41 protein-coding genes (1 of these 41 running past the window's edge) are annotated in these 57671 nt (G+C 34.9%); 23 read left to right on the top strand and 18 right to left on the bottom strand.

All coding sequences use genetic code 11. The annotated features are described in order from the left end of the window. Nucleotides 1-72: 72 nt before the first annotated feature. The 7 genes from J8M14_RS21785 to J8M14_RS21815 form a co-directional block, all read right to left on the bottom strand. Nucleotides 73-561 carry a hypothetical protein gene (locus J8M14_RS21785; RefSeq protein WP_211076951.1) on the bottom strand — a complete coding sequence of 163 codons (489 nt, stop codon included), beginning with the start codon at nt 559-561 and terminating at the stop codon, nt 73-75. A gap of 164 nt (nt 562-725) precedes the next feature. Continuing rightward, the gene (locus tag J8M14_RS21790) at nt 726-1175 is read right to left on the bottom strand and encodes a nuclear transport factor 2 family protein (protein ID WP_211076952.1); all 450 of its coding nucleotides are present in this window, start codon (nt 1173-1175) and stop codon (nt 726-728) included. Nucleotides 1176-1228: 53 nt separating this feature from the next. Next, nucleotides 1229-2095 carry an AraC family transcriptional regulator gene (locus J8M14_RS21795; protein WP_211076953.1) on the bottom strand — a complete coding sequence of 289 codons (867 nt, stop codon included), beginning with the start codon at nt 2093-2095 and terminating at the stop codon, nt 1229-1231. Between the two features lie 364 nt (nt 2096-2459). After that, a complete protein-coding gene (locus J8M14_RS21800; protein ID WP_211076954.1) occupies nt 2460-3491 on the bottom strand; it encodes a M12 family metallopeptidase in 1032 nt (343 codons plus the stop codon). A gap of 36 nt (nt 3492-3527) precedes the next feature. Then, nucleotides 3528-5951, bottom strand: a complete 2424-nt coding sequence (locus tag J8M14_RS21805) for an Ig-like domain-containing protein (protein ID WP_211076955.1) — start codon at nt 5949-5951, stop codon at nt 3528-3530. 72 nt (nt 5952-6023) lie between these two features. Then, the gene (locus tag J8M14_RS21810) at nt 6024-10292 is read right to left on the bottom strand and encodes a glycoside hydrolase family 19 protein (protein ID WP_211076956.1); all 4269 of its coding nucleotides are present in this window, start codon (nt 10290-10292) and stop codon (nt 6024-6026) included. Between the two features lie 132 nt (nt 10293-10424). Then, complete coding sequence (locus J8M14_RS21815) at nt 10425-16391, bottom strand: glycosyl hydrolase family 18 protein (RefSeq protein WP_211076957.1); 5967 nt, start codon at nt 16389-16391, stop codon at nt 10425-10427. A gap of 325 nt (nt 16392-16716) precedes the next feature. On the opposite strand from J8M14_RS21815, the gene J8M14_RS21820 reads away from it, so the two are divergent. Beyond that, nucleotides 16717-20982 (top strand): two-component regulator propeller domain-containing protein, encoded by a 4266-nt coding sequence (locus tag J8M14_RS21820; RefSeq protein ID WP_211076958.1) that lies wholly within the window; start codon nt 16717-16719, stop codon nt 20980-20982. Between the two features lie 192 nt (nt 20983-21174). Beyond that, nucleotides 21175-21909, top strand: coding sequence for a LytTR family DNA-binding domain-containing protein (locus J8M14_RS21825; RefSeq protein ID WP_211076959.1), 735 nt, complete (start codon nt 21175-21177; stop codon nt 21907-21909). A 17-nt stretch (nt 21910-21926) separates the two neighbouring features. Here J8M14_RS21825 and J8M14_RS21830 read toward each other — a convergent pair whose 3' ends face one another. The 4 genes from J8M14_RS21830 to J8M14_RS21845 form a co-directional block, all read right to left on the bottom strand. Continuing rightward, complete coding sequence (locus J8M14_RS21830; protein WP_247672740.1) at nt 21927-23990, bottom strand: family 20 glycosylhydrolase; 2064 nt, start codon at nt 23988-23990, stop codon at nt 21927-21929. A gap of 64 nt (nt 23991-24054) precedes the next feature. Further along, the gene (nagB, locus tag J8M14_RS21835) at nt 24055-26025 is read right to left on the bottom strand and encodes a glucosamine-6-phosphate deaminase (protein ID WP_211076960.1); all 1971 of its coding nucleotides are present in this window, start codon (nt 26023-26025) and stop codon (nt 24055-24057) included. Nucleotides 26026-26158: 133 nt separating this feature from the next. After that, nucleotides 26159-27694 carry a SusD/RagB family nutrient-binding outer membrane lipoprotein gene (locus J8M14_RS21840; protein WP_211076961.1) on the bottom strand — a complete coding sequence of 512 codons (1536 nt, stop codon included), beginning with the start codon at nt 27692-27694 and terminating at the stop codon, nt 26159-26161. Between the two features lie 21 nt (nt 27695-27715). Continuing rightward, entirely contained in the window at nt 27716-30853 is a 3138-nt protein-coding gene (locus J8M14_RS21845; RefSeq protein ID WP_211076962.1) for a SusC/RagA family TonB-linked outer membrane protein, read from the bottom strand. Between the two features lie 239 nt (nt 30854-31092). On the opposite strand from J8M14_RS21845, the gene J8M14_RS21850 reads away from it, so the two are divergent. The 8 genes from J8M14_RS21850 to J8M14_RS21885 all read left to right on the top strand — a co-directional run bounded on the left by J8M14_RS21850 (nt 31093) and on the right by J8M14_RS21885 (nt 39101). After that, entirely contained in the window at nt 31093-32142 is a 1050-nt protein-coding gene (locus tag J8M14_RS21850) for a sensor histidine kinase (RefSeq protein ID WP_211076963.1), read from the top strand. Next, on the top strand, nt 32139-32861 hold the full coding sequence (locus J8M14_RS21855) for a LytTR family DNA-binding domain-containing protein (protein ID WP_211076964.1): 723 nt from the start codon (nt 32139-32141) through the stop codon (nt 32859-32861). Before J8M14_RS21850 ends, J8M14_RS21855 begins: the two co-directional genes overlap by 4 nt. A 14-nt stretch (nt 32862-32875) precedes the next feature. Then, the gene (locus J8M14_RS23220) at nt 32876-34816 is read left to right on the top strand and encodes a sodium:solute symporter family protein (RefSeq protein ID WP_247672741.1); all 1941 of its coding nucleotides are present in this window, start codon (nt 32876-32878) and stop codon (nt 34814-34816) included. Between the two features lie 111 nt (nt 34817-34927). Continuing rightward, entirely contained in the window at nt 34928-36550 is a 1623-nt protein-coding gene (locus J8M14_RS21865) for a M1 family metallopeptidase (RefSeq protein WP_211076965.1), read from the top strand. After that, entirely contained in the window at nt 36550-37362 is an 813-nt protein-coding gene (locus J8M14_RS21870) for an arginase family protein (protein WP_211076966.1), read from the top strand. Before J8M14_RS21865 ends, J8M14_RS21870 begins: the two co-directional genes overlap by 1 nt. A 2-nt stretch (nt 37363-37364) precedes the next feature. Next, nucleotides 37365-38288, top strand: a complete 924-nt coding sequence (locus J8M14_RS21875) for a carbon-nitrogen hydrolase family protein (protein WP_211076967.1) — start codon at nt 37365-37367, stop codon at nt 38286-38288. An 88-nt stretch (nt 38289-38376) separates the two neighbouring features. Next, nucleotides 38377-38544, top strand: coding sequence for a Lacal_2735 family protein (locus tag J8M14_RS21880; protein WP_211076968.1), 168 nt, complete (start codon nt 38377-38379; stop codon nt 38542-38544). A 26-nt stretch (nt 38545-38570) separates the two neighbouring features. Then, nucleotides 38571-39101: a CIA30 family protein gene (locus J8M14_RS21885; protein WP_247672742.1), complete on the top strand. Its 531-nt coding sequence runs from the start codon at nt 38571-38573 to the stop codon at nt 39099-39101. A gap of 36 nt (nt 39102-39137) precedes the next feature. Here J8M14_RS21885 and J8M14_RS21890 read toward each other — a convergent pair whose 3' ends face one another. Both J8M14_RS21890 and J8M14_RS21895 read right to left on the bottom strand, forming a co-directional pair. Further along, nucleotides 39138-39560 carry a hypothetical protein gene (locus J8M14_RS21890; protein WP_211076969.1) on the bottom strand — a complete coding sequence of 141 codons (423 nt, stop codon included), beginning with the start codon at nt 39558-39560 and terminating at the stop codon, nt 39138-39140. 122 nt (nt 39561-39682) lie between these two features. Continuing rightward, nucleotides 39683-40000, bottom strand: a complete 318-nt coding sequence (locus tag J8M14_RS21895) for a hypothetical protein (RefSeq protein WP_211076970.1) — start codon at nt 39998-40000, stop codon at nt 39683-39685. Nucleotides 40001-40341: 341 nt separating this feature from the next. Between J8M14_RS21895 and J8M14_RS21900 the strand changes: the two genes are divergently transcribed. Together J8M14_RS21900 and J8M14_RS21905 are read left to right on the top strand one after the other, a co-directional pair. Beyond that, nucleotides 40342-40923 carry a hypothetical protein gene (locus tag J8M14_RS21900; RefSeq protein WP_211076971.1) on the top strand — a complete coding sequence of 194 codons (582 nt, stop codon included), beginning with the start codon at nt 40342-40344 and terminating at the stop codon, nt 40921-40923. Between the two features lies 1 nt (nt 40924). Then, nucleotides 40925-41602: a DUF2490 domain-containing protein gene (locus J8M14_RS21905; protein ID WP_211076972.1), complete on the top strand. Its 678-nt coding sequence runs from the start codon at nt 40925-40927 to the stop codon at nt 41600-41602. Nucleotides 41603-41619: 17 nt separating this feature from the next. On the opposite strand, the gene J8M14_RS21910 is transcribed toward J8M14_RS21905, so the two are convergent. Beyond that, on the bottom strand, nt 41620-43257 hold the full coding sequence (locus J8M14_RS21910; protein ID WP_211076973.1) for an ABC-F family ATP-binding cassette domain-containing protein: 1638 nt from the start codon (nt 43255-43257) through the stop codon (nt 41620-41622). Nucleotides 43258-43570: 313 nt separating this feature from the next. Between J8M14_RS21910 and J8M14_RS21915 the strand changes: the two genes are divergently transcribed. Beyond that, a complete protein-coding gene (locus J8M14_RS21915; protein ID WP_211076974.1) occupies nt 43571-44449 on the top strand; it encodes a hypothetical protein in 879 nt (292 codons plus the stop codon). 212 nt (nt 44450-44661) lie between these two features. Here J8M14_RS21915 and J8M14_RS21920 read toward each other — a convergent pair whose 3' ends face one another. Beyond that, entirely contained in the window at nt 44662-45339 is a 678-nt protein-coding gene (locus tag J8M14_RS21920) for a class I SAM-dependent methyltransferase (protein ID WP_211076975.1), read from the bottom strand. Nucleotides 45340-45493: 154 nt separating this feature from the next. Here J8M14_RS21920 and J8M14_RS21925 point away from each other — a divergent pair, with 154 nt between their 5' ends. The 5 genes from J8M14_RS21925 to J8M14_RS21945 all read left to right on the top strand — a co-directional run bounded on the left by J8M14_RS21925 (nt 45494) and on the right by J8M14_RS21945 (nt 49664). After that, nucleotides 45494-46348 carry an AraC family transcriptional regulator gene (locus J8M14_RS21925; protein ID WP_211076976.1) on the top strand — a complete coding sequence of 285 codons (855 nt, stop codon included), beginning with the start codon at nt 45494-45496 and terminating at the stop codon, nt 46346-46348. Between the two features lie 93 nt (nt 46349-46441). Beyond that, nucleotides 46442-46657 carry a hypothetical protein gene (locus tag J8M14_RS21930; RefSeq protein ID WP_211076977.1) on the top strand — a complete coding sequence of 72 codons (216 nt, stop codon included), beginning with the start codon at nt 46442-46444 and terminating at the stop codon, nt 46655-46657. 13 nt (nt 46658-46670) lie between these two features. Beyond that, complete coding sequence (locus tag J8M14_RS21935) at nt 46671-47159, top strand: anthrone oxygenase family protein (RefSeq protein ID WP_211076978.1); 489 nt, start codon at nt 46671-46673, stop codon at nt 47157-47159. Nucleotides 47160-47257: 98 nt separating this feature from the next. Continuing rightward, nucleotides 47258-48103: an NmrA family NAD(P)-binding protein gene (locus J8M14_RS21940; RefSeq protein ID WP_211076979.1), complete on the top strand. Its 846-nt coding sequence runs from the start codon at nt 47258-47260 to the stop codon at nt 48101-48103. Between the two features lie 295 nt (nt 48104-48398). Then, nucleotides 48399-49664, top strand: coding sequence for an MFS transporter (locus J8M14_RS21945; protein WP_211076980.1), 1266 nt, complete (start codon nt 48399-48401; stop codon nt 49662-49664). Between the two features lie 198 nt (nt 49665-49862). On the opposite strand, the gene J8M14_RS21950 is transcribed toward J8M14_RS21945, so the two are convergent. Next, nucleotides 49863-51011 carry a serine hydrolase domain-containing protein gene (locus J8M14_RS21950; RefSeq protein ID WP_211076981.1) on the bottom strand — a complete coding sequence of 383 codons (1149 nt, stop codon included), beginning with the start codon at nt 51009-51011 and terminating at the stop codon, nt 49863-49865. Nucleotides 51012-51111: 100 nt separating this feature from the next. Continuing rightward, on the bottom strand, nt 51112-51684 hold the full coding sequence (locus J8M14_RS21955) for a helix-turn-helix domain-containing protein (protein WP_211076982.1): 573 nt from the start codon (nt 51682-51684) through the stop codon (nt 51112-51114). Nucleotides 51685-51937: 253 nt separating this feature from the next. Here J8M14_RS21955 and J8M14_RS21960 point away from each other — a divergent pair, with 253 nt between their 5' ends. From J8M14_RS21960 to J8M14_RS21975, 4 genes are all read left to right on the top strand, one after another. After that, entirely contained in the window at nt 51938-52129 is a 192-nt protein-coding gene (locus tag J8M14_RS21960) for a cold-shock protein (protein ID WP_211076983.1), read from the top strand. A 230-nt stretch (nt 52130-52359) separates the two neighbouring features. Next, the gene (locus tag J8M14_RS21965; RefSeq protein ID WP_211076984.1) at nt 52360-53646 is read left to right on the top strand and encodes a DEAD/DEAH box helicase; all 1287 of its coding nucleotides are present in this window, start codon (nt 52360-52362) and stop codon (nt 53644-53646) included. 42 nt (nt 53647-53688) lie between these two features. Further along, nucleotides 53689-55002, top strand: a complete 1314-nt coding sequence (locus J8M14_RS21970) for a DEAD/DEAH box helicase (protein ID WP_211076985.1) — start codon at nt 53689-53691, stop codon at nt 55000-55002. A gap of 78 nt (nt 55003-55080) precedes the next feature. Beyond that, a complete protein-coding gene (locus J8M14_RS21975) occupies nt 55081-55656 on the top strand; it encodes a YdeI/OmpD-associated family protein (RefSeq protein ID WP_211076986.1) in 576 nt (191 codons plus the stop codon). A gap of 207 nt (nt 55657-55863) precedes the next feature. On the opposite strand, the gene J8M14_RS21980 is transcribed toward J8M14_RS21975, so the two are convergent. Continuing rightward, nucleotides 55864-56073: a hypothetical protein gene (locus J8M14_RS21980; protein ID WP_211076987.1), complete on the bottom strand. Its 210-nt coding sequence runs from the start codon at nt 56071-56073 to the stop codon at nt 55864-55866. Between the two features lie 281 nt (nt 56074-56354). Here J8M14_RS21980 and J8M14_RS21985 point away from each other — a divergent pair, with 281 nt between their 5' ends. Beyond that, nucleotides 56355-57671: the 5' end (the start) of an amidohydrolase family protein gene (locus J8M14_RS21985; protein WP_211076988.1), read on the top strand. Its footprint extends 1995 nt past the window's final position; the window shows 1317 of its 3312 coding nt (coding positions 1-1317); its start codon is at nt 56355-56357; its stop codon lies beyond the right edge, outside the window.

Raw genomic sequence — 57671 nt, forward strand, 5'->3', positions numbered from 1 at the left:
TAAAATATCGTATTTTTATGACCTAAGCTTGGGAAAAGGGCTTTACATAGGACAAATTGTTATATACTTTTTTTATTCATTAGTTGTGAGTTCAACAATTTTATTAATGTCATTGAATTTGGAAATTATCAATTCCATTTCATTATTCGGATACATTCTCTCTTTTCCAAATTTCTCTCTACAAGTTTTATAGTCAGATATTGCATTAAATTTCTCTCCAAAGTTTGAGATAATCCCTGTCGGATAAAAGCATAATATTTGGGTTTTTACCTTTTCCCCAATTTTATATTTTATTTTTAATTGATCCCAATCTGATTCCGATTCTATCATTGATTCTTTCCACAAAATGTCGAATTCTTCTTTTGAACCTGAGTTCATAAATTCTAATCCTTCTTTTAGACTTCCTTCTGGCAAAAAATAAGGTTCTTGTTCAATTGTCAAATAGGTATTGATTAATTCATTCTCTGTTTTATAAATAGCTCTTTCACAGTAGAATTCATCATCCAATTCAAAGAAGCATTCAGTTTTATTTTCGTCAGTATATTTAAAGTAGCTTTTCATTTAAAATTTCATTGTGCTCAAATGGTATACAACGGTCTCGTATAAACGCAGTAGCGGATTTTAAGCCACTGCATTTCGGTTAGAAAGATACTTAAATTTAAACAAAACGGTTCAGGCTTAGACCTGAACCGCTTATTGCGTTTATACATTGTTGTGTGCCGTTTTTATTTGAATACTGGTGCCATATCCATATACAGTCGAACTGATTTGACCTTTCCATTGTCGTTCAAGTCAGTAAATGCAACTGCTTTTACCGTTGCATTTTTTCCATCGTGTCGCTTATAATGGTTTAAGGCTTCGAGAACATAATTCTTGTCTGTGCCATAAATGTTAGTCAAATCGTGTTCGATACTCATAAAACTTTGCCAATACTCATCAAGTCCTTTTAAGATGGTTTCCTTTCCAATGCCAAACTGCTCGTTGTTAAACCACATTTGCACATCATCGGCAAGAAATTTACCGTAAGTTTCTACGTCTTTTTTATCCATAGCTTCCAGATACGACAAATAGTTTCTGTAAGCGTCTGTTGAAAGTTGATTTACATTTAGATTTTGAGTTTTCATAATTACTGTCTTTTTAATTACTAATTTATTACAGCACAAATATCGAAACACTCAAAAGGCAAGTGTTAGTGCGAAAATCGGTTAGTCTGGTACTTTTTACGGATTTAAGAGTTTGAGCGGTAATCCGAGGGTGTAAGGCCTATTTTTTTCTTAAAAAACTTGGTGAAATAGGACTGGTCTTCAAAACCTAACCAATACATTATTTCTTTTATTTCCATTGCTGTTTGTTTGAGCAAGCTCTGACTTTCAATCAATATCAATGCTTCAATAGATTGTTTGACTGTTTTGCCAACAGTTTCTTTGAGGACATCAGATAGATGTTTTGAGCTAAGGTTCATATTATCGGCATAGAAACGGACACTTTTTTGAGTGCGATAATTCTTGGTCAAAAGGTCATTAAACTCACGAGTGATTTGTTCATTTCTTGAGAACAAATGTTCGCTTGAATTCTCTAAGTAGATTGAATTGATGAACTCAAGAATAGAAAATAAGATACCTGTGGCAATATTTTGGTCGGCTTTGAATTTTTCTAACGTTTCGAGCAACTCATTTAAGTTAGAATAGGCCTCATCTGTCAACTCGATAACGTGATTTGCTCCAACCTTAAAAAAATCGTAGTCTAAAAGAAAATTATCATAGAAAGGCTTTTTGAAAAGTGATTCCTTAAAAAATACGGTTGTATTGTTCATATTCCAGTTATTGGATATCCAATTTCTCACAATTCCTGGCCCAACTATGGTAAGTGATTTTTTCTTTAGATTGTATGTATTAATACCTACTTGAAGTTTGCATTCGCTTTCGTGCAATAACCCGAAAACATAAAAATGACTTCTGTAGGGATAATTTATTCCATCGCTTTTTTCGAAATCTTTTTCAGTTGCGATGTATAATGGAATTTGTGGTTCGTTTTTGATTAGTATCTCACGAAGATATTGTTGGTATTCAAATTCTTTTGGAACATTATTTATCATTCGTAAAGTGGTTGTTCAAATGGCACACAACAATGGAATAAAAGACATATGTCCTTTATATCCATTATATAAACGTTTACAAACGTATAATTCTACGGCTTTTCTATTTCTTTTACTAAATAAACATAAAATACCCTCTAAATCAAAATATATTTATTTTATCCTACGATATCATCAAAATAAAAGGCTTCACTTTTTTAAAAACAGAATTCCACTAATAAAAAGTCCCAAACCTAAAGCTTGGGACTTTTCTAACTAAAAACAATTAAACTAAATGGGGAAAACTTATGTAAATAGCTGTACATATTATTAGTTTCTAATAAGATGGCAGCCTTTGTTATTTTAAGCTAAAACACCTTCTATTTTAGCTAATGTAATACCAGGTAGTACCGCGTAATTCTACTCTCCTCCATCGGTTCTGGCTATTATCCCAATACCACCATACATCACTCCACCTATACACGGTAACGCCATAAATGGTATAATAGTTACCATTTTCATATTGTTGTCCTCCACCATCACCGGGATACATTTTGTTAATCCCTGTTAGATCTCCTGATGATAATCCACTACGCTGTGTACTATAACCGCTACCGTCTTTTTTGGTAATGGTACGTTGACCATTCTTAGAGAAAGCTTTAGATCCGTACATCATAATAGATCCAAAATCCAAGCTATTGGTATATTCATCACCATCTCTACCACGCTGTACATAAGTCTGAAAATTATGCTCTTTACCAGATTGTATATTCTGCCATCTGATCGTAATCCAGTTATCTCTATCTGCACGGCTCTGCTCATGCCATAATCCTACTGCATGACCAATCTCATGAATGGTACTACCGGTAGAACAACCGTCTGCCAGATTGATATTTTGGCGACCTCCTACCATACCTACGCTAGAAGAACACCCTGACCCTTTTCTAAAACGCACATAATTAGACTGATTACTGCGCTGTACAAATCTAAGTGAGGTATTGGCTTCCCAATGTGCAATGGCATCGGTAACTCTGTATTTTTTTGGTAAGTTACTGTCTATAGTATAATACACGGTATTATTAGGCCATCGTCCTCCGGTTCTACCTACACTTCTTTCTGTTGGAACTTCTTCTTCTTCTTCAAAAACCAGTTTGGGAGCTGTAGTGGATAACATATCTTTCTTAAAAATGATATCACCCTCGTATATAAACTCACCATTGACTTCTTCCACAGGGATTTTCATCCCTCCATAATACATATCCGCTACTTTACCTGTATCTTCGGGATATGCTAGTTCCACAGTTAAATCTTCTCCAGGTAATTCTGTCCCTGCAGTGTCCAGGTCAATTTCTTCATTGGTACAAGCAACCCATAGCAAACCTACAGCTACCAGTCTTGTGATCTGATTTGTTTTCATAATTAAATTGATTTGTGTTTGTATATAAGTTAAGTTTTAATTCTTTATGATACTCCCCGAATAATGCTGGTCAGAAGTTTTTACTTTATAAAAATAAATACCTGATTCTAAATGTTCTACACTAAAACTAGTATTTATAAGGTCGTTTCTAGTATTCGTTCTCTTATGTTCCAAAACCTTAATTCCTAAGGCATTATAAAACTCTATGATCATCTCTGTATTTATATTCATCTTTAGATATAATAATTCTGAAACGGGGTTTGGGTATAATAAAAATTCTACTTGGGGTATTATCTCTTTCTGCTTAGCTGGAGATATTCTCTCTCTACTTAATCCGTCCAGATAAGCTCTAACCGGATTAGAGAATGCTCGATTATCAAATTCATCCCAATTAATGGACCAACTCATTACACCTCTAAGACTTGGGTATGTTTGGGTTAACGGATATTGCCCTCCAAAAGAATTTCCATTAATAAAATAATCCAAAGCATTGATCACTCCCTGTGGGCCTGTATACCCATTACCGGCTTGTACATATGCAGGTACACCAATCAACACCTGATCTGGTCTTAGTGGTGGAAAAAACTTAGAAGAGTCCCTGGTAATAGGAAAACCTTTAAGCAACATGTCTACTAATGATACATAAAAATCTGAATTCCCCATATTGTAGAACTGATCATCGAGTGCTGTAATTGCACCAGAGTTATAGTATTGTACCTGTAGAAATGTAAGCTTATCGCGTAAAGCATGGATTAGAGGAAGATAGGCTCCTGCCCTACGATCAGCACCTTCTGAAATACCTCCATAAAAGGAATACCCTAATTGTACAAAGAAAGTTTCGGGAGCCATCGTAAGTATAAAGTCATCACCAAAATGATCACACACACTTCTCACAGCATCAATAGTGTTAACAATGACAGGTGTGGTAGGGTTTCTGAAATCTGTATCTCCTAAGTTAAAGGACAGCGATTGTCCCTCAAAGTCAATATCCATTCCATCAAAACCATATGCTTCTATAATGGTAATTATAGAAGTAATAAATTTATCACGTGCCGAAGCAGTATTTAATTGCACCTGCCCTTCTGCCCCACCAATAGAAACGATTACTTTTTGACCACGGTCCTGTAACAATCGAATATCTGATCTGAATTCACTTTCGGTATAACCGATAGCATCAAAATCCGAAGATAGCTCGAATCCAATCTCTCCATCTGTAGGAGATATCTTGGCCACAGCAAAAGAAACATTGACTACATCCCAGTCTGTTGAAACGTCCTTAAGCCTGATCAAAGTGGATCCATTATTAAAATTATGCCAATATCCGTTTAATATTCTTGCCGGAAGTCCTGTAGTTGGTGGATTTACATCTCCTACAGTAATATTCACCGGAACCGAATCACTGGTCGCTCCCTTATCGTCCACAGCACGAACAACCAGTGTATGATTCCCTTGGGTTGCAATCCAATTACTAGCGTAGGGTGACGTCGTATCTTCTGATATTTTATTCCCATCTATAAAAAATTCAACTTTGGCTATTGTTCCATCAGCGTCGTTTGCTGATGCGGTAATACTGACGGTTTGATTTACTTCAAAATTAGAACCATTAGATGGTTGTGTAATTGCAACTGTCGGGCTCTGATTATCCGGAGGATTGGTTCCGCATTCTCCTAATTCTTTCCAAGCATTAGGCCAGGCCCATCCGTTCGGGTCACCAGGAGCATAAGGACCTCCTACTGTGCACCACCCTCCTACCAGGCATTCATACTCTTTGCCAAAGTTTTGCACTTTGTCTCCAGTATTATAGGAAGAACCATCAACATATTGAGGAGCATCACAATTACCTGTACCGCCTCCTCCAGTGCCATTAACCGTAATATCTACAGTCGTAGAAAGTGTTGATGCATTTTTATCATCAAATGCTTTAGCAGATAATGTGTAGTTTCCTTCTGAAATATTGTTTATAGAAAAACTATATGGTGTTGTGGTATCGGTATGAATTAGAGTACTATTACTAAAAAATTCTACCTTGGTTATAGTTCCATCACTATCTGAAGCATTTACATTAATTGTTACATTATCTCCCTGTGTAAAAGTACTTCCGCTTGACGGGGAAGTAATCACAACTGAAGGTAAAATGTTAGGATCACCTCCAGTTCCATCACAGGCGCCTAGATTTCTCCATTCATCATCTCTACCAGAATACATTTCAGGGTTTCGGTTTTGGTTCCACCATTTGGCTTCATATAAAACACCATTGTATGTCACCCGATTACCTCCTAAGTAAGTATTACCAGAATTCCAAGCAGGTACATCATCACAAGAAGCTATCCACTCATAATTACTGGAAATTATTGTGTTTGCAACCATAAATGGCGTAAATACCATGCCAAACAGAAATAGAATCATCAACCAGTAGGATAGCAAGCTTTTTCTTAATTGTAGTTTATGTATTGTTTTCATTTTAAAGTTTGTTTTTTTGATCTGTCCGAGCTACAAGATCAAGTCCTGCAAGAGTCTGACAGCTCCTTAAGGTTATCTTTTTACAATCTTAAAAGTCTTAGTTTCTTTTCCGAATTGTACTCGAAAGAAATACATTCCAGAAGGCAGAGCAGATACATCTTGAGTGATCTGCTGATTCCCGCTTTTAAGATTTGTATCTATTGCATTAAAAACTTTATGTCCATTAAAATCTATGATACTGATAGAAACTTTAGTTTGCTGAAGTGTATTAAAACTAAATCGCAATTCATCCTCAAATGGATTAGGTGCTACCTCAACCTCTAGCATATTTTCTAAAATGTTATCAGAAGCTATCCTCCTTGCATCATCTTCAGGTTCCAAACCAAAGAAAGGTCCCATTGTAGCGCAACCGCACTCAGAACAATCATCCGTTGTGTCCAGATCATTGTTTACATTCAGTATTCCTGTAAATCGTTCATAAAAACCAATGCGCCCTAGTACTTTTGGAATTTCGGTTCCACTACCACATTCTAATCCACCATTAATAATATTGACAGTCATCCCAAAACCAGGTTTTCTATTCTTACTCTGGTCATACGCAGAAGGAATCCAGTTCCCCACCATCACATCATGGGCAGAAGGTTTAGGGTGTTGTGGGGTCATCCAGAACCAGATTGCTGTCTGAAATGCCAAAGCAGCGTCTTGCAACACCTGCTCAGGATTATTGAGCATCACATTTTTATCGCCAAACAAGAATTCACTTACTTGCCCATAATTATAATTCCAACTTAGCTGTATTGGCCCACGACCGTGATATGATTTACCCGGCGCAGGTGGGTAAGCTATATTGCCTTCATCACGATACCCTATATTAGTTGTTCCTTCATAACCTTGTTCTTCTCTAAAATGTAAACCCCAGGAATACGGGCCACCTGGAGCAGTCGCCCATCCTCCTGTAGTTTCCTGCCCAATATTGGCTAGAAAAGCGGCTAATTCTCGCTTAATTGTAGTCTGATTACCTTCATTGGCAAATGTTCCATAATCCACGACTTGTGTTATAATAGGTTTGGATTGGTTCCAGTCTGCATCAAAATCAGGATCTGTTCTAATTACTGAAGACTGATTTGTGGTTTTATCTTTTCGGGTAAGTCTGTATAAGTTGGTTCCTTTCCTACGTTCGAAAGTAATTTCGATATTATTCATTCTCTGGATAGCTTCAACAAAAGACTCATATGTAAAGAAATCTTTTGTAGGATCTAACTCATAGGTTGTTAAATCTGTACCATATCGATATGGAAAGAATTCATTATATTCTTCCTTCGAGATTAAAAAATCTCCTCCTTGAATAGGTTCTTTTATAGTAACCTGAATAGTAAAATTGGTATATCCTTCTTCATTATCTACAGCTTGTGCACCGTAGCTGAAAGTACCATAGTTATAAAACGTCCAATCTGATTGATAGATATCATTACCCTGAGAAAGTAATGGTAATGTTCCTCCTCCTACTTCTACGGTGATACGCTGAATAGTGCCATCTGGATCTACAGCGCTTACCTGCAATGGAATGGTAATGGGCAAGGTTTCGGTATATACCACAGCAGGAGTTAAAACGGTTACTTGAGGAAGTTGATTAACCGGGGTTCCTGTGCAGGCACCTAATTCATCCCAGGCATATGGCCAGGCCCAACCTTCTTGGGGGGTATAAGCACCTCCGGCAGAGCACCATCCTCCTACTTTGCATTTATATTTCTTACCTAAATACTGTACTTCATCACCAGTTTGATAGGTATTTCCATCGACATATACCACTAGACTACAATTATCACCTCCAGTATCTTGGTTTACGACAATATTTACTGTACTAGATGTAGTGGCTCCACCTTGGTTATCTACCGCAATCGCCTTTAATTGATGTGCCCCATCAACTGGGGAGAATGTAATTTCATATGGTGATGTGTTATCTGATCCTATAGCGACATCATCCATAAAGAAAGTGATATCATTAATACTACCATCTATATCAGAAGCTGCTACCATTATAGTCACCTGATCACCAGACTCGAATTGAGCTCCTTCATTTGGACTTGTAATACTTACTGTTGGTAATTGATTGTCACTACCTCCATCACAAGGGCCTAATTCCTCCCAGGCACTTGGCCAAGCCCAGTCATCAGGACCCCCGGGAGTATAAACCCCTCCTATAGAACACCATCCACCTACTTTACACTTATATTTTTTATCAAAATTTTGTACCTCATCACCAGTTTGATAAGTAGCTCCGTTTTGATATAGTGCTACATCACAAGTTGCTTTTGAGGTTTCTCCTTCTGAAAAGGTTAAAGCATCACAATCTCCTATTTTTTTCCAGGCATTAGACCATGCCCATCCTTGACCTGGAGCATAAGGTCCCCCAACAGTACACCATCCTCCTACAATGCATTCATATGTTTTACCTACATTTTGTACAATAGCTCCAGTTTCATAGGCAGATCCGTCAATATATGTTTCGGCACCACAATTGTCACCTCCACCTCCTGATGTATTTACTGTGATCTTAACAACTGAGGAAGTAGTGTCATCTCCATCATTATCATATGCTTTTGCCCTCAAACTGTAACTACCCTGTGGAATGTTATTCCATACATATGTATATGGGATACTAGTATCTGTATCTAATAATACATTATTATTATAAAATTCGACTTTGGTGATGTTACCATCACTATCAGAAGCGTTAGCAGCTATTGAAACAGAATTACCTTCAATAAAGGTTTGGTTGTTGGAAGGTGAGGTAATAGCACACACAGGTGGTTGATTGACAGGTATTGTACTATTAGAAAACACTAAATAGTCTAAATTAAAATCATCGCTATCCATCACTATGCGGATAACTTGTTCCCCTTGATTTAAAGTAACATTAGTTGTTACGGTTTGCCAGTTTTGCCATCCTTCGGTATTAGGCACATTGATCTGCCCGCTTATATTTTGACCATCTACTTCGATGTGGAACTTTCTTCCCGAAGTTATGGCTGCAACTCTTGACTCTAATGTATATGTTTTTGTTGCCTGAACATTGACAGTGTATTCCAGCCATTCGCCATTTTTAATCCAACCTACATTGTATCCGCCTTCAGAACTAACTTCAATATCTACTGCATCATTTCTATAAGCCCCTCCTTGATTTGTGTTTGTTAGATCATTAAAAGCAATAGATTGACCTCCCAAATCATAGTTTTCTGCTTCTATCTTTCCTGGAATATTTATTGGACTACCAATATATGGTGATTGAGTATCTCCACCATTACCACCAGGAAAATTATCTTCAGGATATTTAATTTTATCTCTAATCCATCTTCCTGCTTCTTTTAACCTATCGGTTGTCCAGGTACCTCCAGAGCAAGTCCCGGTTTGCCAAACTGCACCAGATCTAAAATCATCAGAATAATTCCAACTGGTCCAACTGATTTTCTTTTGACGCATCAAATCAATAAATCGCTGTGTCATCACAAAATCATTAGCTCCATCTCCTGTATATTCCTGACTTCCAAATTCCGTTACAAATACAGGTAGTTGATTTGATGCCTGATCTAAAGTATTTAAATATGCATCTCTATGGCTTTTTGCATAAAAATGAAATGTATACATCACATTATCAAACTGTAATTGATTATCGATTACATCTTGTAAATTACCTTCTCCAGACACTCCAAAGGTTGACCAGCCGTGCGTACCTATAAGAACTACAGCATTATTATCGATAGCTCTGATCACAGGAATGATTTGATCTGCATAGGTTTTAATCCGATTCCAATTAACACCAGAACCATTAGGTTCATTGCAAACATCATAAATGATATTATTTTTATCTTTATGTTGATTAGCGATATCTGTAAAGAATCGCTTTGCATTTTCTAAATTAGCATTAGGATCTCCAGGATTTAATTGATGCCAATCTACAAGAGCATACATCCCTCTTTCTGTAGCTTCATTAATCAATCGACTCACCTGATTTGTGAAACCAACGGGATCTGTTTCATACCCTCCTTCTTGTACATATAAAGAAATACGAAGGATATCTGCATCCCAATCATAAGCCAATGCATCAAGAGAGTTTTCTGTGAGGCAGTTTTCCCATCCATACCATTGGATACCGTGAGTGCTCATTCCTCTTAATTGTATGGGTTGATTGTATTGATTACAGAGTTGAGTTCCACAAACTTTAAGTTGTCCGTTTTGAGCAACAGGTGTTTGTTGAGCTTCAATGGTAAAGCTCAAAAAACAGCTCCAAATAAGAAATTGGAGTATCGCAATACTTTTATAGAGTACGTTTTGAGTTTGCATAGGTATAGTTTTAAGAGTAAAAATGTTACATACATTTTAATTATTGCAGTGTATATGATATGTCTTAATACAGAAATTCAAACCCGAAACGAGATGTTTCAGGTATGAATTTCAATAGGTTTTAAGAAGTGTTTATTGTTTCATCAATTTTATGGTTCTAACTTCTTTACCAATTCTAAGTTTTAAGAAATAAAGACCTGAAGGCACATCATCAGCCGTCCACTTCAACTTATGATTACCAGCTTTCATCTTCTGATAATCATTTATAACTCCTACTTTAACACCTATTTGATTATAAACCTCTGCTGTAATAGATTGTGTACTTTCTAGTTTTACATCTATCTCTACTTCTGTATCAAAAGGATTTTTAGCTACAACAGCGGTCTGTTTACTTAATTGCAGACCTGGAGATCTACTATCTAAAGCATCTAAATACGCTCTATGAGGATTGGAGAATCCAAATCCACTAACAATATCCCAGTTGATAGACCAGGTCATCAATCCTCTAAAGTTTGCATATCCTGAAGGGTTACGTAATGTATATCGACCACCAAAAGATTGTCCTTTGATCAAATAATCCAATGCTTTATGTACTTCTGCAGGAGCCGTATAACCACCTCCAGCTGCTGATGGGCTAGCTGGTAAGCCAATAGCCATCTGATCTTGACGTAAGGCAGGGAATTGCTGTCCTCCGGCTACCGGGAATCCTTGTAACAACATTTCTGCCATAGCTACCTGAAAATCAGCATTACCTTGGCTATAGCATAATCCATCAAGACCTAACATACATCCTGTATTATAATGTTGTACATGAATGTAATCCATTTCATTACGCAATGCATAAATTATAGGAAGGTAAGCTCCACTTGCACCTCCATATCCACTAAATCCACCTTGTACAAATAAAGTTTCCGGTGCCATAGAAAGAATGAAATCAGAGCTAAATTGACTTAAAATTGTTCTACAACCATTAATTAAGTTTACAATCTTTGGAGAGGTAGGGTTCTTGAAGTCGGTATCACCTGCAGCTAAAGAAACTGAGCTTCCTTCGAAGTCAATATCCATACCATCAAAACCATACTCTCTAATAATACTGATCATGGAGCTACTAAAAGCTTGCGCATCTGTAGGGCTACTTACATCGACAGCTCCGGTAGCTCCACCCATAGAGATCAGTACTTTTTTACCTCTACTTTGTAATAAAGCTACATCATCCTTAAATTCCTGAGCACTAGAATATATCGCCGGATCAGGTGAGAAAGTCATTGTAGAACCACCTAACACTGTAGGTATAGCAAAAGATACATTAATCACATCCCACTTATCTGAGACTTCTCTTAATTTTGGCAGTGATGAACTGTTATCAAAATTATGCCAGTAACCTACCAAAATTCTTTTTGGTAAATCTCCTCCTGGATTAGGAGGATTTACTGACCCTACAGAAATACTCACCACAGAAGATTCTCCCATTGCATTCTCATTATCAGTAGCTTTAGCAGTTAATGTATAATTTCCTGTGGATGCATTATTCCAGGTATAACTATAAGGACTTGTGGTGTCTTCTCCTATTCTAACTCCGTTTCTAAAGAATTCTACTTTAGTTACATTTCCGTCGGCATCTGAAGCTGATGCGTTAATAGTAATTGTACTTCCTACAGCGAAAGATTCACCTGTTAAAGGTTGTGTAATGGATACTGTAGGTGATTGATTTCCTCCTGGAGGATTTCCGCCACCACATTCACCAAGTTCTTTCCAAGCGTTAGGCCAAGCCCAGCCTACACCAGGTTCATATGGTCCTCCAACAGAACACCAACCGCCAACTAAACATTCATATTCTTTGCCAGAATTTTGAACTTTATCGCCAGTTTCATAAGCAGATCCATCAACATACTGTGCTGTACTACAATCTCCTCCAGTATCCGACTGTATCGTAATATTCACAACTGCAGAAGATGCTGTAGCTCCTTCGTTATCTGTTGCCATTGCTGTGATATCATGATTACCCAACGTTGCTGTCCAATTTGCAGTAAATGGAGAAGAGGAATCTTCGCTAATCATAGTACCATCTACATAGAAAGTTACCTTACTTACACTTCCTCCTGGGTCACTAGCATTGGCCGTTATACTAATGCTTTGTCCTACATCATACGTCGCTCCACTCGAAGGACTAGTGATGCTTATAGATGGAGGTGTATTTGTATCACCTGTCGATACCGTTATTGATACTCCGGATGATGTTGTTGTAGCTCCGTCATTATCCGTGGCTCTGGCCGTAATAGTATGATTACCATTAATAGCAGTCCAGTTTGCGGTATATGGTGATGAAATGTCTTCACTTATCATATTGCCATCTATATAGAAAGCTACTTTAGTAATATTACCGTCACTATCAGAGGCATTTGCTGCAATATTAATATTATTTCCGGCTACATAAGTATTGCCGGATTGTGGAGAAGTAATTGATACTTGCGGTGCTACATTATCTGGGGTACAAGGATCACCTACTACCTGATTAATAGCAGCTAATAGAGAAGTACTAGGGTCTGTTGTGTCATGAGATAATTCCCACATCATAATACCACCTGCACGATCTAATGCCATTTGTGTTTTAGCTTTGATTGTCGGGATTCCGTTATAGTTATTCCCTTGGAAGCTATCACTATTCGGACTAGCCCCCTGTGACAATAAAGAAGCATAGCTTTGAGCTTGCGGACGACTATAGAAAGGTACACCAAGTATTGCTTTTTCCTTGGGAAGTCCTCTTCCTAACCAGTAATTTAATCCACTCTCTGCCTGAGCCATAGTTGAATGATCAGGACCATCATAAGCCATAATATTTAAGAAATCTACATCATCAAATACTCCATTCAATACTCCATCAGCATTCCATCCTGCAACTACTACAGCAGCAGTTAATAATTTTCCTCTACTATGCATTGCCTGACCGAGCTCTTGCATTAATAGTTCAAAATGCTGTGGTTCATTACCTTCTCTTGGGTATTCCCAATCCATATCAACTCCATCAAGATCATACTGATTTACAAAATCGACTAAGTTATTTACAAAAGCTGTTCTGGTAGTTGGATTAGCAGCTAATTGTGAAAAAGGTGAATCATTACCATCCATCCATCCACCGACAGCTATTAGCACTTTTACTCCTTGTGCGTGACCTAATGAAACAATTTGCTGCATTTTTGACACATTATCCAGAGGACGAAGTGTGCCATTACTATTAGGTAATAGAAAAGAATAATTAATATGTGTCAACTTATCATATTGAATAGCGTTTGCACTACCTTGCCAGCTGGGCATATATCCTACAACTTTAAAACCATTACCAGTGCATCCGCCATCAGAAGTAACATTTATATTTACACCAGTTGATGTAGTTGACTGATTACTGTTATCCGTAGCTTTAGCTGTAAATGTGTAACTTCCTATAGAAGCATTGTTTATAGTATAACTATATGGACTAGTGGTATCTTGTCCTAAATAAGTTCCATTATTATAAAACTCAACTTTACTAATACTACCATCACTATCTGATGCAGTAGCATTAATCACAATACTATTTCCTTCTATAAAAGATTGTCCGCTTGTCGGAGAAGTTATTGAAATCTGAGGTGCTCCATCTCCTCCTCCATCACAGGGTCCTAGATCTTCCCATTCCGAACTGCCGACAGGGTTCTGCTGAGTCCACCATTTGGCTTTATATTCTCTATTATCCAAAGAGACAATATCACCTCCATTGTAAGCTTGACCAGATACCCACGCCGGAGCTGTACAAGATCCTCCCGGAGGATTTCCTCCATCACAAGGCCCTAGGTCTTCCCACTCTGAACCTCCAGGGGTTTGTTGTGTCCACCATTTGGCTTTATACTCACGTCCTTGATAAGAGACTACCTGTCCTCCAGTATAAGCCTGTCCAGAAACCCAGGCTGGTGCCGTACAACCTTCACCTCCAGTTCCATTCACCGTGATTGAAACGGACGAAGATCCTTCTGCATTTTCGTTATCAATAGCTTTGACGATAATCGTGTAATTACCTTCAGATACATTGTTCCAACTATAACTATATGGAGCACTGTTGTCTTCGCCTAATAAAGTACTTCCATTATAAAATTCTACTTTGCTTATCGTTCCATCACTATCTGAAGCATTAGCTTCAATATTGATTGTAGCACCTGCTGTAAAAGTAGCATTCGTACTAGGTGAAGTTATGTTTACTACAGGAGGAACATTTCCCCCAATACCAGTAACCGTAATAGAAACGGATGAAGTAGCACTGACATTTTCATTATCATACGCCTTGGCTATGATCGAATAACTCCCGGCAGAAACATTATTCCAACTATACGAGTAAGGTGCAGTAGTATCCTGACCTAATAAAGAAGATCCATTATAAAACTCTACACGGGCAATACTTACATTATCCGCTGCATCTGCAGTAATATTGATATTATCTCCGGCAGTAAAAGTTGCTCCCTCAGAAGGAGAAGTTATCGCAACTGTTGGCGGTGGGTTACCTGTGCCTCCGCTTGCAAAAATTTCATTCATCTTATTAATCAGAGGGGACTGCACATTAGACCATCTCTTTAGTTTTGTCCCAAAAGATTGTGGTGAACCTGAAAACTCAAGATCTCCAAATACTGTCCAAATAATGGTTCCTGCCAGGTTATTTGTATTAATAAACTTAGCTTTTTCGGTTATTGATTCTTCATCATCGTAACTCAAAAAGAAATTTCCTTTTACCATATAAGGAACCTTTGCTTGATCATCCCATTTCCTTGTCCAACCACTACCTGATCCTGTTTTTTGTTTTATAAAAAAGTGGTTTGGTGTACCATCATACACTTCTAATGGCCAATTAGTATAATCCGCTGCTGTACTTACTGGCCCATCGGGTTGTATAGTAACATTTCTCTTTACCGTTGGAGCATTTAAATCCGCTGTTCCATCAGTAACAACACCTCTACCATAAAAAGGAGCTCCGAAATTGATTTTGTTTACAGGCACTCCCATACCTTTCATCTTATCTAATAATGTTTGCCAATTAAAATCTGGTGCTTCTGCTCCATCATAAGGATATACTGGCGCATTATGTCCTGCAATATTTGACCAACCTCCATTAAAGTCGTAGGTCATCATATTAAAATAATCCATGGTACTAGACAATTTCGACCAATTGAACCCTTCTATTTTTTTATAATCAGCGGCCATTGCTGCAGTAATTAATTTATCTGGTCCTATTGCGTTTCTAATTTCTTGTACCAAATTTTCAAAATTAGCATAGTCCGCATTCGTTCCGGTAAAATTCATGCCAGGAAATGGCCCTGGATATTCCCAATCCAGGTCAATCCCATCGAACCCCATTTCGATAAGGGTCTTACAATCTTCTATAAAACGAGCCCTTTTTACAGGATCAGCAGCCATCTCTGGAAAATGCTTACACATACTCCATCCTCCAATAGAAGCCATTATTTTCACACCATTTTGATGCGATAATTCGATTACTCCAGGAGCACCACCTTCTTTTGGTAGAGGAAGAGGTGCATTGCCTGATCCACTATTATTACTTATTCTCCATTTAGGATGCAACCATTCATTACCATTAATAATATATCCAAAAGCTTCGGCCCTCTCTTTTATTGCTGGACTTATATAACTAAAAGTCTCTATTTCACCTAGCAACAAATGTAGATCCCAACTATCATACACATTTCCATGTATAAGCTCATCCGGTTGTTGGACAGCTCCCGATTGGTAAATGTTTTTATTTCTATGATCTCCACTATGGAGAGAACCGTCGACTGCTACACCAAAAAATGAGTAATTTAGTATGGTATACTTATTATAATCAATATTTAAGTGATTTAAAGCTCCTTGGGCTGGAACTCCTGCATTAACTGATTTCCAGGCATCCCAGTTCGTAATATATCCTATAACTTGTTTGTTATGATTTGCAGTAGTAGCACTACCCCCTGTATTAACCTGTGCATAAGTATTACCTATACCAAGTAAGCATAATGAAAAGATGAATATGGCAAGAATAGTTTTACAATACCGCCAATCATCCAAAGTAAATTTTGGGTCTTTCATAATTGATTTGTGTTAAATTTAGTATTTAGTTATATGGAAAAGATTTGATCTTTCCATTGTTCCGAAAGTATCAATTCATATTTCTCTTAAGAAACTAATTAGCTGAATGACTGAAAATTGTCGCTGTATAGAAGTTAAATTGTAATAAAAGGGATTTTATATCCCCTGATACTACTCATGCAAATAAAACTGTAGTTGGTCTAAAAAAAGATAAAGTTTTCATTTTTAACCCATTACTTTACAAACACATTAAATAACACCCATTGTTATATATTTATACAAAATTGACCTTACTAATTGAAGCATAGTTAACTATAAATTGCAAATGGAATACGCTACTATCATACATATGATATATTACAATTTAACTTCAATTAAAAAAATTCTATACCTTTCTTTTCTATACCCATTATGCATTTTTAATGTTTATCTCAAAAAAGCGTCAATTCGAGTGTTTTGTTGTAGTAAAACGAAGACAAAATATATCGAGAATAGCTTTTTTTGTTCAAAATTCTATTCTCGATACACTTCTCCCTTTAGTCGAAGCACTCGAATTGACGAATTTGGAATCAAAAAAAATCAAAATGCACAACGGTTTTTTTTATATATAATTTTAATAATAACCTGTACCCCAATCTTTTCGCAAAGCAATCAAACCAGCTATGTTGTTAAGCACTATGGGATTAAAGAAGGCTTATCTGCTAACTACACAACTTCTGTAGTAAGTGATCATCACAACATTAAATGGATCGCAACAGAGAACGGAATAACTAAATACAATGGATATGATTTTGAATATGTTCTACCTAATGAAAAATACAAAGAACTAAAAAATGAAAATATAGAAACCTTATTCATTGATCACAACAATAATCTTTGGATCGGCACTAAAAGTGGAGGATTATCAGTACTTAATGCAGAAAGAGCTATCATCAAAAACTATAATCATCTTATTAACAAAGGGAACAAAAATGATCAACGAATTATATCACTCACCCAAGAAAATAACGGGAATATTTGGGTTGGAACCTGGTTGGATGGAATATTCGTAATCAATCCTGAGGAACACAAACTTATACGTCATATTCAATCAACTTGTGTGATGTATACTATGACAAAAGATCAGCAAGGTAATATATGGTATGGCAATTATGATATCCTTACCAAATATGATCCAGTAACACAAGAAACTTCTGAATTCCCTATAAAAATTGAGATCACAGATTTGATAGATGATCCTAAACGTAATAAAATCTGGATAGGTACTGCAGGGGTTTATAATCCTTATATCTATAGCTACGATAAAACCAGCAAACAAATAGATAGTATATGGGCAGGTACGCAAAGTGGTTTTGCCAGACACCTAGCCCTGGATAAAGAAAATAGAATGTGGATAGGTACCCATAACCACGGATTATATGTAAGTGACTCTAACCTTAAAAATTTCAAGAAGGTTAATATCCAAAAAGAAAAAAGTAGAAAGCGTAATATTAATTATGATATTATTACAGATATCCACGTTGATCACAACAATATGATCTGGGTATCTTCTCCTACTGGGGGGCTAATACAACTTATTCCGGGAAAAGCTTTTAACAATGCATATCAACTTATTCAGAATGAAAAGCTTCAACATGATTTCAATATTCAATCTATATGTAAAGATTCAAAGAATTTGTGGATTGGGAGCTTAGGAAACGGAGTATTTATTGGTAGTAACTTTTCTACTTTAGCAACAAAAACATCAAAAAACCACAAAAGAGCAATTTATAAATATGGGGAACAAATTTTTATAGGTTTTGATTTTAGTTTTGACATTTATAATTCAAATAGTGGGGAGAGGGTTTACGAAAACACCGAACTGGAAAGAATTAATTCATTTCTTGTAGACTCCAAAAAAAGATTATGGATTGGCACTCAACATAATGGTGTATACTGCGTTCCACTCAATCAAATAGTCAATAGCGGCCAATACATAAACTTTCATGATGGGGGAAGCGGAAATCTAAAACTTGATAATATTGACAGAATCACAGATATAAAAGAAGATCATCAAGGTAATGTTTGGGTTGGGACATTTAATGGTCTTCATCTTTATGATGAAAAATCAAAATCATTTATTCATCACTCTAACTTGATGAAAGAAAAATTACCCGGGGTTATCATCAATTGCATCTTTTTTGATCAAAATGAAATGTGGATTGGAACTCCAAATGGATTGGTTGAGTTACAATATCTGAAAAACATATTAAGTATAAAGAAAATATATGGTGAAGATGATGGTATCAACAATTCTTTTATAAGTTCTATCACTTCGGATAAAAACAATAATTTTTGGATTAGTACTGCTACTGAAATCATGAAATTCGATAAAGCCAAAAAAACTTTTATTAACTATGGAGAAACAGATGGAATTAAGACTTCATCATTTAATTCCAGAAGTGTTTTTAATGATGGCCAATATATTTATTTTGGAGGTATAGATAATATCACTTTTTTTAACCCTGAAGAAATAGAAAACCACAAAAATGATGCTGAGATTATTCTTTCCAAACTTATAATTGATAATCAAGAAATTGCTGCCAGAGATACTATCAATAATCATGTAATCCTTCGAAAAGACATAACTTATAATAAAGAGATAACATTATCACATCGTGAAAGATCAGTACAACTTAGTTTTGTACTCAATGACCATTTAGGAAAATCAAACGTAAACTACAGATATAAGTTATTAGGTTTTAGGGATGAATGGGTAGAATTAAATGACAATAATCAAATTAACTTTACAGGACTTCCCAGTGGCGATTATACATTGCAAATCATTGGTTCTAGAAACAACCAGGCTTGGACTCCACCAAAAGTTATAAGATTAATTATCAAACCTGCTCCTTGGCTAAGTATTTGGGCATACTTGCTCTACTTTCTGATATTTCTAAGTATTGTTATCTTTTTTGTACGTATGAGGATCAAACAGTCCAAACTGCAAAACATTGTAGAGATCTCTAAAATAGAAAAAGAAAAAGAAACCGAACTAACTGAAGCGAAGCTTAGCTTTTTCACTAATATTTCGCATGAATTTAGAACTCCTCTCACCCTAATCATTAGTCCACTCACAGAAATTATAGAGTATAAAAACTTAGATAACTCTATAAAAAACAAATTGAAGGTTATGAACAATAATGCTCATAGACTTCTTAATCTGGTAAATCAACTTCTTAGTTTTAGGAAAGCGGATAGAGATATGCTTACTCTCAATGTTTCAGAAGGAGATTTTGTGGCTTTTGCATATAACACTTTTAGTTATTTCAAGGAAATGGCCATATCTAAAGAAATAGACTATACCTTCGAAAGCAATCTGGATCATATTTCATTTCTTTTTGACAGAAATCATATGGAAATTGTGCTTAGTAACCTTCTTTCTAACGCTTTTAAACATACACAATCCGGAGATTCGATAGCTTTAAAAATTAACACCGAAAAAAATCGATGCTTTATCACCGTCAAAGATACTGGTATTGGGATACCAGAGGATAAATTAGATAAGATTTTTGATCAGTTTTATCAAGTCGGTACTACAGAAACGGTAGAGATGATGGGTAGCGGAATTGGATTGGCTTTCTCAAAAAAAATTATTGTATTACACCACGGAACCATTAACGTAACCAGTGAAATACATAAGAGTACTGTATTTACAATCACGCTTCCTATGGATTATGATTACGCATCATCTCTGGATGATGCTGTGAATGGTAATTTCTCTGTAGGTGAAAGTAAAAAAGAACATAAATCCTCTGATTCGGAATTAGTACCCCTTGAAGATTCCTCTAAAATAACAGTATTACTTGTTGAAGACAATCAAGAGATCCGAAACTACCTAAAAGACCTTCTAAGTGCTCAATACGTGATCTTGGAAGCCGAAAATGGAGTTACAGGACTAGAAGTGGCTACTGATGAAATCCCTGATATCATTATAAGTGATATTATGATGCCAATAAAAGATGGAATATCATTATGCAAGGAACTCAAAGCACAAATTACTACTTCGCATATTCCTATTATTTTATTGACAGCTAAATCTTCTATTACTTCTGAAATAGAAGGAATACAAACAGGAGCCGATGATTACATTACCAAACCGTTTAATCCTTTTGTAGTAAAGGCCAAAGTGGCATCTATACTTGAGAATCGAAAAAAACTAAGGCATCATTTATATAACAAAGTAAGATTTGAACCTGACACCCAAGAAATAGAAATCGATACAGTTGAAAATCAATTTATTAATCAAGCCATACAATTGGTTGAAAAAAATCTTCAAAATCCAGAGTTTGGAATTCCTCTTATGACTACAGAACTAATGATGAGTCAATCCTCTTTATATCGCAAAATAAAATCATTGACCGGGCTTTCATTATCAGCATTTATTAGATCGGTTCGATTGAAAAATGCGGCTAAAATGATTATAAATACTGATGCTAAACTCAATCAAATAGCTTATGAAGTAGGATTTAATGACTATAAATATTTCAAAAAATCCTTTGAAGAACACTTTGGCTGTTTACCTTCAGTATACAAAAAGCAAAAGAAATAATGTCTACTCTCTTAACCACACTTTAGTTCAAATATCTTTTAAACTTAGTTGCAATATGGTTATTTGAATTATTTACCCCCATATTTTGAACTATTTGTTGTACCAAGCTCGTTTATATAATATCTAACTTGGCTTTATGAATTAACGTAATACGTTCTTTTATTGGTTTCCCCCTTTTAAATCCCTCAACCAATGAAAATAAAATGCTTAATAGTAGATGATGAGCCTTTGGCTGTAAAAATTATTGAAAAACATCTTGAAAAATTTGAAAAGTATGAAGTAGTTAAAACCTGCGATAATCCAATTGAAGCTTTTGATGTTTTATCAAAGGAGGATATCGATCTTATTTTTTTGGATATTAATATGCCGAAACTCAATGGTATTGAATTTATAAAAAATTTAAGTAGCTCTCCATTTATCATTATTACTTCTGCATATCGAGAATATGCTGTAGAATGCTATGAACTTAATGTTTTGGATTATTTAATAAAACCTATTTATCTTCAAAGATTAATGAAAGCTTTAAACAGAGTTTCCAGATCTATTAGTACCAAGAGTGATTCTTTTAAAATAGTTTCTGCAATATCAGGTTCTAAAACTCATACAAAAGATTATTTTTTTGTAAAAGTGAATAAAAAAATGGTAAAAATATATTTTAAAGATATTCTTTACATCGAAAGTCTAAAGGATTATGTTTCTATTAAAACCATTTATGATGATTATGTTACTCACTGTAATCTATTAGCTATGACTAAATTAATTCCGAAGCAAGATTTTATGAGAATTCATAGATCATATACCATTTCTCTTCATAAAGTCGAAGCTATAGACGGAAACTGTGTTCAGATTGAAAATAAAATGATTCCTATTGGCAGAAACTATGTAAAAGAAGTAAAAACCAAAATACTAAATGGATTTGTACAATGATATATTACATAAAGAAACTAATTCCCCACACTTTTTTTATTGTTATTTAGATATTTTATTAGTTTTTCGAAGGATTCTGCGACCATCAATTCGACATCTACCACAGGTATTTTTGCTTTCTCCAGGTATTGCTCTAACATTTCTTCCTGATAAGATGTAATCCTCCCATTTTTTATAAAATCAATAAGGATAAACGATATTGCGGATAGGTTTTCTGCTAATGGTTTAATTTCATTAATGATAGGATTGTCAAAATCTTCGATTTCTGCATACAGTAAGCTCCATTTTTGTAAGTAATTACTAATTTCGATAATAGTCTTTCCACCTGTTTTCTGATGAGCTAATTTATCCGCCAAAATATTAAATGCTTTGGCATCTGATGCATCACTGGTACAGGCATCAGCAAAAAGTGTAAAAGGAGAATAGGATCTGTATTCCAAACCATCTTTATTTCGAGTATATTTTTTTAGTGGCTCACAGACCTTGGTTAATTCAGCAATTGCTGAAATGTTATCTGTCTTTACAATATTACGTAGGACTACATCTCTATTCCTTTTATGAGTAATTCCTAGTTGTTCTAAATCCAGATTAATAGCATTCAACCTAGAATGCATACTCTCAATATCATTAATTTCTTTTGATGACCAGAATCTTTCTGCGATTGCAGCAGTTCTAGGCCAAATTCTAGAATCTATAGTCAATGGTGTTACTAATTCTCCCCACATTGTAGCTTCTCCTCCTAAAATGAATTTCTCTTGTTCATCAGTTAATTTATCTGAGTCAGGAATTGGGTCAACCAGATAATGCTCCTCTATCGGTAACATTAAATCTACATAATATCCATTAGACAATACAGCTTTGTATCCGAGCTTAACAGCCTGTATTAATGACTGTCCCGGAGGTAGACCTTCATTTACTCCTCTCCAGGAATGTATAATTGCAGAGTTTTTGATATCAGAGCTTATGATCTCCTCCCAACCCATCATCTTTTTATTGTAACTACTAAGAATTTCCTGAAGACGAACATTAAAATGTGTCTGTAGTGCATGATTAGTTTTTATATCATGTTTTTTCTTAAACGCCTCAATATCTTTATTTTGATCCCAATGCTTCCCTTCATTTTCATCTCCTCCAATATGAATATACTCATCCGGGAACAATGAAGCTATCTCACCAAAGACATCAGATAATATCTTATATGTTTTTTCATTAGTGGGGTCTAATGTAGGATCAAAAATACCAGCATGTCTTTCGATTTGATATGTAGTATCTTTACTACCAATTTCAGGATAAGCTGTTAAGATTGCTGTCGCATGACCAGGAACATCAAATTCAGGTAGTACTCTTATTCCTCTATCTTTTGCGTATTGAATAATTTCCTTGATCTCATGCTGAGTATAATACTCTCCATCAGAACCCAGTTCATGAAGTTTAGGATGGGTTTTAGATTCTATTCTGAATCCTTGATCATCTGTCAGATGCCAGTGAAAAACATTAAGTTTTACCATAGCCATAGCATCCAAGTTACGTTTTAGCACATGAATTGGTTGATAATGCCTAGCTACATCGATCATCAAACCTCTCCAGGGAAATCTAGGAGTATCTGTAATCTTAATTACAGGTATATAAAAATGATTGGTATTAAACTGTACTAACTGAAGAATAGTTTCTAATCCCCGCAAAATACCAATATCTGTATTGGCTTCTAGTTTAATTTTCGTAGGTGTTACTTCTACTGTATAGGATTCATCTTCGTGTAATTCTAACTTCCCTTTTCGTTTAAAATATATCTGTAAAGATGCTTCTGTATCCAAGTTTTTTGGAAATCCTTCATCCAAGAAAACTCCTGTTTTGCTAGTTAAACGCCTTATAAATCGTGTAGAAGCATTATAGACTCGCTTACTGGTATTTTCCTGTAGTGAAACAGTAAAATCTTTATCTATGACAAAAGAACCATCACCAGAAACAATCTGTTTTGGCCAAGGCATTAAGTTATATGAATACTTTTCTATAGATGATTGACCATAAGCCCATTGTATAGCCCAAATGGTAAAAAGGGTGATCAAAAAAAATCTTTTCATACGTATATGTTATCGTTTCAAAAGTTGAATGGAATTCTCTCTTTTCTATGGTTTTTATTGTATTTTAAAAATGATACCTTTTAAATGCTTCGATTGCTTCATATTCTGCAAATCCTAATTCATGATATTTCTGTGCGGTTTGTTGATTTCTTTCTTCTGCCCTAACCCAAAACTCTCTCGAGTCATCTCCTTGGAACAATACTCCATCTTTTTGAGATTGATGAAAAAATATCGCTTTACGCTTTTTTAATACCTCATCAGGACTTAGCGGAACAGCCATTTCTATGTCATGAATATCCCATTCCTGCCAAGCTCCTCGATAAAGCCATACCCAACAATCTTTCATAAATTCCTCTTCTTTTAGATCTTCTAATACCTTAAATAAAATATCTAAACAAACCTTATGTGTACCATGAGGATCTGCCAAATCTCCTGCGGCATATATCTGGTGAGGTTTTATTTCTTTAATTAATTTTGAAAGAATTGCTACATCTTTTTTATTAAACGGTTTCTTTTTTACTGTTCCTGTTTCATAAAAAGGTAAATCTAAAAAGCTCACATAAGCATCCGGTAATCCCAAAAATCGAGTGGCACCAAAGGATTCTCCTCTACGAATCAATCCTTTCAGGTTTCTAACTTCAATAGAATCAATTACATTTTCCTGTTTCTTCTTAAGATCAGCGATCATTTTATCAATGTTACCATAACCTTCTCCTTCAGAAAACACGTTTTTTACGACCTCAGCATATTTGATAGCTTCCTCATCGGATACAGCAATATTTCCAGAAGTTTGATACGCTACATGTACTTTATGATCTTGTTCTATTAAGCGTAGAAAAGTGCCTCCCATAGAAATCACATCATCATCAGGATGCGGACTTAGAATCAACACTCTTTTCTTATGAGGTGTATTTCGTTCTGGTCTATTGGTATCATCAGCATTAGGCTTACCTCCCGGCCAACCCGTTATGGTATGCTGTAGTTTGTTAAACATTTTGATATTAAGATCATAACAAGATCCTTCTTCTGCCAACAACCCAGACATCCCGTGATCATTGTAATCTTTATCCGTTAGTTTCAGAATAGGTTTCTGTACAGTCTGGCTAAGCCAAACAATAGCTTTACTCTTTGTTTTTTTGTTCCATCGGCAAGGACCTACTAGCCATGGAGTTTTTATTCTAGTTAGTTCCTCTGCTGCTTCCTGATCTAATACGAATGTTGTGTTGTTATGCTCCTGAAGATATGATGCAGGAATATCTGAAGTAATTAAACCCTCTATGGTTTCTTTGACCACACCCGCTTTTTTATGCCCCCAAGCCATAATAACAATACGTTTGGCTTTTTTTATAGTTCCAATCCCCATAGTAATAGCTCTCTTTGGTACATTGGCAATACCAAAAAACGCCGACGCAGCATCAGACCTAGTAAGATGGTCCAGAGTAATACTTCGGGTAACTGAATTATAATGAGATCCAGGTTCGTTAAAACCTATGTGTCCGGTTCTCCCTATTCCTAATAATTGAAAATCCAACCCTCCTGCTGCGTTGATCTTTAGTTCATAATCGATACAGTATTGATGTAAATCTTCCTGAGATACTGTGCCATCAGGAATATGAATGTTTTCTGGCAAAATATCTATGTGATCAAACAAATGCTCGTGCATAAAATAATGATAGCTCTGCACATTACCCCTATCCATAGGATAATATTCATCCAGGTTAAAGCTAATTACATTGGAAAAACTTAAACCTTCTTCTTTATGGAGCCGTACTAATTCTTCATACACTTTAATCGGTGAAGAACCAGTAGCTAGCCCCAAAACACAACATTTTTGTTCAGCCTGTTTATCCTTGATCAATTTGGCTATTTCCTGAGCTACAATGATTGAAGCATAATCAGAACTTTTGAATATTACATTATGAATTTTCTCAAATCGTGTTTCTTCAAATTTACCTGCTTCTCTATAGCTAATATCTTTATAGTATGGCACTGCATTTTTATGTAAAGTAGCGTCGTATTTAGTATCTGAATTCATTTTTAACCTAATAATTATAAGTTGTTTAATTGCTTTGATATAATGAAGCTATCATCTATTTGACTGCTAAAAAAAGTTTTTCGACGTATAGCATAAAATAAAATACAGATTGCATATAAAAGCATCTAAAAATTTAGTCGATATCCCACCAAATGTTAGTAGACATTTCATCAGGTCCTTGTTGCTGAATTGCTTTATTTACATTTTCTGCATTACTCACTAACTCCGTTGATGAATATGGGAGCCTTCTAGGTACAATTCCATTATTAGGCTGGGTAACAAAAAACAACGCATTATCAGTTAAATCATCTATTAAGTTTGTTCTTCTTACTAAAGCCCAAGATTCATATCCATTGGTTAAGGCAGCCAACCAGCGTTGATTCCAAATCGACTCCAAGTTCTCTTGTGTACTACCTATTAGTTGCGCAATGGTTTCATTCATTATAAAATTATCTGCATCACCACTACTAACTCCCCAATATTCCATACTCGCTCGAATTCCCATTTGGTATAAGGTATTAGCATCTCCTCCATATCCAAGTACTGCTGCTTCTGCTTGCAGAAAATATGATTCTGCAGCGCTTACTACTTGAATTGGAGCTAATGATGCAACATCTGTAGTTGACAACCCAATAATCTTAGCCGATGGAATTGCCATATCTTCACGTACTGCTTGCGTTCTGGATCCTATAAATGAACCTCCATATCCACCATTTGGAGCTTGTTCTGCAACTTCAGAAAGTCTTGGGTCATTATTATCTTCTAAAAGAGAAAGATACCGTTCTGTAAACACCCATTTTGGGCCTAAAGTTTCTCCAAAACCGTGGTAAATATCCTCAAAACCTCCATCTAGGTTAGATAACTCTAAAGGAGTAACAGATCGTGGTAATAATGCCTGGCTGGATTCTTCTATCAAATCATCAGCAAGACATTCTGTAATAACAGCATCTATAAATGCCTGTTCTCCATCCTGGATAAATGCATCTCTAGATCGCAAAGCCATTCGCAAGCGTAATGTATTAGCAAATGCTTTCCATTTCTGAGGATCTCCCGCATATAAATAATCTCCTTCATCACCGCCAATAGCATTTGTAGCCGAACCTATAATATCAATTTGTGTTTTGAGGTCTTCAATAATGGCAGTATAAATATCTTTTTGAGTATTATACTGTGGTAGATTGTTTTGAGGAAGTAATTCTGCTACAGCGACATCACTGTAGGGTATATTACCAAAGATATCAGTCATTTTCTGATAAAACCAGGACATCATTATTCTTGCTACAGCAGCTCCATTCTGATCTCCCAAATCATTATAATTTACTAATAAATTCCTTAAATTCAAAGAGACTTTTTTATAAGAAGCATCAAATACAGCATTAGTCCATCCTTGATTATTCTGGTATGCATCTGCCCCGAACCAGGAGGAAGTTACATTATAACTAAATTGATGTGAAAACTGTGACGTATAGATTAGATTCCCTCTCCAGGTTACAAAACGAGGCTCGGCAAATTCAAAATATTGAACTCCTGCCATAATACCTTCGATACTTGCAGACTGTGGATCTACAGGATCTGAATTAATTTCTTCAAAATCTTGCGTGCACGATATAATACATAGTAAAGTCAGTATTAAAGCACTTTTTCTTGATATAGTGGATAATGATCGCATATTTATGATCTTTTAGTTTTATTAAAATGATACATTCATCTTGAATCCATGGCTTGTTGTACTAGGGAAACCAAAAAATTCAATTCCTGAAAAACTGGTGTTAAATCCATTTTCCGGATCGAAATTAGGTGTGTCTTTATATAGAACTGCTAGATTTCTACCTATATAGCTTAATGATAATGTCTTTACTCCAATGCCTTTAAGCCAGCTACTATTTAGATTATAGGTCAAGGATACTTCGCGAAGTTTTACAAACGTAGCATCATATACCCAAGCTTCAGAGATAGTACCTAATCTGGTCCAATATGCCTCTGGGTTCACACCTCTTTGTTGTATTTCTACAGGTAAGGTCCCATCTACTACAGCATTATCAGGAACCAGGATTCCTTGTCCTCCTGTAAAGAATTCTCTTCCTTGTAATGTTCTTTCATCTGTTCCGTTAGTAGCAAGAGAGATATCTGAGAAAGAAAATATGTCTCCTCCAAATCTGGAATCTAATAATACTCCCAAGGTTAGATTTTTATACTTAAATGTATTTTGCCATCCTAATAAGAAATCCGGCGTTACATTTCCGATTACACCAAGATCACCCACAATTGGCAAACCATCTGTATCATATACAATTCGACCTTGTTCATCTCTTTCGTAGGTAGAGCCAACCAAGTCACCATAAGGTTTTCCTTCTGAAGCAACTAATTGCACTACATCGTTAAACTGCCTTGCTAAGACTTGCGTTGGTACTCTTTCTGCTAATTCAACTACTTCGGATTCATTTTTAGAAAAATTGACTGAAGTATTCCACGAAAACTTCTCAGACTCTATTGGAATTGCATTAAGAGAAATTTCAACCCCAAAGTTTTTTACTAACCCCGCATTAATTATTCTAGATTCTGCACCATAAGATGGAGGTAAGGTAAGATCCAATATTTGATTTTCGGTTTCATTATTATAATATGTAGCATCTAGCGTCATTCTATTCCCAAAAAGGCGTGCATCAATACCAAATTCATAAGTTGTAGATAATTCTGCCTCTAGATCAGGATTTGACAAATCTATCCCCGGAGCAGCCCCCTCTTCTGCACTAGGAATATTAGCGCCAAAGAAAAAGAAAGACTGGCCATTATACGTATTTGAGGATATATTGTACGTATTTCTTAATCTATAGGGTTCTGTAGCATTACCAACTTTTGCATAACTAGCCCTTAGTTTTAAATAACTTAGAATTTTGCTATTGGTATTAAAGGCATCAGTGGCTACAAAACTTGCACCAACAGAAGGATAGAAAAAAGATGCATTATCAATTGGTAGTGTAGAACTCCAATCATTTCTACCGGTAACTTCTAAAAATGCATAGTTCTTATACCCCAAAGAAAATGATCCAAAAACTGAATTAGATTTAGTTTCGGCTATATCCGTAGTTACATTTTTATTAGAAAAATTGTCAATCGCAAAAAGTCCGGGAACTAATATATTTTCTCCGGTAGCTCTTGTTAACTTAAAGAAATCTGTTGCTTGGCTTAACCCCGCTGTTAATCCTAAAGATACATTGGATATGATTTCATTTTTATCAAAGTTCAATAAGAAATCATAATTATTTATAGTAGTAGTTGATGTAAGATCTATCATCCCTCCATTAGGTCTAACATTAAATGCGCCATCAGGTTGAAAAACAAGAGCATTAGCATTACTCTGATCTTGAGAAATACGTAAAGAAGCTAAAAGTTCATCTGTAATGTTATAATCTAATTTTAGTAGCCCTAAATACCGATCCTTTTTATCGGTATTAAGTTTTGTTAATGCAGCATAATAAGGATTTTGGATAAAAGCACCATTCCAATTATTAGGTGCTCCATCCTCATTGATAAAATTATTTCTTAGTAAGGCATTAGAAATATTTCTAGGTCTAAAAGCTAGATTTTTGACCGAATTTGCTTGCCCATCAGTTAGATCTGGCCTATTCTCAGCATTAGATCTGATATAATCTATTTTTCCTGTAAGTTTTAATCGCTTAGAGATATCTAATCCGGCTTTGAGGCTAAAATTATGTCTGTCATACCCACTACCTGGTAAAATAGATTCATTGTCCAGATATGAATATGAAAATCGATAATTAGCTTTTTCTAACCCCTGTGCCACAGCAACAGAATTAATGATGGTATATCCTAATCTATAATAATCTTTAAAATCATTATCATCGGCACTATAAGCAGCTGTTCCAACCCCATCAAACCGTTCTCTCTGTGAGCCATCTAATCTAGGTCCCCAGCTAGTTCCTACACTTGTATCATACACCAATTCGTTAGCTCCGGTATCAAATCTACCTTGTCCATATTCATTTTGAAATTTAGGAGCAACTAGTATATCATCCAAAGTGATTGAAGTACTAAAATCTACCTGAACTTTTCCTGTATTTCCATTCTTGGTAGTAATTAATACCACTCCATTAGCACCTCGATATCCATATAACGCAGTTGCATTACCACCTTTGAGAATATTAATAGATGCAATATCTTCGGCATTGATATCTGATAAGGCGTTACCATAATCGATACCTCCATCAAAACCTCCTTGTCCTAAACCACCATTATCTACAATTACTCCATCAATGACTATTAATGGCTGATTATCTGGTGACAATGAGGCAATCCCTCTAATTACAATACTAGAAGAACCGGCGACCCCTGTACCATTTTGATTGATTTGAACACCTGTTGCCCTACCCGATAGTGCATTGGTTACGTTTACCGTTTTTACATTACTTACATCTTCTCCTTGTACTGTTTGTATAGAATACCCTAGTTTTTTTGCTTCTCGTTTGATTCCATAAGCTGTAACCACAACATCTTCAAGTTGTTCTAGATTCTCTTCCATAGATACATCAATTATGTCTAATGTGCCGACAGTCACCGCAACTGGTGCAAGTCCTACATAACTAAACTCCAATACTTCTCCAACAGAAGCATTAATCTCATATCGCCCATCAAAATCTGTTTGTACTCCTTTGGATGTTCCTTTTACAATAACATTAACTCCTGGTAGTGGAACTGAAGTTTGCCCCTTAGAAGTTACTGTCCCCGAAATTGCTTTTTCCTGCGCTTTTACTTGTTCTATCATCAAAAAAGATAAAAAAACAGAAAAAATTAAAATACTTTTTCTCATTTAAATTAAGATTGATTTGTTGATTTATTGAGTTTTAAAGGTTTCAGGAATAAATGTTAAAAAGAAATTAAATATCTAAACAACATAAAAAAAACAACAAACAACATGTTTCAACATACTAACGTTTTTCTTAAAAACAACATTTTAAAATATTATGACAAGTATTTTGTTTTTGATTAAAAAAACACATAATTTTTTCACGTTTTTTAACAATTTATCATAAAAAACAATAAAACACTATGTCTAACAGAATACTAAAATCTGATACTTACCAAATCCCAGTGAGGTACCATTTTATCTTTTGGACGGGGTATTTTTTGATTAACTTTATTCGCTGGGGAAGCTACTTTGATGATTATGTATATTCTTTAAAGTCTAATATTGTAGAATTTAGTTTACATATTATTATTACTTATTTTCATATATACTACCTCATTCCCAGACTAGTACTAAAAAAGAAAATAGCCTTATATTTTGTTGCTATTATTGGTACACTCGCATTAGTATATGTGGCAAGAACGTGGCTTAATTTATTATTAGTTACCAGCAATATCTGGCCTGAAGCTATTGGAAATCAAAAGGCGTTTAGTTTCAATCATATTGTTGCAGTTACTATTGGGGAGATATATGTTGTGGCATTAGTCACCGCAATAAAGTTAACCATAGATTGGATTGCAGAAAGAAAAAAAAATGCATCACTTAAGCAATTACAGCTTCAAACAGAGTTAAAATATCTTAAGTCACAAATACAACCTCATTTTTTCTTTAATACCTTAAACAGTTTATACTACCTTACTATGGAAAAGTCTGAAAAAGCTCCTGATGTAGTTTTAAAACTGTCCGAGATTATGCAGTATGTTTTATATGATGTAAAAGAACCCCAAATAGGTTTATTAAATGAGATCAATTATATCCAAAGCTATCTGGAACTAGAGCGTTTAAGACATGGAGAGAAGGTTACATCAGAAATACAAATCAAAGGTAACATTGACGATATAGTGATTCCTCCATTATTGTTATTACCTTTTATCGAAAACTGTTTTAAACATGGAAGTAAAAACAATGACTCGGTAGCACTGGATATTCATTTTGAAAATGCAAAAGATGAAGAACTTATATTTACTGCTAAAAACAATTTCAATACTAATAATACCAATGAAAAAAAACACGGAATAGGAATCGAAAATGTAAGAAGGCGCCTGGAGTTATTATATAAAAATAATTACTCTTTAGAAACCAAAATTATAGATAACACATTTAATGTGTTGCTAAAAATCCCTTTATTATGACGACTACATGCATAATTATAGATGATGAACCCTTCGCTATAAAGATCATTGAATCACATCTGGCTTCTTTTAAAAACATTGAACTCCGGGGTTCATTTAGTAACCCAATAGAAGCTCTGGAAATACTGGAAGAAGGTAATATAGATGCTGTTTTTTTAGACATTAATATGCCTGGAATGAACGGATTAGACTTTATAAAAAACAGTATGCACGATTACCAGATTATTATCACTACTGCATACAGAGAATATGCAGTAGAAAGTTTTGAACTGGATGTACTGGATTATTTGGTAAAACCTATACCATTTAACCGTTTTCTAAAAACCATAAATAAACTAAATCAAACTATCAATCAAAACCAATCTAAAAATGGTCAATACTCCAATAAAGAACCTTTTATTTTCTTAAAAGTTGATAAAAAACTAGTCAAAATCCTTCTTAAAGATATCTTATATATTGAGAGTCTTAAAGATTATATTAAGGTGATTACTGTACAAGGCAAATATCTTGTGCATAAATCATTAACGGGTATCACAGAAGAATTACCAAGTTCTAATTTTATTCGGGTACACCGGTCCTACACCATTGCCATAGATAAAATTAAATCTGTAGAAGGTAATCTGATAGAAATAGATGCTAATAGAATTCCTATTGGACGTAACTATGTAAAACTCGTAAAGGAAATCATTTTTAGTAACAACAAAGACATTCACATTTAAAAACAATCATTTTAATGATCACACTATCAACTCTAGATCTCATTCTTATTTTTTCTTTTTTTGCTATCACTTTAATCATAGGTATTTGGGTTTCCAAAACATCCGGAAAAAATACCAGCGAATTCTTCTTGTCCGGTAGAAATATGCCTTGGTGGCTCTTAGGGCTATCTATGGTAGCCACAACATTTTCTACGGATACTCCTAATCTCGTAACGGACATTGTTCGCAAAGGAGGGGTTTCAGGAAATTGGGCTTGGTGGGCTTTCTTAATCACAGGATTATTAACGGTATTTGTGTATGCAAAACTCTGGAGAAAATCTAATGTGAATACTGATATCGAATTTTATGATCTTCGTTATGGAGGTAAGCCCGCACATTTCTTGAGAGGTTTCAGAGCAGTATATCTAGGAGTTATTTTTAATATACTGGCAATGTCTGGTGTAACACTAGCAGCAATCAAAATAGGACAAGTAATGTTGGGATTAACCGCTTTAGAAACCGTAGGGATTGCTTCTGTAGTCACAGTTATTTTTAGTGCAGTAGGAGGTTTTAAAGGTGTGGTGTATACTGATTTTGTATTATTCTTTACAGCATTGATTGGTGCTATTGGAGCCGCATATTATATTGTTAACTTACCAGAAGTTGATGGTGTTGCTAATTTAATTACACATCCACAGGTAGCAGATAAGATTTCTTTACTTCCTGATTTCAACAACACAGAATTGTTGATCACATTATTGATCATACCTTTAGCTGTGCAATGGTGGAGTTCTTGGTATCCTGGAGCTGAACCTGGTGGTGGTGGATATATCGCTCAGCGAATGCTTGCAGCTAAAGATGAGAACCATGCTATTGGCGCTACCTTTTTCTTTAACATCATGCATTATGCAATACGCCCGTGGCCTTGGATTTTAGTTGCATTAGCTTCATTGGTACTGTATCCTATGGATGATACAAATACCATGGAAGCCGCTAAGTACAACTATATCGAAATGCAGAAAGTGGCAGAAACCAGAGAACTTAGTGATACAGAACAAGAACAATTCGATGCATATTATTTTGCTTCAGAAGGACTTACCGCTATTCGCAAAGCTTTTCCAGAAGATAAAGTGCAAAAAGATAAAATCGGTCACGACCTGGCATATTCTGCAATGCTAACACGATTACCATCAGGATTATTAGGTATTGTACTAGCTTCATTAATAGCAGCATTTATGTCCACAATATCGACACATCTCAACTGGGGTTCTTCTTATATCGTTAATGATTTTTATACGCAACAGGTCAATAAAAATGCTTCAGAAAAGGAACTGGTGATGGTTGGTAGAATTTCTACTGCTATTTTGATGGTATTAAGTGCTGTCCTAGCGTTACTACTCACCAATGCCAAACAGATATTTGACTATATCATTATGTTTGGTGCCGGTACAGGACTCATTTTTATACTTAGATGGTTTTGGTGGCGTATTAATGCCTGGAGTGAAATCTCTGCTATGTTCGCCTCTGGTATTGTCTCCATTATTTTTAACCTAGATTCTGTAAACCTGGCTCTATTTCAGGAAGGAATGCTTCCGGGTTGGTCAAAATACCCTATTGTTGTAGGCATTACTACCATCATATGGCTTACAGTCACTTTTTTAACGAAACCCGAAGATGATAACATCTTATTCGATTTCTATAAAAAAATTCAGCCTGGTGGCCCGGGGTGGAAAACGATCCTCCAAAGTGCAGAAAAACAGCAGATCAATATCAAAACAGATTTTAGTCAATGGAGTGTTCCTTCCGGAATTCTGGCTATGTTAGTAGGTTGTGTATTGATCTATGGGGTGCTTTTTGCGGCAGGATATTGGATCTACGGCGAATATACATTTGCAACAATTTTAACTATAGTTGTCATTACAGCTACATACATTTTAAGTAAGTTGTGGAAAAAGATCAGAAGTAGTATTTTGTAAACTATAAAACTAGTAGATTTCATATACAAGTATATATCGAGGGTGTAAAGTCACGTATCAGGAATTATATATACATTAGCATCAATACTATAGTTTGATAAAATACAATACATGAACAGATTAATCTATTTTGTACTATTTACATTTTCAATAGTACAGGCCTGTGCGCAAGAAAAACAATTTACCCTTCAAGATACCTTAAGAGGCTCAATCACTCCGGAACGTGAATGGTGGGATCTTACTTATTATCATTTAGATATTGCGGTCCATCCAGATAAAAAGACTATAGCAGGAAAGAATACTATACAATATAAAGTATTAAAAAATCATAAGGTAATGCAAATTGACTTGCAACCTCCTTTAAAGATTGAAAAAGTACTACAAGATGGAAAAGAACTGAATGTGAATTCTGAGGGAAATGCTCATTTTATAACATTGCAGAAACCCCAAAAGAAAGATGAAATCAACACAGTCGAAGTATATTACAGCGGAAAACCAAAACCTGCCAAAAAAGCGCCCTGGGATGGTGGAATCTCTTGGAAAAAAGATGAAAATGGTAAACATTTTGTGGCTTCTTCATGCCAGGGATTAGGGGCTAGCGTCTGGTGGCCTAATAAAGATCATATGTATGATGAAGTAGATAGTATGCTAGTTAGTGTTAATGTCCCTAAAGATCTGATGAATGTTTCTAACGGAAGACTTCGCAAAGTAGAAGAAAAAAATAATGACACAAAAACCTATCATTGGTTTGTGAGTAATCCTATCAATAATTATGGTGTAAATATCAATATTGGAGATTATGTCCATTTTGGAGAACAATACGAAGGAGAAAAAGGAACTCTGGATATGGATTATTACGTATTAAAGTATAATTTAGATAAGGCTAAAAAACAGTTCAAAGATGCTCCTAAAATGATGAAAGCATTCGAGCACTGGTTTGGCCCATACCCTTTTTATGAAGATAGCTTTAAATTGGTAGAAGTTCCTTATTTAGGAATGGAACATCAAAGTTCTGTGACTTATGGTAATGGGTATGTTAACGGATATAGAGGTTTTGACCTTTCGGGTTCCGGATGGGGAATGAAGTTTGATTTTATTATTATTCACGAAGCTGGACACGAATGGTTCGCTAACAACATTACCTATAAAGATGCCGCAGATATGTGGATACACGAAGGTTTTACTGCATATTCTGAAAACCTGTTTCTTGATTATTATTACGGAAAAAAAGCTGCTTCTGAATACGTAATCGGTACCCGACAGGGCATTCAAAACGATCGCCCAATAATCGGAATTTATGATGTCAATCACGAAGGTTCAGGAGATATGTACTATAAAGGAGCTAATATGCTTCATACATTACGTCAGTTGATCGAAGATGATGAAAAATGGCGTTCGATCCTAAAAGGAATGAATAAGGATTTCTATCACCAAACCGTTACTACTAAGCAAATTGAAGATTATATAAGTAAACATAGCCGAATTGATCTTACTGAATTCTTTAATCAATATCTCAGAGATACGAGAATTCCAACCTTAGAATATAGTTTCAAAAATGGGAAACTGAAATATCGTTATACGAATATCATAGAAAAATTCGACGCGCCGGTAAGGATTCTCATAGATGACAAAGCAGAATGGATTCAGCCCAATGCCGAATGGCAAACCAAAAAATTCAAAGGAGATAAAATAACTGTAGACCCTAACTTTTATATAAATATAAAAGCATTATAATGAAAATCTATTTCCCACAATGGCAGGGTTCAGGAACCGGAACAACTATTGAATCAGGAGCTAAAACTATTTTAGACTTTGTTAACGATCCTAAATTTATACATATTCCTCTTTCTGAACTTCCGGCAGGCGAAAATGGAGAAAGGAAATACGATATTAATAACTATGATGCCATTACTGAACAGCTTTCCCGATTAAAAAATCATATCAAAAGCTCACAACCGGAAACCATACAAACTATTGGTGGTGATTGCGGACTCGAGATTGTTCCAGTGTCTTATCTTAATAAAAAGTATCCTAACCTAGGAGTAATTTGGTTTGATGCACACGCAGATATTAATAAACCCTGTGATTCCCCTAGTTGTAATTTTCATGGTATGCCACTCAGAACATTATTAGGTGAAGGAGAAAAAAAGATGCATCCCCTACTCTTTTCTAAAATCAAAGCATCACAGATTCATTATGCAGGACTTCGAGATATTGATGAAACAGAACAATTGAGAATTACTGAAGGCCATATTTATGCCCCTCTTACACTATCCATAGAGCATTTGGTAAAAACATTAAAGGATAAAAATATAAAGCACCTATATCTGCACTTTGATTTTGACTGTCTCGAACCAAACGATTATGATAAAACCTATTATAAAGTTCCTAACGGTTTACATATCAAAGAAGCTGAAAATTGTATTAAAGCGTTAAAGGATAACTTCACTATCGTTGGAAGTAGCGTTTTAGAATCAATAACCACTATTCCATCAGAATTAAATCCAATATCAAGTATTATTCATCTATTAATGAAAAACTTATAGTTATGAAGGTCAAAGTAGGTGTAGTCCAGGAAAGCCCTGTGTTTTTTGATAAAGAAAAAACAATACAGAAAATTGAAGATGTAGTCGCTACGTATTCTAAAGAAGGTTGTGAGCTATTGGTATTTCCAGAATCTTTTATTCCTGGTTATCCCAGAGGTTTTAATTTTGGAGCAACCGTGGGAAGTAGAACTAATGAAGGGAGAGCAATTTATAACACCTACTATAAAAACAGTATTGATCTACAAAGTAATGATCTTAAACGATTAGAAAAACTTTCTAAATCACAAAATATATATCTAGTCATCGGAGCTACAGAAAAACAAGGCACCAATGGCAGTTTGTATTGCTCGATGCTCTATATTTCTCCTACTGATGGTCTTCTGGGAGTACATAGAAAAATAAAACCTACCGGAACAGAACGCATTATATGGGCTGAAGCATCTGGCGAATCTTTAGTAACCTTTAACACTAAAATTGGAAAACTTGGAGGACTCATTTGTTGGGAAAACTATATGCCATTGGCACGCATGTCAATGTATCATAAAGGTGTAGAAATCTATATTGCCCCTACGGCTGATTCCAGAGAGGAATGGACCGCCACCATGAAACATATTGCTTTAGAAGGCAGATGTTTTGTTTTAGGATGCAATCAATATTATACCAAATCTATGTATCCCGAACAATACCAAGCATTAGTCAAAGACGAATCAGAGGATATATGTCCTGGAGGAAGTATTATTGTTTCCCCAATGGGCAAAGTAATTGCTGGACCTTTATTTGATCAATCTGGAGTATTAATCACAGAATTAGATCTAGATGAAATCAATCGTAGTAAACTAGATTTTGATGTTATTGGTCATTATGCGCGAAATGATATATTTGATTTTAAAGTAAAAGACCAACCTGAAACCTTAAAACTAACTTAATATTCAAAACATTTAAGAAAAATTTCAAAATTGACTAAGCGATAATAAACTACTTTAGGTAAAAATTTGCTATTCAAAAAGTCGTATCATGTTTGGATTATTTAAGAAAAAATCAAAAAAAGAAGTACTCACCAAAAAGTATCAACAGCTAATGGAAGAGTCTTATAAACTATCTCACACCAACCGAAAAGCAAGTGATGATAAAAGTGCAGAAGCAGAAGAAATTATGAAGCAGATAGAAACTATAGAAGACTGACTTTACAAACTTTATGATTAACAAAAATGAATTATATTTTTTCAATCACGTACTTTCTTATTATGGTATCTGCTATGCTATTTTTTGACTTTGACAAAAATGCCGATATTTCGGATTGGCGTGTGGTTAACGATGGTGTAATGGGAGGCCTATCTAAAGGGAAATTTAGTATTAACGACCAAGGACATGGAAACTTTGAAGGTTTTGTTTCTTTAGAAAACAATGGTGGTTTTTCATCTGTTAGATATCGATTTCCTCTTAAAATCATAAAAAAATATACTAAGGTTGTATTGCGTATTAAGGGAGATGGAAAACGTTATCAATTCAGGGTAAAAACAAGTACTCGTGATCGTTATTCCTATATTAGTTATTTTACAACAACAGGAGATTGGCAAACTATTGAGATTCCTTTATCAAAAATGTACCCTGCATTTAGAGGAAGAAAATTAGATTTACCTAACTACCCTGGAGAAACTCTGAATGAAATTGCATTTCTTATTGGTAATAAAAAAGCAGAGTCCTTTGCTTTAGAGATTGATTATATACAGATCAAATAACACATACTGTCCAGGCACACCTGAATTGGGGTCTCATTACCATAGGGAAACCTTTATAAATACCTCATTATATATAATTTTTCTTTTCTTATTCGTTACCTGCAAGGATAACTTTTCGGTCGTACCATTTCCATTTTGCGCATTAAAACTATCGATGGTAAAAAGCGATTGTTCACTCGGTGAACGCTCCATGATCACAAAATTTCCTAAACTACTGAAGCTAAATCCTAAAGAAACATTTAACGACTTAGCTGATTGTATAGTTAAGCTTGTAGAAAATCGCCATGTAAAAGCAGGATATAACTTATGTTCCGGTTCAATTGAACCCGGTCCAAGTATAAAGGTATCCTTTAGTCCGAATTCTTTCTCTATCCCAAGCTTTAAAAACGAATATGATACCTCGTTCTCCAATAGATATAGAGATGTTCCTGCACCTAAACTAACACCAAATATTACCATATCAGATGATGGAAGACGAAACCTGATAAGATCAAACTCTGTAGTTAATACTGTAGTAATATTCTGAATTTTGGATTCCTGCCGGTATTCGCCAAATGAATATATCGTAAGGTTATTAGGATTTACTCTTTTGCTCCTCCAGAAAAGAAAGAGAAAAAACTTATTCCATCACTTACTTCTTTTTTTGATAATTCATCATACTCATGTTGCTTTGAAGCAGACAGAAGACCTCGTATCAAATCATTCAATGTTTTAACATTATCAGGAGTAATGCATAACATATTAATCGTAAAATCAACATCAATTGTTGAATGTGCAGAAACCGTGTAAGTCGCACCTGAACATTGACCTTGCCCATAAGCATTTACGGCAATCCCATCAGTTGATACTCCATTCTTACTACCCACATTAAATACTTTTTCTAAACTTGCTGTTTCCATAATGATTGTGTGTTTTATTTGTTATTAATTTTACACAAAAATATTACAGCACAACAGCTAAAAACAGGATGTAAATACCTGTTTTTTTTAAATATTTATAATTATTTAACATCTATGCCAATAGAGAAAAAACCGCTCGAAATTCAATTTTCTTAATCTATAAATTCTAAATCATCAATCACATCAAGCTAGAACATTTTCTGTACATTTACAATAAGTAATAGACCTATAACTTGCAATCAAATAAAAACCTACTTTTACTAATAATAATTAACAGTTCTGTATAAAAGTCTCTTTTAAGAATGTGTCTAATCAAAATAGTAAAAAATATAGGATCAAATATGCTACTAAAAAGTAGCTTGGTTTTACTCATTTGTATGCTATTTACTTATGCAGATAGTAAAGGGCAAACTAAATTCGAGCGAGAATATAGAATAAATACTGATGAAGTTCCGAAAGAAGCTTTGACTTTTATTAAGTTATGTTTTCCTGAAAATTCTATAAAGTGGTACACAGAAGAAAGCCAGGATGGTAAAACAATAGAAGCCAAAACTCGTTACCAGAACAATAAATACAGTATAGAATTCGATCTGTTAGGAAATGTACTAGATGTAGAACGAACAATACGCTTTAAAACCTTATCTCCTATTATTGCAAAGAATATAAGCACTTCACTTGATTCTATTTTTCTTAAATACAAGATCATCAAAACTCAGATTCAATGGAAAGGTGATAAAGACGTGATACTACAATTGGTCCAAAAAAGTAATATCCAAGGTGATTATCAACTACAGTATGAACTTATTGTAAAAGGTAAAAAAGAAAAAGGGTATCAATCCTATGAAGTGCTTTTATCTAAAAACGGTAAGATAATCAAAGTATTACCTATTGTACAGCGCAATAGCGATAATATTGAGTTTTAGAATGAAAAAGTACGCCTTTCTATATCTTCTCCTATTCATTTCTGAATTTCTCGGGGCACAATCCTCGTTTACCAATGGATTATTGCCTAAAGTAGTCTTATCTAATCAATTATCTGATCACACAAAGCTTATAAACAGTATCGAATCAAGACAATTACTTTGGGATGATATGTTAGACAATAAGTTTTCTTATGATTACGTATTGACAGATCTAACAACCATTGTTTCTCATAAGATTGGAGCTTCGCAATCAATTAACTTAGGGTATTTATTTAGAATAGAAGGTGATGAAATTGTTCACAGATCTATTCAGCAGTTTACTATTGTCAAGAACCTTGATGCTCTTAGGTTAGGACATCGCTTTGTTACCGATCAAACTTTTAGTAATCGGAAGTCTCCTTCATTCAGGTTGCGATATCGGGTCACGTTAGAAAAACCTCTTAATGGGGACCGTGTAGACCCTAATGAATTTTATCTCAAGTTTAATAATGAGTACTTAGGTTCTTATCAAAGTAACAAAGCAGATCTAGAGATCAGAATTATCCCTTTTATCGGATATGAACTCAATGCAAAAAACAAATTAGAATTAGGCTTAGATTATCGGCTTAGTGAATTCTTTGATTCAGCTTCCCAAAACCGTTTATGGTTAAGTATGAATTGGTATTATTCGATTAGATAAGAAAATCTAAAACTTTCTTACCCTTTCAAATCAATCTCTTTTAAGCTCTCCATTTTGTTCCTTTCCAAGAAGTTATCTATGGTTTCAAAATGTTCAATTACTCTTTTCTTTTTAAATTCAAATACCTTGTTAGATAATCCCTGTAAAAAATCTCTGTCGTGAGAAACTAATATCAAGGTCCCATCAAAAGCTAATAACGCTTCCTTCAATACATCTTTAGACCTTATATCCAGATGGTTGGTAGGTTCATCCAGTATCAACACATTCACCGGTTCTAATAATAGTTTAACCATAGCCAATCGGGTTCTTTCTCCTCCGGATAATACTCCTACTTTCTTATCAATATGATCGCCACTAAACATGAACTGCCCTAGTATATTTTTGACCTGTGTTCTTACATCTCCTTTGGCAACTTCATCCACGGTCTGAAAAACAGTAAGATCAGGATCTAATAACGATGCTTGGTTTTGAGCAAAATAACCCACTTTGGCATTATGCCCTAAATCACACTGTCCCTTATAGTCAATTTCACCCATAATAGCTTTAATCATAGTAGATTTCCCTTCTCCATTCCTACCTAGAAAAGAAACCTTCTCTCCTCTGGCAATTGACATATCAGCATCTTTAAAAACCACGTGGTCTCCATACTGTTTAGACAATCCTTTTGCAATCACAGGATAATCGCCAGAACGTGCAGCAGGTGGAAACCTAAGTTTCAAAGAAGATGTATCGATTTCATCAATCTCTATAATCTCCAGCTTCTCTAGCATACGTTCACGAGAATTGACCTGGTTAGTTTTTGAATAAGTCCCTTTAAATCGATCTATAAAGGTTTTGGTATCCGCAATAAATTTTTGCTGTTCCTGATATGCTTTTATTTGATGCGCGCGTCGCTCTTCTCGTAATTGTAGGTAATGGCTATAATTAGCTTTATAATCATAGATTCTACCCATGGTTACTTCTATAGTTCGATTAGTAATATTATCGATAAAGGCTTTATCATGAGAAATTACAATTACTGCCTTAGCTTTATTAATTAGAAAATCTTCTAACCAAATAACAGATTCTATATCTACATGGTTAGTTGGCTCATCAAGAAGAATCAGATCTGGTTTCTGTAATAATATTTTGGCAAGTTCTATCCGCATTCTCCATCCGCCACTAAATTCACTGGTTGGTCGAGTAAAATCTTCTCTCTTAAAACCAAGTCCCATCAATGCTTTTTCTACTTCAGCATCATAATTAACTTCTTCTATCGCATAAAACTTTTCTCCCAGATCTGTCACTTTTTGAATAATATCCATATACTCATCAGAGTCATAATCCGTACGAGTTTCTAACTCCTTGTTCAGGCGATCCATTTCTTGTTTCATATCCTGGATCTCACCAAAAGCTTTGGATGCTTCTTCAAAAACTGTACAATCATCATCAGTTAGTAGATGCTGAGGCAGGTAAGCAATTACGGCTTCCTTAGGACAACGAACATTTCCTCGGGTTGCTTTCTGTACTCCGGCAATAATCTTCATCATAGTAGATTTACCAGCGCCATTCTTACCCATTAAGGCAATTTTATCATTTTCATTAATCACAAAAGAAACATTGCTAAACAAGGTTTCACCGCTAAACTCTACTGCTATTCCGTCTATAGAGATCATATCAATTTTCTTTAAAAATGCAAAACTATAAAAAAGGATCTCTCTGCAAAGGAATATAACACATAATAGCATTAAATCTTTTGACCTTAAGAATAGAAAGATAACTCTTATTCGTTTTTTTACCACACTAATGTTATCCCGTAAATATTTCAGGATCAATAACTTATTATTCAAAGGAAAAACACCCTAATATTATCCGTACTACACCTATCGGTAAACCGTGATTCACTTCTTGATGCGCCCTGGCTTTCATCATAGCTTTGCATCCAATAGGTAATTCCGGAAAACCTAATTAACTTTTAAAACCATTTTTATGAAAACAAGATTTTTAAAAACGCTCGCAATAATGATTATGCTGGGGATTGTATTGGTTGCCTGTGAGGACAGAAACGAAGAACTACAAGAAGAACAATTACTAGAGCAGGAGATACAGGATACTCCTACTGAGGATGCTAAGTATCTTAATGAAGTAAGTGGTATATCTGTAGAAGTTGCAAAAATTCAAAAAGACGGACATCAGTATCAATTTATTGCTTTAGGAGAAGAAGATGAAATGATTGTGTTAGAATCACTATATGGAGTTTCTGCAAAGAATCAGGACGAAAGCTTACATAGTATAAATCGATCACCTTTTGATCTTTTTGTATCCTTGACGGCAAGTGCAGTTGCAGTACCCGAACGTATCGCTAAAACAGCAGAAGGGTCTGAACTACAACTATCCGGTAGAGCCATAGAAAAGTCGGGGGCAGTAGTAGAATTTTTGGATCCAAATTATGTAACACCATCTATAACAGCAAAAGCGTGTACTGATGTAGGATCCACCAATTTTAGAAACTGGTATTGCTGGGGCTCTCCTGTGGTATCAACACCGTCAGATATCCGTTTCTGTGATAGTGGATTATGGACCTCCTTGACTCGTAGTTCTTATTACGGAGGAGATTGGAAAGAACTGGATGATACCCAAACCTATACTAATGTTGTATGCGGTACCACCAGATTACAATTTTATGCCTGGGAGAATACTGCTTCCTGGCCATTTAGTGATTGGAAGTGGGTACTTAAGTATCAAGTAGATCTTCCTAACGGAATCTGGTACTACTATTACTATACCTCTACCAATACTGAGCGACAAGTAAAAAGAACCCGTCCTTATAACTCAGGTTCGTTTAGAGCAGGTACTCGATTCTTTTAGAATTGTAACTATTCTACAATACAACTCACACAACCCGGAATGTCTTTACAGATATTCTGGGTTGTTTATATTAAAGTGAAATTAATGTATAGTTTGTATTTCTTGCTCTACAAACAAAAAGAGATTCACTTTAACATAGAAAAAAACACAGTGCATTTAGAACGGTGTAAAACCCTTAATTATGAACAGGTATATTTATATATAGATGTAGTTTAAAAAACTGTATAAATCTTAGTTACTATTACCCCTTTACCGTCATGTAAAGGAACAGTCAATAATTGTTTTTCTTCTTTTATTTTAAAATTGAATGGTGGAGCTAATAGGTTTATTCCACTTTGTTTTTTTAATCTAATTCCTTGTCCCGAAATAATCTCTTTATTGGGTACAAAATCTCCTTCAGGCACATGTTCTGTTACAATAACATACTTAAAATCTGCTAATTTATTCACTATACGTTCTACTTCGGCATTAGATAAATGCTGTAGTACTTGTCTTAGCAAAACACAGTCACCAGGAGGCAAATCATCCAACGAAATATCCAAACAACGGAATTCTAAATTATCTGCTATAAATTTTTCTTTATTATGTGCTATAAGATCTGCTACTATATCCACTGCAACGTACTTTTTAGTATGCTTCACCAATTCTTTTCCAACATTAAAATCACCACAACCTAAATCACATACAACAAGAGGGTTTTTAAAAGATGTTAAAAATGATGTTACAACACCTATATACGGGCTTATAATCTCAGGATGATGCGATCCTATACCCGAATAAAAATCTAATGTACTGCCGCCCCAAAGTTTCATTTCATAAATCTGCTCCATAACATCTTTAGTAGGCCAAGGTTTCTTTATTCTTTTAGTTTCACTTTCCTTCTTCTTCATAAACACTTTTTATTGGTCTGTATAAGCTATAAAAGTATAAATAAATCATTGGGGGTATTACCATATAAGTAATAACAATTTAATTACTTTTAATTTATTAATTTTATTTCTTAAAAAGAAGTCATTTCCAATTTCTAAGATTTAAGGTGTATCCATGACCAGAGATTTCATACATATCAATGACTTTATCATTCTTGTTGAAGAGGCCAGTGCAAAAACCATCGAAATCGATATTTGTCGTTTTGAAGAGCCTTTAATTGCTATTGCATTTTATGGGGTTGGTGACGTAGACCTTTCAGTAAAATTTGAACAAAAGCAAAAAGACTTTCACCATACCAGAGGGTTAGCGCTTTCTTTTTATGCGGATGAAAAGGTAGAGTTTGAGCATACTATATCGCCCGATAAAAATCTAGAATGTATAGTGGTAGCTACAGCCTTACGTAATCTAGACCATTTACCGAATCAAGAGGGTGAAATTTTTGCGGAACTACTAGAAAAATTAGTTAATCCAAGCGATCATTATGTAGAAGGACCAAGCTTTTTTATGACTCCTGAAATGGAGAGAATAGTAGATGCTATTTTTACTAATGAATATATAGGGAAGACAAAAATGATGTTTTTTAGAAGTCAAATTACTGCATTACTTTCTCATTTTTTCGGGCAGCTGGCGCTACTACAAGAATCTGCATCAAAACCTCATCATCGGGACAAACTAAATCAAGTAAAAGACATTTTATTGTCAAATATAGAAAACCCTCCCTCCCTTACCGAACTTTCTAAACAAATAGGGTTTAACACTACTAAACTCAAAAAGGAATTCAAAGAGGTTTTTGGAGTACCAGTATTTAAATACCTTCAAAATGAACGATTATCATCAGCTCATAAACTCATAAGTGAGAAAAAGGCAACAGTGCAAGAAGCAGCCTGGCAAGTTGGTTATGATAGCCTCAGTTCTTTCTCTAATGCTTTTGCAAAAAAATTTGGTTATAGACCTAGTCAAATCAAATAACGCACTTTTCGAACAAATCAAACTTCTCCTCGAATAAATCTTTCGACGTCTTTTCACTGAAATTTGCTTCATCAAACCACTAAAAATAGTTGAATGATGACAGCATTAGTAAAACTTATTATCGGATTAAGTTTATCATTAAGCGCAGCGCTTACGGCCTTTCAAAAACCTAACAAAGGCTTTACATTTCTATCACCAGCAAAAGTTACTGTTGTGGACTCCACCAGCATAAAAGCCTTTCTAATTTTGTATAGTACAACAAATGCTACATCTATTATCCAAAATTACTTAACTGGATTACATCCGTAAAAAATCAATAGCAATGGAACTCTCATTAAGATCAATAACACTATTATTAAGCCTTATAGGCACTGGGCTAACAGCTGGTTTATGCTTTACCTGGTCAAATGCAATCATTCCAGGAATTGGACGATTGGACAACTTAACATTTCTTCAGTCATTCCAGGCTATGAATCGTGTCATAATTAATCCTAGTTTTTTAATTACATTTTTCGGTCCGGTCATTCTACTCTTTTTAAACGCTTATTTAAGTAGACATACTAATATCTTCTGGTTATTTCTACTTGTGGCTATCCTATTTTTTATGGGAGTAGGTATGGTCACTATATTCAAGAATATACCCCTTAATGAAATACTAGACCAAACACTATTAGAAACTATCTCTCAACAAGAGCTAGCAGATTTGCGACAGACTTTTGAAAAACCTTGGACTCGTTGGCATATGATAAGAACGATTACTTCTTTTATGGCTTTTATATTGCTTCTTACGGGACTGCTATTCTATAAATAAAACGAACAAAGAAATAAAAAACAAAAGGCTTCAATTCCTTGAAGTTCAATATTCAATAATAACCCACTTGCCAAACGGCAGGTATTAAAACTAAAAAAATGAAATCAGAAAACATCTTAGTTATTGGTGGAACCGGAAAAACCGGAAGAAGAATTGTCAATCTACTAGAAGGACTTGGTCACAATGTACGTGTAGGTTCTAGATCTGTCCAACCATCGTTTGACTGGCACCAACCGGAAAATTGGTCACAAACCTTAGAAGGTATGGATAAAGTATACATTACCTACCAACCGGATCTAGCCGTCCCCGGGGCATTAGAAGCCATTGAACAATTAATAAAAGAGGCTAAAAATGCTTCCATAAAAAAGCTGGTACTCTTATCAGGTAAAGGTGAACGGGAGGCCGAATTATGTGAGCAAGTAGTTATCCACTCAGGAATCGAATATACCATAGTAAGAGCTAGTTGGTTCAACCAAAATTTTAGTGAGAATTTTTTGTTAGATCCAATTTTGGATGGATTTGTAGCACTACCGCAAGCCGAGGTAAAAATTCCTTTTGTAGATACTGATGATATTGCAGAAGTTGCTGTTAAAGCACTATTAGAAGACGAACATAATAACCAAACATATCAGCTTACGGGTCCTGAAGCACTTACGTTCAGACAAGCCATTGATACTATCGCAAAAGTAAGTAAACGTTCTATAACCTTTATACCGATCTCAATACAAGAATATTCGGATGGTATGCGAAGTGCAAAACTACCTGAAGACTTTATTTGGCTCATTGAATATTTATTCACCGAGGTTTTGGGTAACCCCAAGAATTCAGAAATCACTAATGATGTGGAAAAAGTACTTAAAAGGAAACCTAAAAGCTTTACAGAATATGCACAGAAAGTTGCGACCACAAGAGTTTGGGATGCTCGTATAAAACAATCTATCTAATCCATAAGATCTGAGGGTAGTAAAAATTACAACCCTCAGATCTTTTAAGCTAAACAACCAAGTAGTAAAAACTATTCCAAATATGGATAAAAACAATTAAGGTTTTGTTTCTTAACCCAAAGTCTGTACTTTTAAACTCGTTCAGATCAATGTATATTTATACATCTTATGATTCATATTCCAAACTAATTTTATACAACCTATGTAAGCTTTATTAACTAAACACCAACACTTAGACCTGTTTTTAGACAAGAATGGTTGTACTTACACTTAAAAATCTAATTCATTACACTTTATGAATCAAAAAAAAGCTCCCTGGTACTTTCTCTTTCTACTTATTTTGGCAGGAGAATCCGTATTTATTCTTCCGTTTGTGCTTGCCAGAGTTTTTAGACCTACGGTGCTGGAAGCATTTAGTCTGGACAACCTTCAGTTAGGCATTTGTTTCTCTATATATGGCATTGTAGCTTTATTATCCTATCTCTTTGGAGGACCCCTGGCCGATAAATTCCCTCCAAGAAAATTAATAGCCGTGGCACTTTGGATGACTGCTTTAGGAGGATTGGTTTATGCTACATTCCCAAGTTATACAGTATTAAAAATATTATATGGGTATTGGGGGTTTACTACCATCTTTTTATTCTGGGCACCAATGATCAAAGCCACCCGGGTTTGGGGTGGATCTACTTCACAAGGTAAGGCATTTGGATTTTTAGACGGTGGACGAGGATTAGTAGGAGCGTTATTTGGAGCCATGGGAGTTTTTATATTCTCTTTGTTTATAACCTCAGACATATCTGAAGCTACTGTTCCGGAAAACAGAGCAGCTTTTAAGCAAGTGATACTGGTAACTGCTGGTATTGTAACTCTGGTGGGATTAGCAGTATGGTTCTTTATGAAATTGGATCGCGAAACAGAACAAGAGATTATCCTGGAAAAAATAACCATATCACAAATTGCAGAAGTATTACGCTTACCCTCAGTATGGTTATTGATGATCATCATTTTATGCGCTTATGTAGGCTATAAAATCACCGATGTGTTTTCGTTATATGCACAGGATGTGATGTTATATGACCAGGTGCAATCAGCCCAGGTAGGTACTTTTTTACTATTTGTTCGTCCGGTAATTGGTGTTCTTATCGGGATATTAGCAGACCGCTCACAAATCACTTTCTGGTTAGTCGTTAGTTTTATTGTTTCATTCCTAGGGGCTTTGTTGTTTGCTCTGGGCTTGATTTCAAATTCTGCAACGGTTTTATTCTTTATTTCGATTTTAGTTGTGGCAACCGGAGTATATGCCGCACGTTCTCTTTACTTTGCAGTAATGCAGAGAGGCCAAATTCCTTTGGTTCTTACTGGAACTGCTGTGGGCCTTATTTCTCTTATAGGGTATACGCCCGATATATTCGCTGGACCCGCAATGGGATATTTACTGGATAATTCACCAGGGATAAAAGGTCATCAACATGTATTCTGGATGTTGGCTTTATTTTCTTGTATAGGTGGTATTGCAGCTTGGTATTATTATCGATTATATAGACAGAAGGCACAACAATAAACATTTTTAAGAAGCATTATCAAATTTAGACTACACAAATCATAACCTTGTATGGATTAGCTTTACTTTTAATCATTATCTTTTACATAAAAACACAAACACATTGTAACAATAAAACAGTAATACTGTCACTACTCTATGACAGTAAACTCTCCTTACTAGAGAATTTTATCGTAACCGCGATTATTTTTAACAAGGCTAATCCGTGATATGTAATTCTATATTTGTTATGGTTTTTTCAATTGCTCTAAGTTGTGACAAAATACCATTTTCTGTATTCGCTAAAATGATCAACTTCGAGTTACTTTTAGGAACATTAATAAATATTGCATTAAATCCTGCAATATCGCCACCGTGCGATATAACTTTGGTATCAAAATTATCCATAATTTGAAATCCCAATCCATAGCCGAATTTATCAATGTTATTTGGGAAATTTGGGTATTGACCTGAAGGTGAGTATAACGATTCATAAACCCTACTCCCATTACTTAATAAAGCATAAGATATCATAGTTGCTAATGTTTCTTTTCTTACTAATGTACCCAACTGAAGAGCATTTGCAAATTTTAACAAATCTGTTGCTGTTGACCTTAAACCACCTGCAGAAAAAGGCATTGCATAAGCATCAGGAATTCCAAATTTATGACTATCCTCATGTAGATATGTATACCCTTTTGCATAACCTTCTGTATTCGAATCAGAATATTCCATTTCTGTATTCTTCATACCAGAAGGAATAAAAATATTTTCACTAATGTAATCAGCATAAGACTGTTTAGAAACCAGTTGTATAATTTCTCCAAGGAGCACATAATTACTATTAGAATAGTTGTGATAGCTCCCTGGTTCAAAATCTGATATTCGATTCATTCTTTCTAAATACACATGTGGGTTCTTACACATAGGAAAATTTTTAGGCTCATCCTTTGGCATTCCTCCTTCCCACCAATTAGGTATCCCAGATGTATGTGATAATAAATGATATATAGTAATTGAACTTCCGTTAGGAAAATTCGGAAAAAACCTATTAATAGTATTATCCAAAGATATTTCTTCTCGTTCTACAAGTTGCATAATCGCAGTAGCAGTAATTGGTTTAGTAACAGATGCTATTCTAAACTTCGTCTGTTCATTAACATAAATCTTATTTTCAATATCTGCAAAACCATACTGACCGACTATGGATTCTGCATTTCCAATTTGCATGGCATAGCTAACACCGGCTGTAAATTCATCATCAACTAATTCTTTTATTAAATCAGTTATTTTGTCTGAGTTATATTTTGGATCTGTATTGGTACAACTTATACTACAAATGAGAAAGGTGATAAGGTAATATCGCATATATTTTGCTTTTTTGTTCGCACAAATATATTGTCCAGCAAAAGCTAATAGAATAAAAATATTACGCCATTTTTATGACATTATTATGACAGGGATTGATTCATAATATGTTAGGAACAAAATCCAATACCGATTCTTTTGAACTTAACTTATATGCAGTCCTGAGAATAATAGTTGTATTAACTATAACTGAAATAAAATATACCAAAACATAAGAAGGAATTTTCGAACCTCTAAACATCTCAAATGAAAATGATAAAACCATAGGAATTATTACCATGAAGAGAAGTGTAAAAAAAGACCATAATATTTGAAAACTTAGTATTCTCTTAGCATAACCTTCGGGTTTAATTATATGTTGGTTTTTATAGTAAATATATAATGGTAAAATCACATTGGCAAGCGGTATAACCAGGACCAAAAGAGCACTAAAATTCATCCATTTCAAAACATTATCGTTGTCAGTATCTATATTCAATCCAGATGCTAACAATTCATCATTTTTGATCCCTAAAGCCATTGCTATAGCTGAAAGTGTATGAGCACTTCCTTCTGAGGCACCTTTCTCAATCCGCTGAATGGTTCTAATAGATAAGCCAGATTTTTCAGACAGGCCTTGCTGTGAAAGCCCATTCAATTTTCTATAATATTTTACTTTGTCTTTGGATAACATTAATAAAAATGTCTGTAAAAAATTTACGGCAAGTTACAAATTCAAAAACTGAACTGAATACATAGAAGATAATACTATAAACTTAATCATATTATGATTTCAGTACATTAGTTCACCCATTCTACCAATTTCGTAGTGATCACATAACCAAGTTTATATATAATTTTAAAAATAATGAATTAAATTACTATAAATCAAATAAATGGCACCATCTTTGCAAAACATAAAGTATTATAAATTTAATTACATTACAATGAACAAAGGAACAGTAAAATTCTTCAATGACGCTAAAGGTTTTGGTTTTATCACTGAAGAAGGTGCTAACAAAGATCATTTTGTACACATTTCTGGATTAGTAGACGAAATTCGCGAAGGCGATGAAGTTGAATTCGATCTAAAAGAAGGTAACAAAGGATTAAACGCAGTGAACGTAAAAGTTATCTAATACATATACTTCTAAGTTTAATAAAAGCTCATCAATATTGATGGGCTTTTTTAGTACCCAATTACGCCAAATGGTTTGGTTTAAAAAGTGTACTTTCGCATCCCTATAAAAATAACTGATTATGAAGCGCATACACGAATACAAAAAGGCTATTTGTAGATGTTATTCGTGCAGAAGCTTAACTATATCATCGTACATTACGTACATATCTTAACTAAAATCTATTTTATATGGCCACTCAATTTTCAGATTTAGACATTATAGACCCAATACAAGAAGCACTCCAAGCAATAGATGTTCTTACCCCTACTGCTATTCAGGAAAAAGCCATTCCGGCACTACTGACAACCAAAAAGGATATGGTGGCACTTGCCAAAACCGGTTCAGGTAAAACCATTGCTTTCGGGCTTCCTTTATTACAACTCATAGACCGAACAAATCCTACTATACAAGCTGTTATCGTTGTACCGACAAGAGAACTAGGGCAACAGATACACAGGAATATAGAATCTTTTGCAACACAAATGCCCGAAGTTAAGATTGCAGCAGTCTGTGGAGGGGTACCTATTAAACCACAAATAAAACGTCTTACCAAGCCAACACAAATTGTAGTAGCTACACCAGGACGTTTAATAGATTTAATCAAACGACAAGCAATTAACATTAAGAATGCTAACTATCTCGTATTGGATGAGGCAGATGAAATGGTAAGTTCATTGGGAGAAGGCCTTGATGATATTGTAAAGGAGCTTCCTAATAATAGAAGGACAATACTTTTTTCGGCGACATTGCCTGGTTCCATCAAGCAACTCGTACAAAATTACATGTCCAAAAATGTCATCCAAATCGAATCAGAGATGGAGACTATAGGACATCAAGGTATTACGCATCAATATGTCGTTGTAGAACCTATCGAGAAGTTAGACGTTTTAATGCATTTTCTGAATACACGACTTGGTCAACGTGGGATTATCTTCTGCAAAACGAAAGCAGCAGTGAATAAACTTGCTAAGAATCTTGCGATTAACAAATTCTCTTCAGGAGCATTGCACGGAAGCCTCTCACAACCCATTAGAGACCGCATCATGGGACAGTTTAGAGAAGGACATATCGATATTTTGGTTGCTACAGACCTGGCAGCAAGAGGTATTGATGTAAAAGAAATCACCTATGTTGTTAATTATCATCTTCCGGACGTGTATGAGGTATATGTGCATCGAAGTGGTCGTACAGCAAGGGCTGGAGTTCCGGGTTATGCATTGACGATATTACAACAAGAAGAAAAACATGAGATTAAAGATTTTGAAGACGAGTTAGGGATCTCTTTTTCTGCTTTCGCGAAAGCAGATCCTCAGACCCTGGAAGAGAATAATACCCTACTATGGGCTAAAAAAATATTTAAAACCAAACCTAACCATACTATCACACCGGAATTTAAAGAAAAAGTACACACTGTATTTCATCATCTTACTAAAGAAGAACTTATAGATAAACTATTGGCGTATTACCATAGCTAAAGTCAAGAATCAGAAAATTATAAAAACAAATCAATAGTCGCAATGGCAAATAGTATTAAAAAACAGCAGGATATTTTAACTAAATTAAATATTCAAGAGTTGAATCCAATGCAGGCAGAAGCTATTTCTGTAATTGATTGTACTACAAATACAATGATTCTTTCTCCAACAGGTACAGGTAAAACCCTGGCTTTTTTATTACCAATCATTAAAACATTAGATCCCAATAATACTGATGTGCAAGCATTGATTTTAGTTCCTTCGCGTGAATTAGCTATACAAATTGAACAAGTAGTTAGAAATATGGGAACCGGTTTTAAGGTGAATGCGGTATATGGTGGACGTCCTATGTCTAAAGATAAAATAGAGCTCAAGCATACACCTGCTATTTTAATTGGAACTCCTGGTAGAATTTCAGATCATTTTAGTAACGATCGATTCTCTAAAACAAGTATCAAAACATTAATATTAGACGAGTTTGACAAGTCACTAGAAGTAGGTTTTGAGTATGAAATGAGAGGAATTCTCAATCAATTATCAAATCTAAATAAGCGCATTCTAACGTCTGCTACTCAAGGTGTTGAGATCCCAAACTTTGTACGATTAGATCAGCCCGCCATTATTAATTATTTAGAAAAGAATACAGCGCAAAAATTAGCTATTAAAACTGTTATCTCTCCTGCTAAAGATAAATCACAAACCTTATTAGATTTAATCTTACATATTGGTAATCAACCCGGAATCATTTTCTGTAATTTTAGAGACAGTATTGAAATTGTGAGTACATTCTTAGACAAAAATAAGATTAGTCATGGTTGTTTTTCCGGAGGGATGGAGCAAAAAGATAGAGAACGTGCTCTTATAAAATTTAGAAACGGAACCACTCAAATTTTAATAGCCACAGATTTGGCAGCCAGAGGAATCGATATTCCGGAATTAAAATTTATTATTCATTATGAACTGCCACATGCAATAGAAGAGTTTACTCATCGTAATGGCAGAACTGCCAGAGTAAATGCAAAAGGAACTGCTTATGTATTAAAATGGGAAAAAGAGCATTTACCGGAGTTTATAAAAAAATCGAAAGACGAAGATATTTCTGGGAAGACGACATATAAAGCTCGGTTTTGGGAAACCTTATTTATTTCCGGAGGAAGAAAAGATAAAATATCTAAAGGGGATATTGCTGGTATGTTTTTCAAACAAGGCGGTATTCATAAAGACCAACTGGGGATAATTGAATTAAAGCAAGATTGTGCATTTGTGGCTGTACCTCAAACCATTGCTAATGAACTAGTAAAAAAATTGAACAATACACGACTTAAAAAGAAAAAAGTACGTATTACAGTAATTTAGTCTGGTTGATATATAAACTATATATTCTGTTTCTAAAAAATTAGTATCTTAAAACTATTAAAAAAAGATCTTTTTTAGATGACCAATTTACCGGAGCTATATTTTAAAAATGATGGAGAATGGCGTACCTGGCTGCACGAAAATCATCATACGACTATAGGTGTGTATCTGATTTTTTATAAGGTAGAAACCAAAAAGCCGAGTATGCGTTGGGAAGAAGCAGTAAGAGTAGCTCTGTGTTATGGCTGGATAGACTCCACAGTTAAACGACTAGATGAGGAACGCCGACGACAATATTTTTGCCCTCGCAAACCCAAAAGCGTGTGGAGCAAAGTCAATAAAAACCATATTATAGAACTCATCAAACTAGAATTAATGCACCAAAGTGGTTTGAATTCTATAGAAATTGCCAAAGAAAATGGTTCCTGGACTGCATTAGACGATGTAGAAAATGGTGTCATCCCAGATGATCTGCAAAAAGCTTTTAACCGAAACCCTAAGGCTTTTGAAAACTATCAAAACTTTGCCCCTGGTTATCGCAAAAGCTACTTATATTGGTTGAATCAAGCAAAACGACAAGAAACTCGTGATAAGCGTATAAAAGAAATTATCAAATACTGTAAAGCGAATGAGAAATCAAGAGGTAATTGGTGACAAGTAATCAGTAAATTACAGTTTACATTGTCTGCAGAAGATTAAGTGTATGTATTGTAAAGAAAATGATTAAAGAAGGTCTGTCCTTGATGTATCGCTGCCCTAAAAAGATAAATCTCATCATTCATCTAAAATATGATAAGTTGTTACTTTAGATTAAATAACTAAAACGGACTTGTAAGTCCGTTTTAGTTATTTAAAGATATATTATAAGCAGCATTTATCGTTTCTAATAGTTCCAAAACAAACTGCTCCTGACGGACTTGGTATCGCACAAAAAGTACCATTTATATCAGAAAGATAAGGACTAAAACATCCTCGAGGACAATCTGATAAAGTAGCTCCTCCGTTAATTTTGCTTTGAGAGTTCTTTGAAAGTTTTTGAATACCTTCAATTTTCAACATTGATTTTCTCATAAAAAATAGGTTTAAGAGTTTATATAACCTAAACATTTATTGTCAGTTAGGCATCTGACATCTCATACTAAATTATTGTATTAAAAATAGAAAAAATACTTTGAGAAAAGGTGTTTTTTCCCTTAATTTTTATGAGTTATTTGAATCTGAAAATTTTAATCCTCAAAACTTACAAACTCACATACTCCCTTACTCATATACTCACAAGCTCCCCTTAACATCACTTTAAGAGTTTTTATGTACGAATTCACTATTTTTCAGTATTCATAAATTACTCAACAATGCACAAACACATGATTGCTATACTCATACTCGGAGTATGTTTTACATTTAACACACAAGCACAGAAAAAGAAAAAGGATAAAAAGGAAGAAGAAAGCAAATGGGAAGTTACTAACCCCAAAGGAGAATTCAATTATAAAGATCACACCTTCACTACAGACGAGGGTACCTGGATGAACCTGGATGTAAGCCCAGATGGAGAGACGATTGTATTTGACCTTTTGGGAGATATCTATAGTATACCTATCAGTGGTGGCAATGCCAACACGTTGCGCACAGGGATTCCTTTTGAGATACAACCTCGTTTTAGCCCTGATGGTAAAAAAATATCGTTTACCAGTGATGCCGGTGGTGGTGATAATATTTGGGTAATGAATACTGATGGATCCGATGCTAAGCAGATTACCAAAGAGAAATTTAGATTATTGAATAATGCCACCTGGATGCCGGATGGTAATTTTCTGATCGCGAGAAAACATTTTACTTCTCAGCGCTCTCTAGGTGCTGGTGAAATGTGGCAATATCATATCAGTGGAGGCACCGGATTACAGATCACCAAAAGAAAAAATGATCAGCAGGATGTAAATGAGCCCAATATATCGCCTGATGGAAAGTATATGTACTACAGTGAAGATATGTATCCGGGAGGTTCTTTTCAATATAACAAAGATCCAAACAAACAGATCTATGTAATCAAAAGATATGAGTTCGAAACCGGAAAAACCACAAGAGTAACCGGTGGACCTGGTGGTGCCGCAAGGCCACAGGTATCAAGAGATGGTAAGAAACTGGCTTTTGTAAAAAGAGTACGTACTAAATCGGTATTATTTATCCACGACCTGGAAACAGGAGAAGAATGGCCTATTTATGACCAACTGAATAAAGACCAGCAAGAAGCCTGGGCGATCTTTGGGATATACCCTAATTTTAGCTGGATGCCTAATGATAAAGAAATTATCTTCTGGTCCGGTGGAAAGATCAACAAAATAAATATAGAAAACTCACAAGTAACTAATATTCCGTTCACAGTAAATGCTACTGTAAAAATTGCAGAAACACTTCATTTTAATGCTCCGGTAGCACCAAATAATTTTACGGCCAAGGTAATTCGTAATGCAGTAACATCTCCTGACGGAAAAACAGTTGTGTTTAGTGCCTTAGGCCATCTTTATAAGAAAACTTTACCAAACGGAAAACCTCAGCGATTAACAACACAATTTACAGATCTGGAGTTTGAACCTAACTTTTCTCCAAATGGGCAACAGATTGTATATGTTAGCTGGAATGATGAAAATTTAGGAGCAATCCACACCATT

Origin of the sequence: Aquimarina sp. MMG016 (assembly GCF_018100805.1) — a bacterium.
Classification (GTDB): Bacteria; Bacteroidota; Bacteroidia; order Flavobacteriales; family Flavobacteriaceae; genus Aquimarina.

Coding starts and splice junctions, on each gene's coding strand:
- J8M14_RS21795 (WP_211076953.1), bottom strand. CDS start 2,095: ATGATAAATAATGTTCCAAAAGAATTTGAATACCAACAATATCTTCGT.
- J8M14_RS21975 (WP_211076986.1), top strand. CDS start 55,081: ATGACCAATTTACCGGAGCTATATTTTAAAAATGATGGAGAATGGCGT.
- J8M14_RS21885 (WP_247672742.1), top strand. CDS start 38,571: ATGAATTATATTTTTTCAATCACGTACTTTCTTATTATGGTATCTGCT.
- J8M14_RS21920 (WP_211076975.1), bottom strand. CDS start 45,339: ATGAAGAAGAAGGAAAGTGAAACTAAAAGAATAAAGAAACCTTGGCCT.
- J8M14_RS21820 (WP_211076958.1), top strand. CDS start 16,717: ATGGAATACGCTACTATCATACATATGATATATTACAATTTAACTTCA.
- J8M14_RS21800 (WP_211076954.1), bottom strand. CDS start 3,491: ATGAAAACAAATCAGATCACAAGACTGGTAGCTGTAGGTTTGCTATGG.
- J8M14_RS21855 (WP_211076964.1), top strand. CDS start 32,139: ATGACGACTACATGCATAATTATAGATGATGAACCCTTCGCTATAAAG.
- J8M14_RS21900 (WP_211076971.1), top strand. CDS start 40,342: ATGCTACTAAAAAGTAGCTTGGTTTTACTCATTTGTATGCTATTTACT.
- J8M14_RS21970 (WP_211076985.1), top strand. CDS start 53,689: ATGGCAAATAGTATTAAAAAACAGCAGGATATTTTAACTAAATTAAAT.
- nagB (WP_211076960.1), bottom strand. CDS start 26,025: ATGAATTCAGATACTAAATACGACGCTACTTTACATAAAAATGCAGTG.
- J8M14_RS21915 (WP_211076974.1), top strand. CDS start 43,571: ATGAAAACAAGATTTTTAAAAACGCTCGCAATAATGATTATGCTGGGG.
- J8M14_RS21950 (WP_211076981.1), bottom strand. CDS start 51,011: ATGCGATATTACCTTATCACCTTTCTCATTTGTAGTATAAGTTGTACC.
- J8M14_RS21905 (WP_211076972.1), top strand. CDS start 40,925: ATGAAAAAGTACGCCTTTCTATATCTTCTCCTATTCATTTCTGAATTT.
- J8M14_RS21865 (WP_211076965.1), top strand. CDS start 34,928: ATGAACAGATTAATCTATTTTGTACTATTTACATTTTCAATAGTACAG.
- J8M14_RS21940 (WP_211076979.1), top strand. CDS start 47,258: ATGAAATCAGAAAACATCTTAGTTATTGGTGGAACCGGAAAAACCGGA.
- J8M14_RS21930 (WP_211076977.1), top strand. CDS start 46,442: ATGATGACAGCATTAGTAAAACTTATTATCGGATTAAGTTTATCATTA.
- J8M14_RS23220 (WP_247672741.1), top strand. CDS start 32,876: ATGATCACACTATCAACTCTAGATCTCATTCTTATTTTTTCTTTTTTT.
- J8M14_RS21875 (WP_211076967.1), top strand. CDS start 37,365: ATGAAGGTCAAAGTAGGTGTAGTCCAGGAAAGCCCTGTGTTTTTTGAT.
- J8M14_RS21845 (WP_211076962.1), bottom strand. CDS start 30,853: ATGAGAAAAAGTATTTTAATTTTTTCTGTTTTTTTATCTTTTTTGATG.
- J8M14_RS21980 (WP_211076987.1), bottom strand. CDS start 56,073: ATGAGAAAATCAATGTTGAAAATTGAAGGTATTCAAAAACTTTCAAAG.
- J8M14_RS21830 (WP_247672740.1), bottom strand. CDS start 23,990: ATGAAAAGATTTTTTTTGATCACCCTTTTTACCATTTGGGCTATACAA.
- J8M14_RS21895 (WP_211076970.1), bottom strand. CDS start 40,000: ATGGAAACAGCAAGTTTAGAAAAAGTATTTAATGTGGGTAGTAAGAAT.
- J8M14_RS21880 (WP_211076968.1), top strand. CDS start 38,377: ATGTTTGGATTATTTAAGAAAAAATCAAAAAAAGAAGTACTCACCAAA.
- J8M14_RS21825 (WP_211076959.1), top strand. CDS start 21,175: ATGAAAATAAAATGCTTAATAGTAGATGATGAGCCTTTGGCTGTAAAA.
- J8M14_RS21815 (WP_211076957.1), bottom strand. CDS start 16,391: ATGAAAGACCCAAAATTTACTTTGGATGATTGGCGGTATTGTAAAACT.
- J8M14_RS21850 (WP_211076963.1), top strand. CDS start 31,093: ATGTCTAACAGAATACTAAAATCTGATACTTACCAAATCCCAGTGAGG.
- J8M14_RS21960 (WP_211076983.1), top strand. CDS start 51,938: ATGAACAAAGGAACAGTAAAATTCTTCAATGACGCTAAAGGTTTTGGT.
- J8M14_RS21890 (WP_211076969.1), bottom strand. CDS start 39,560: ATGGTAATATTTGGTGTTAGTTTAGGTGCAGGAACATCTCTATATCTA.
- J8M14_RS21805 (WP_211076955.1), bottom strand. CDS start 5,951: ATGAAAACAATACATAAACTACAATTAAGAAAAAGCTTGCTATCCTAC.
- J8M14_RS21810 (WP_211076956.1), bottom strand. CDS start 10,292: ATGCAAACTCAAAACGTACTCTATAAAAGTATTGCGATACTCCAATTT.
- J8M14_RS21925 (WP_211076976.1), top strand. CDS start 45,494: ATGACCAGAGATTTCATACATATCAATGACTTTATCATTCTTGTTGAA.
- J8M14_RS21785 (WP_211076951.1), bottom strand. CDS start 561: ATGAAAAGCTACTTTAAATATACTGACGAAAATAAAACTGAATGCTTC.
- J8M14_RS21955 (WP_211076982.1), bottom strand. CDS start 51,684: ATGTTATCCAAAGACAAAGTAAAATATTATAGAAAATTGAATGGGCTT.
- J8M14_RS21945 (WP_211076980.1), top strand. CDS start 48,399: ATGAATCAAAAAAAAGCTCCCTGGTACTTTCTCTTTCTACTTATTTTG.
- J8M14_RS21870 (WP_211076966.1), top strand. CDS start 36,550: ATGAAAATCTATTTCCCACAATGGCAGGGTTCAGGAACCGGAACAACT.
- J8M14_RS21965 (WP_211076984.1), top strand. CDS start 52,360: ATGGCCACTCAATTTTCAGATTTAGACATTATAGACCCAATACAAGAA.
- J8M14_RS21935 (WP_211076978.1), top strand. CDS start 46,671: ATGGAACTCTCATTAAGATCAATAACACTATTATTAAGCCTTATAGGC.
- J8M14_RS21840 (WP_211076961.1), bottom strand. CDS start 27,694: ATGCGATCATTATCCACTATATCAAGAAAAAGTGCTTTAATACTGACT.
- J8M14_RS21910 (WP_211076973.1), bottom strand. CDS start 43,257: ATGATCTCTATAGACGGAATAGCAGTAGAGTTTAGCGGTGAAACCTTG.